This is a genomic window from Arthrobacter sp. N199823 (assembly GCF_002929705.1).
Taxonomy (GTDB): Bacteria; Actinomycetota; Actinomycetes; order Actinomycetales; family Micrococcaceae; genus Specibacter.
Genome location: NZ_PJIN01000014.1, coordinates 1 through 53,053 on the forward strand (window position 1 = coordinate 1; position 53,053 = coordinate 53,053).

Annotated in this window: 55 protein-coding genes, 4 pseudogenes and 2 riboswitches; of the genes and pseudogenes, 20 read left to right on the forward strand and 39 right to left on the reverse strand. The window is 60.6% G+C overall.

The genetic code is table 11. The annotated features are described in order from the left end of the window. Nucleotides 1-302 precede the first annotated feature (302 nt). The 3 genes from CXQ93_RS18565 to CXQ93_RS20905 all read right to left on the reverse strand — a co-directional run bounded on the left by CXQ93_RS18565 (nt 303) and on the right by CXQ93_RS20905 (nt 2,284). Nucleotides 303-1,124 carry a M23 family metallopeptidase gene (locus CXQ93_RS18565; RefSeq protein ID WP_104111908.1) on the reverse strand — a complete coding sequence of 274 codons (822 nt, stop codon included), beginning with the start codon at nt 1,122-1,124 and terminating at the stop codon, nt 303-305. A gap of 5 nt (nt 1,125-1,129) precedes the next feature. Continuing rightward, a riboswitch (cyclic di-AMP (ydaO/yuaA leader) is annotated at nt 1,130-1,329 on the reverse strand. Nucleotides 1,330-1,476: 147 nt separating this feature from the next. Beyond that, nucleotides 1,477-1,752: a hypothetical protein gene (locus tag CXQ93_RS18570; RefSeq protein WP_146073267.1), complete on the reverse strand. Its 276-nt coding sequence runs from the start codon at nt 1,750-1,752 to the stop codon at nt 1,477-1,479. Nucleotides 1,753-1,990: 238 nt separating this feature from the next. Then, nucleotides 1,991-2,284, reverse strand: coding sequence for a hypothetical protein (locus tag CXQ93_RS20905; RefSeq protein ID WP_219817390.1), 294 nt, complete (start codon nt 2,282-2,284; stop codon nt 1,991-1,993). A gap of 20 nt (nt 2,285-2,304) precedes the next feature. On the opposite strand from CXQ93_RS20905, the gene CXQ93_RS20910 reads away from it, so the two are divergent. Both CXQ93_RS20910 and CXQ93_RS20915 read left to right on the forward strand, forming a co-directional pair. Continuing rightward, a complete protein-coding gene (locus CXQ93_RS20910; protein WP_219817391.1) occupies nt 2,305-2,466 on the forward strand; it encodes a hypothetical protein in 162 nt (53 codons plus the stop codon). Then, the gene (locus CXQ93_RS20915) at nt 2,457-2,750 is read left to right on the forward strand and encodes a hypothetical protein (protein WP_219817392.1); all 294 of its coding nucleotides are present in this window, start codon (nt 2,457-2,459) and stop codon (nt 2,748-2,750) included. The genes CXQ93_RS20910 and CXQ93_RS20915 overlap by 10 nt, the downstream gene beginning before the upstream one ends. On the opposite strand, the gene CXQ93_RS18580 is transcribed toward CXQ93_RS20915, so the two are convergent. Further along, nucleotides 2,747-3,370, reverse strand: a complete 624-nt coding sequence (locus tag CXQ93_RS18580) for a helix-turn-helix domain-containing protein (RefSeq protein ID WP_104111910.1) — start codon at nt 3,368-3,370, stop codon at nt 2,747-2,749. The two genes, CXQ93_RS20915 and CXQ93_RS18580, sit on opposite strands and share 4 nt — an antisense overlap. A 155-nt stretch (nt 3,371-3,525) precedes the next feature. Here CXQ93_RS18580 and CXQ93_RS18585 point away from each other — a divergent pair, with 155 nt between their 5' ends. The 4 genes from CXQ93_RS18585 (at nt 3,526) to CXQ93_RS18600 (ending at nt 6,838) form a co-directional block, all read left to right on the forward strand. Beyond that, the gene (locus tag CXQ93_RS18585; RefSeq protein WP_104111911.1) at nt 3,526-4,149 is read left to right on the forward strand and encodes a hypothetical protein; all 624 of its coding nucleotides are present in this window, start codon (nt 3,526-3,528) and stop codon (nt 4,147-4,149) included. Between the two features lie 76 nt (nt 4,150-4,225). Further along, nucleotides 4,226-4,906: a copper resistance CopC family protein gene (locus tag CXQ93_RS18590; RefSeq protein WP_104111912.1), complete on the forward strand. Its 681-nt coding sequence runs from the start codon at nt 4,226-4,228 to the stop codon at nt 4,904-4,906. 79 nt (nt 4,907-4,985) lie between these two features. Beyond that, nucleotides 4,986-5,582, forward strand: a complete 597-nt coding sequence (locus tag CXQ93_RS18595; protein ID WP_258069108.1) for a copper chaperone PCu(A)C — start codon at nt 4,986-4,988, stop codon at nt 5,580-5,582. Further along, nucleotides 5,579-6,838, forward strand: coding sequence for a Dyp-type peroxidase (locus tag CXQ93_RS18600; protein WP_104111913.1), 1,260 nt, complete (start codon nt 5,579-5,581; stop codon nt 6,836-6,838). The genes CXQ93_RS18595 and CXQ93_RS18600 overlap by 4 nt, the downstream gene beginning before the upstream one ends. Nucleotides 6,839-6,910: 72 nt before the next feature. On the opposite strand, the gene CXQ93_RS21305 is transcribed toward CXQ93_RS18600, so the two are convergent. Beyond that, complete coding sequence (locus CXQ93_RS21305) at nt 6,911-7,399, reverse strand: zinc-binding dehydrogenase (RefSeq protein ID WP_308470641.1); 489 nt, start codon at nt 7,397-7,399, stop codon at nt 6,911-6,913. On the opposite strand from CXQ93_RS21305, the gene CXQ93_RS21310 reads away from it, so the two are divergent. Further along, nucleotides 7,398-7,700, forward strand: coding sequence for a hypothetical protein (locus CXQ93_RS21310; protein ID WP_308470643.1), 303 nt, complete (start codon nt 7,398-7,400; stop codon nt 7,698-7,700). The genes CXQ93_RS21305 and CXQ93_RS21310 overlap by 2 nt on opposite strands. On the opposite strand, the pseudogene CXQ93_RS21315 reads toward CXQ93_RS21310, so the two are convergent. From CXQ93_RS21315 to CXQ93_RS18615, 3 genes and pseudogenes are all read right to left on the reverse strand, one after another. Then, nucleotides 7,602-7,814, reverse strand: a pseudogene (locus CXQ93_RS21315) (alcohol dehydrogenase catalytic domain-containing protein); the annotation flags it as partial. The gene CXQ93_RS21310 and the pseudogene CXQ93_RS21315 overlap by 99 nt on opposite strands. Before the next feature lie 164 nt (nt 7,815-7,978). Continuing rightward, nucleotides 7,979-8,959, reverse strand: a complete 981-nt coding sequence (locus tag CXQ93_RS18610) for a cytochrome c oxidase assembly protein (protein WP_104111914.1) — start codon at nt 8,957-8,959, stop codon at nt 7,979-7,981. Nucleotides 8,960-9,010: 51 nt separating this feature from the next. Continuing rightward, nucleotides 9,011-9,436: a helix-turn-helix transcriptional regulator gene (locus CXQ93_RS18615; RefSeq protein ID WP_104111915.1), complete on the reverse strand. Its 426-nt coding sequence runs from the start codon at nt 9,434-9,436 to the stop codon at nt 9,011-9,013. A 224-nt stretch (nt 9,437-9,660) separates the two neighbouring features. Here CXQ93_RS18615 and CXQ93_RS18620 point away from each other — a divergent pair, with 224 nt between their 5' ends. The 4 genes from CXQ93_RS18620 to CXQ93_RS18640 all read left to right on the forward strand — a co-directional run bounded on the left by CXQ93_RS18620 (nt 9,661) and on the right by CXQ93_RS18640 (nt 14,543). Then, entirely contained in the window at nt 9,661-11,733 is a 2,073-nt protein-coding gene (locus CXQ93_RS18620) for a cytochrome c oxidase assembly protein (protein WP_104111916.1), read from the forward strand. Between the two features lie 59 nt (nt 11,734-11,792). Continuing rightward, the gene (locus CXQ93_RS18625) at nt 11,793-12,704 is read left to right on the forward strand and encodes a cation diffusion facilitator family transporter (protein WP_104111917.1); all 912 of its coding nucleotides are present in this window, start codon (nt 11,793-11,795) and stop codon (nt 12,702-12,704) included. 464 nt (nt 12,705-13,168) lie between these two features. After that, complete coding sequence (locus CXQ93_RS18635) at nt 13,169-13,783, forward strand: hypothetical protein (RefSeq protein ID WP_104111919.1); 615 nt, start codon at nt 13,169-13,171, stop codon at nt 13,781-13,783. A 151-nt stretch (nt 13,784-13,934) separates the two neighbouring features. Further along, complete coding sequence (locus CXQ93_RS18640; RefSeq protein ID WP_104111920.1) at nt 13,935-14,543, forward strand: copper resistance CopC family protein; 609 nt, start codon at nt 13,935-13,937, stop codon at nt 14,541-14,543. A 94-nt stretch (nt 14,544-14,637) separates the two neighbouring features. Here CXQ93_RS18640 and CXQ93_RS18645 read toward each other — a convergent pair whose 3' ends face one another. After that, entirely contained in the window at nt 14,638-15,099 is a 462-nt protein-coding gene (locus tag CXQ93_RS18645) for a hypothetical protein (RefSeq protein ID WP_253598164.1), read from the reverse strand. 422 nt (nt 15,100-15,521) lie between these two features. Continuing rightward, nucleotides 15,522-15,723, forward strand: a riboswitch (cyclic di-AMP (ydaO/yuaA leader). A gap of 5 nt (nt 15,724-15,728) precedes the next feature. On the opposite strand from CXQ93_RS18645, the gene CXQ93_RS18655 reads away from it, so the two are divergent. Both CXQ93_RS18655 and CXQ93_RS18660 read left to right on the forward strand, forming a co-directional pair. Further along, complete coding sequence (locus CXQ93_RS18655; protein WP_104111922.1) at nt 15,729-16,523, forward strand: M23 family metallopeptidase; 795 nt, start codon at nt 15,729-15,731, stop codon at nt 16,521-16,523. A gap of 408 nt (nt 16,524-16,931) precedes the next feature. Beyond that, entirely contained in the window at nt 16,932-18,770 is a 1,839-nt protein-coding gene (locus CXQ93_RS18660) for a DUF4158 domain-containing protein (protein WP_258069109.1), read from the forward strand. Here the strand turns inward: CXQ93_RS18660 and CXQ93_RS18665 are convergent. The 7 genes and pseudogenes from CXQ93_RS18665 to CXQ93_RS18695 all read right to left on the reverse strand — a co-directional run. Next, nucleotides 18,699-19,375: pseudogene (locus CXQ93_RS18665) on the reverse strand (transposase); the annotation flags it as partial. The gene CXQ93_RS18660 and the pseudogene CXQ93_RS18665 sit on opposite strands and share 72 nt — an antisense overlap. A gap of 14 nt (nt 19,376-19,389) precedes the next feature. After that, nucleotides 19,390-21,873: a heavy metal translocating P-type ATPase gene (locus CXQ93_RS18670; protein WP_104111924.1), complete on the reverse strand. Its 2,484-nt coding sequence runs from the start codon at nt 21,871-21,873 to the stop codon at nt 19,390-19,392. A 63-nt stretch (nt 21,874-21,936) separates the two neighbouring features. Continuing rightward, nucleotides 21,937-22,242, reverse strand: a complete 306-nt coding sequence (locus CXQ93_RS18675) for a zf-TFIIB domain-containing protein (protein WP_104111925.1) — start codon at nt 22,240-22,242, stop codon at nt 21,937-21,939. Further along, entirely contained in the window at nt 22,239-22,703 is a 465-nt protein-coding gene (locus tag CXQ93_RS18680) for a helix-turn-helix transcriptional regulator (RefSeq protein WP_104111926.1), read from the reverse strand. Before CXQ93_RS18680 ends, CXQ93_RS18675 begins: the two co-directional genes overlap by 4 nt. Further along, complete coding sequence (locus CXQ93_RS18685; RefSeq protein ID WP_104111927.1) at nt 22,700-22,903, reverse strand: hypothetical protein; 204 nt, start codon at nt 22,901-22,903, stop codon at nt 22,700-22,702. The genes CXQ93_RS18680 and CXQ93_RS18685 overlap by 4 nt, the downstream gene beginning before the upstream one ends. A 15-nt stretch (nt 22,904-22,918) precedes the next feature. After that, entirely contained in the window at nt 22,919-23,071 is a 153-nt protein-coding gene (locus CXQ93_RS18690) for a hypothetical protein (RefSeq protein ID WP_104111928.1), read from the reverse strand. A gap of 480 nt (nt 23,072-23,551) precedes the next feature. After that, entirely contained in the window at nt 23,552-23,770 is a 219-nt protein-coding gene (locus CXQ93_RS18695) for a hypothetical protein (RefSeq protein WP_253598159.1), read from the reverse strand. 292 nt (nt 23,771-24,062) lie between these two features. Here CXQ93_RS18695 and CXQ93_RS18700 point away from each other — a divergent pair, with 292 nt between their 5' ends. The 3 genes and pseudogenes from CXQ93_RS18700 to CXQ93_RS18705 all read left to right on the forward strand — a co-directional run bounded on the left by CXQ93_RS18700 (nt 24,063) and on the right by CXQ93_RS18705 (nt 25,152). Next, nucleotides 24,063-24,542, forward strand: coding sequence for a GNAT family N-acetyltransferase (locus tag CXQ93_RS18700; protein WP_253598158.1), 480 nt, complete (start codon nt 24,063-24,065; stop codon nt 24,540-24,542). A 307-nt stretch (nt 24,543-24,849) separates the two neighbouring features. Next, a pseudogene (locus CXQ93_RS21380) lies at nt 24,850-24,957 on the forward strand (recombinase family protein); the annotation flags it as partial. After that, nucleotides 24,931-25,152 carry a transposase gene (locus tag CXQ93_RS18705; protein ID WP_374953427.1) on the forward strand — a complete coding sequence of 74 codons (222 nt, stop codon included), beginning with the start codon at nt 24,931-24,933 and terminating at the stop codon, nt 25,150-25,152. The pseudogene CXQ93_RS21380 and the gene CXQ93_RS18705, both read left to right, overlap by 27 nt. Before the next feature lie 513 nt (nt 25,153-25,665). Here the strand turns inward: CXQ93_RS18705 and CXQ93_RS18710 are convergent. The 11 genes from CXQ93_RS18710 to CXQ93_RS20465 form a co-directional block, all read right to left on the reverse strand. After that, a complete protein-coding gene (locus tag CXQ93_RS18710) occupies nt 25,666-26,364 on the reverse strand; it encodes a thioredoxin domain-containing protein (RefSeq protein ID WP_104111930.1) in 699 nt (232 codons plus the stop codon). Between the two features lie 102 nt (nt 26,365-26,466). After that, nucleotides 26,467-27,108: a vitamin K epoxide reductase family protein gene (locus tag CXQ93_RS18715; RefSeq protein WP_253599502.1), complete on the reverse strand. Its 642-nt coding sequence runs from the start codon at nt 27,106-27,108 to the stop codon at nt 26,467-26,469. A gap of 73 nt (nt 27,109-27,181) precedes the next feature. After that, on the reverse strand, nt 27,182-27,931 hold the full coding sequence (locus CXQ93_RS18720; protein ID WP_104111932.1) for a cytochrome c biogenesis CcdA family protein: 750 nt from the start codon (nt 27,929-27,931) through the stop codon (nt 27,182-27,184). A 4-nt stretch (nt 27,932-27,935) separates the two neighbouring features. Continuing rightward, on the reverse strand, nt 27,936-28,817 hold the full coding sequence (locus CXQ93_RS18725) for a F510_1955 family glycosylhydrolase (RefSeq protein ID WP_253598157.1): 882 nt from the start codon (nt 28,815-28,817) through the stop codon (nt 27,936-27,938). A gap of 148 nt (nt 28,818-28,965) precedes the next feature. Next, a complete protein-coding gene (locus tag CXQ93_RS18730; protein WP_104111933.1) occupies nt 28,966-29,529 on the reverse strand; it encodes a DUF305 domain-containing protein in 564 nt (187 codons plus the stop codon). A gap of 104 nt (nt 29,530-29,633) precedes the next feature. Beyond that, the gene (locus CXQ93_RS20745; protein WP_104111934.1) at nt 29,634-30,116 is read right to left on the reverse strand and encodes a DUF6153 family protein; all 483 of its coding nucleotides are present in this window, start codon (nt 30,114-30,116) and stop codon (nt 29,634-29,636) included. Nucleotides 30,117-30,469: 353 nt separating this feature from the next. Then, entirely contained in the window at nt 30,470-30,616 is a 147-nt protein-coding gene (locus CXQ93_RS20750; RefSeq protein WP_181036217.1) for a hypothetical protein, read from the reverse strand. 78 nt (nt 30,617-30,694) lie between these two features. After that, a complete protein-coding gene (gene lspA, locus CXQ93_RS18745) occupies nt 30,695-31,204 on the reverse strand; it encodes a signal peptidase II (RefSeq protein ID WP_104111936.1) in 510 nt (169 codons plus the stop codon). Beyond that, nucleotides 31,201-33,156: a cation-translocating P-type ATPase gene (locus tag CXQ93_RS18750; protein WP_104111937.1), complete on the reverse strand. Its 1,956-nt coding sequence runs from the start codon at nt 33,154-33,156 to the stop codon at nt 31,201-31,203. The genes lspA and CXQ93_RS18750 overlap by 4 nt, the downstream gene beginning before the upstream one ends. Further along, complete coding sequence (locus tag CXQ93_RS18755) at nt 33,153-33,539, reverse strand: helix-turn-helix transcriptional regulator (protein WP_104111938.1); 387 nt, start codon at nt 33,537-33,539, stop codon at nt 33,153-33,155. Before CXQ93_RS18755 ends, CXQ93_RS18750 begins: the two co-directional genes overlap by 4 nt. A gap of 630 nt (nt 33,540-34,169) precedes the next feature. Then, nucleotides 34,170-34,574, reverse strand: coding sequence for a hypothetical protein (locus CXQ93_RS20465; RefSeq protein WP_146073268.1), 405 nt, complete (start codon nt 34,572-34,574; stop codon nt 34,170-34,172). Nucleotides 34,575-34,624: 50 nt separating this feature from the next. Here CXQ93_RS20465 and mobF point away from each other — a divergent pair, with 50 nt between their 5' ends. The 3 genes from mobF to CXQ93_RS20470 all read left to right on the forward strand — a co-directional run bounded on the left by mobF (nt 34,625) and on the right by CXQ93_RS20470 (nt 39,549). Beyond that, nucleotides 34,625-38,206, forward strand: a complete 3,582-nt coding sequence (gene mobF / locus CXQ93_RS18765) for a MobF family relaxase (RefSeq protein ID WP_146073269.1) — start codon at nt 34,625-34,627, stop codon at nt 38,204-38,206. Nucleotides 38,207-38,228: 22 nt separating this feature from the next. Then, complete coding sequence (locus CXQ93_RS18770; RefSeq protein ID WP_146073270.1) at nt 38,229-38,756, forward strand: hypothetical protein; 528 nt, start codon at nt 38,229-38,231, stop codon at nt 38,754-38,756. A gap of 76 nt (nt 38,757-38,832) precedes the next feature. After that, complete coding sequence (locus CXQ93_RS20470; protein WP_146073271.1) at nt 38,833-39,549, forward strand: GIY-YIG nuclease family protein; 717 nt, start codon at nt 38,833-38,835, stop codon at nt 39,547-39,549. A gap of 99 nt (nt 39,550-39,648) precedes the next feature. Here CXQ93_RS20470 and CXQ93_RS18780 read toward each other — a convergent pair whose 3' ends face one another. The 3 genes and pseudogenes from CXQ93_RS18780 to CXQ93_RS20755 form a co-directional block, all read right to left on the reverse strand. Further along, on the reverse strand, nt 39,649-40,551 hold the full coding sequence (locus CXQ93_RS18780; RefSeq protein ID WP_104111943.1) for a cytochrome c oxidase assembly protein: 903 nt from the start codon (nt 40,549-40,551) through the stop codon (nt 39,649-39,651). A gap of 65 nt (nt 40,552-40,616) precedes the next feature. Next, nucleotides 40,617-40,760, reverse strand: a pseudogene (locus tag CXQ93_RS18785) (c-type cytochrome biogenesis protein CcsB); the annotation flags it as partial. Between the two features lie 89 nt (nt 40,761-40,849). Beyond that, a complete protein-coding gene (locus tag CXQ93_RS20755; protein WP_181036218.1) occupies nt 40,850-41,143 on the reverse strand; it encodes a hypothetical protein in 294 nt (97 codons plus the stop codon). Between the two features lie 123 nt (nt 41,144-41,266). Here CXQ93_RS20755 and CXQ93_RS20760 point away from each other — a divergent pair, with 123 nt between their 5' ends. Beyond that, complete coding sequence (locus CXQ93_RS20760) at nt 41,267-42,256, forward strand: hypothetical protein (RefSeq protein ID WP_181036219.1); 990 nt, start codon at nt 41,267-41,269, stop codon at nt 42,254-42,256. A gap of 51 nt (nt 42,257-42,307) precedes the next feature. Here CXQ93_RS20760 and CXQ93_RS18800 read toward each other — a convergent pair whose 3' ends face one another. From CXQ93_RS18800 to CXQ93_RS18840, 9 genes are all read right to left on the reverse strand, one after another. After that, entirely contained in the window at nt 42,308-43,486 is a 1,179-nt protein-coding gene (locus tag CXQ93_RS18800; RefSeq protein WP_104111946.1) for an ArdC-like ssDNA-binding domain-containing protein, read from the reverse strand. A 21-nt stretch (nt 43,487-43,507) separates the two neighbouring features. Then, nucleotides 43,508-44,071, reverse strand: coding sequence for a hypothetical protein (locus tag CXQ93_RS18805; protein WP_104111947.1), 564 nt, complete (start codon nt 44,069-44,071; stop codon nt 43,508-43,510). Next, nucleotides 44,068-45,888 carry a type IV secretory system conjugative DNA transfer family protein gene (locus CXQ93_RS18810; protein ID WP_104111948.1) on the reverse strand — a complete coding sequence of 607 codons (1,821 nt, stop codon included), beginning with the start codon at nt 45,886-45,888 and terminating at the stop codon, nt 44,068-44,070. Before CXQ93_RS18810 ends, CXQ93_RS18805 begins: the two co-directional genes overlap by 4 nt. After that, nucleotides 45,888-47,348: an ATP-binding protein gene (locus CXQ93_RS18815; RefSeq protein WP_146073273.1), complete on the reverse strand. Its 1,461-nt coding sequence runs from the start codon at nt 47,346-47,348 to the stop codon at nt 45,888-45,890. The genes CXQ93_RS18810 and CXQ93_RS18815 overlap by 1 nt, the downstream gene beginning before the upstream one ends. Next, a complete protein-coding gene (locus CXQ93_RS18820) occupies nt 47,345-48,811 on the reverse strand; it encodes an SCO6880 family protein (protein WP_146073274.1) in 1,467 nt (488 codons plus the stop codon). Before CXQ93_RS18820 ends, CXQ93_RS18815 begins: the two co-directional genes overlap by 4 nt. Continuing rightward, nucleotides 48,804-50,336, reverse strand: coding sequence for a type IV secretion system protein (locus CXQ93_RS18825; protein ID WP_104111951.1), 1,533 nt, complete (start codon nt 50,334-50,336; stop codon nt 48,804-48,806). Before CXQ93_RS18825 ends, CXQ93_RS18820 begins: the two co-directional genes overlap by 8 nt. A 9-nt stretch (nt 50,337-50,345) precedes the next feature. Continuing rightward, the gene (locus CXQ93_RS18830; RefSeq protein ID WP_104111952.1) at nt 50,346-50,636 is read right to left on the reverse strand and encodes a hypothetical protein; all 291 of its coding nucleotides are present in this window, start codon (nt 50,634-50,636) and stop codon (nt 50,346-50,348) included. Nucleotides 50,637-51,896: 1,260 nt separating this feature from the next. Beyond that, complete coding sequence (locus CXQ93_RS18835) at nt 51,897-52,646, reverse strand: SDR family NAD(P)-dependent oxidoreductase (protein WP_104111953.1); 750 nt, start codon at nt 52,644-52,646, stop codon at nt 51,897-51,899. Continuing rightward, the coding region (locus tag CXQ93_RS18840; protein WP_308470642.1) for a D-arabinono-1,4-lactone oxidase at nt 52,643-53,053 on the reverse strand (411 nt) is incomplete at its 5' end. The genes CXQ93_RS18840 and CXQ93_RS18835, both read right to left, overlap by 4 nt.

Sequence of the window (53,053 nt, forward strand, 5' to 3'; positions counted from 1 at the left end):
ACAGCCTCACACCGGCCTAAAAAAGCCCCTGTTCAGCAACGGCACCGCCAGACAACCCGTTCGACACCAACCACCCTGGAGAGCTTCGGCAGCTATCCGCGGGCGGCTTTGTCCAGCCGCCCGCTCCTGTGCCAGGCGTAGTCGACGGGCGCCGATTTCGCAGCGCCTGAACTTCCATGCCTCGAAGTTCCATCACCGGGCAATTGGGCGCCGCGACACCTGAGGAGAACCCCGAACCCATAATGGCCGCCGGGCAGCGTACGCTCAAAGCCACGCGCCCGGCCGCAATCCATGATGAAGTCCTAGATGAACGGTGTAGGGTCCACCGTCTGTCCATCAACTACGACCTCAAAGTGCAGGTGGCATCCCGTGGAATTGCCCGTCGTGCCGACTCCAGCTATCGGGGCGCCGCCATTGACCTCCTGCCCAACACTGACCCCAATGGAGTCCAAATGGTTGTAGGTGGTCTTGATCCCACCACCGTGGTCGATAACGATTCGATTTCCGCCACCATACGGGCTCCACCCAGCTTCCGTCACGGTACCTGAGCCTGACGCAAATACTGAGGTGCCGCACGCGCCAGCAAAGTCGATCCCTGTGTGCAGTTCCCCTCCCGCCCCAGTCAGCGGATTGACCCGATACCCAAATGGTGAGGTGACCGTCAGCTCAGCCAACGGAGGGCGAAGCCCTGAGGACGGCTGCGCGGGCGTTGGCACAGCTGCTGGCGCCTCTTCTGGCGCCAGTGTGGGAATTGGCGCCTCTTGGGCAGCCGCCGGGTGCAGGGCGCTCGGCGGCGTTGCTGCCTGGGCTGGCTTGCTGGACACCAGCGGCTTAGCGAAGGACACCACGACATCCTGATCCGCCGTTATTGTCGGTTGGCCCGAGGAGATAGACACGTTGGCGGTCACGGCAGGCGAAAGATGATTAGTCTCAGCGTGCGCGGCCGGAAGGGCAGTCAATGCAATGAAACCTGCTGCGGCCACAGCCATCGTCAATGATTTCTTGCCTGTGAAGGGCTCGATAGCCACGTCAGGGGCCGACGCCCAGTGACGCCCTTTGTTCGACGTGTTGATGAGTTTTGATTTGGTCGCGCGACGGCGGCCATGCTGGCGGTGGGCAGGCATAAGTGAGGTCCTCTCAACGCCTACGAAGTTAGCTGTCGGATTCGGGCGAGGTAGGCCCGGCCAGTCCAACGCCCCGCCATATAGGCAGTGGTTTGTTGAGCAGGCTTCACCCCAAGGTGCAACAAGGCACCGGTAGTGGTTCCTCCGTCCCCGTCGCAAAAATGAACGATCGCGGACCGCCGACGGGGTTTGGCGAAGCGGCCCACGAAATACCCGTTAGGGGTATATATTTTTTCAATCCTAACGGACAAGAACCAAAAGTTATAATTTCGTTACACATGAAGTTCGGTGCCCAGGCCACGTCACCTTTCACCACTGGCTGACCGCCGGTCCGACCTCCACATACCCGGGATCAATTCACTTGGACCAGCCAGCAGGAACGGCAGCATGCCAACGGTGGTTGTGGTGAGCGCGATCCGGCTGACAATGGGTGCCGCGGGCTGGCCAGCTGCAGCAATCCCACGATGCCGGCCAGCATGAGCGGGATGCCCAGCAGGTTCAGCATGAGGCCCAGAATTCCGAGGGTTCCCCGCTCCATCAGAGCGCTGAGGTAGCCTTCCGTGCTGGGACGCCCTGCAGGAATGCCGTGTTGATGAACGACGCCGAGGCGTTCAGTGCCGCTCCCCACCACCAGTGCCGCTGCGGTGCTTCAGCGGCTCATGAAGCGGATGGGCGCCCGGGCAGGGGTGGGTACGACGTTCCTTTCGACGGCCGGCCTGGCACCGGGTTCCATGATATTTTCGGTGCGGCTGTGTGCGTCCATGGCTGATCTCCCGGTGCTGGCTGGTGGAATGGCTTGTTCCACCAGCTTTGCTGCACAACCGTCTCGGGTGGCAGTGCCCAGCGTCCCGGATCATCCGGGATTCTCAGGCCGAGTTCCGCGAGGTCCGGATCGGCTGCGCGTACAACCCGTTAAGCCACGCGCCCCACGCATCGCCGGCGGTGTCAGCGTCAGCACCGTCAGCAAACAGGTGGATGGTCATTCCCATCACGGCGCCGAAGGCATTGCGGTCAAAGAAGCGGTACATCGCGTCTTCTGTGCGCAGTCCCACGAAGTTCGGATCAAGGTAGTCCACCACGGCGTCCACCATCCCGACCCCCGCAATGGTGATGCTGAGGTGTCCCCCGGCTCCGGCGACGGCAATCCCCAATGCGGCCATGACCACCTCACAGGCGTCGGGTGCGGAGGACGCTGCGGGCCCTGTACATGGGCGAATGCGGCCTGTTTGCCCGCGAAGTACTTCACGTACTGGCCCAGCGTGTGCTGGTAGAAGGCGGTGTGCTTGGCGGCGCCGTCGTATTGGTTGTCCCAGTCCTCGAAGATCAACCGCTGTGGACGTAGCGCAGCCAGGAGTTGCCATCCGGGAGCTCGGAAATGTCGTAGTCGAGCTGGTTGAAGAAGTCGCCTTCGCCCGCCATCTGGTTGGAAAATCGGTGCGGCGGCTCCCACAAAGTGACGGTGCTGCCCATGGGGCCGGCCCCACCCGTTCGCGGCTCAAATTCGCCGCCCAGGGCCACAGCCAGCCGGAATTGCCCACTGTGGCGGCGTCGAACACCTGTTGGGGCGTGCCCTCGATCTCGGATTCGTGCACGATCTTGAATTCCTTGGCCATCATGACTCCCTAGTTGTGGCCGGTTGTTCCGGCAGGGTGTGTAATTTGCTGCGCGCCCGGCTTGATGCTGGGGTGAAGTGCGACGACGATCCTGTGCTTGCGTCCGCCGCTTGCGTTTGCGCTGTGGTACTTTTCGACGAGCTTCGCTGTCCCTGTCTCGAGTTCCGCTGTGAAGGCGGCCCGGTCGGCTGCGCTGGCGAAGATTACCTCGCCGTCCATGGCGAAGGTGGCCAGTCGCTGCTTGGCGTTGTCGGCCCCGGTGATGAGCGCCTCCACGTCGTGAACCAGCCGTGCTGCGAGGGCCAGCATCCAACGTGCCGTGAGCCGGTTGGGCTCGAGCGAAGGATCAGGGGCCACGCCCGGAAGTGCCGCGGGGGGCATGACGTATTCCCGGGCCGTTGCGCCCATGACCCGTTCTGTGACGTTGCCGCGGCGCCGCTCCTCCACCAATTCCAGCAACCCAAAGCCTTCCAACATGTGCAGGTGGTAGTTCACTTTTTGCCGGGGCAGCCCCAGTCGCCCGGCAACGTTCGCCGCAGAGGCGGGCTCGCGCAGTTCCGCCAGCAATCGGGCACGAATGGGATCCAACGTCGCCTCCGCGGCGGCTTCCTCAATGACGGCAACGTCTAACATTTCTTCAGTTTCTCACCGACAATTTTATATTTTAAGCAGAAATCTGGTCACTGAGCCACCGGGCCTCAGTAAATTTTCGACACCTTGTAGAAATATGGGATAATTGCGGGTAGCCGAACAAAATCGGCACACCAGATTCTTCAGGGGAGGCGGGAATGGCGTCAGGCGGCGTTCGCGTTGTCCGAGGCTGGGCCGGTGCGTGTGTTGCAACCTTCGTCTCCGTGATCTCCCACGTGTTGGCCGGCGGCGGACCTCCCGAACTCTCCATCCTATTCCTGGCTCTTGCACTGTCAGGGCTAGTCTGCACCTTGCTAGCTGGCCGGGTGCTCTCGTGGTGGCGGATGGCTGTAGCGGTTGTCCTGAGCCAGAGTGGTTTCCACTGGCTCTTCAGTGCCAACGCCGCCATGGCCGACACCTCCGCGGTGCTGCCGAAAGGCGTCCATGCCGGCCATGACATGTCCAACATGACGTTCATGACCGTCCCCGGCTCGGCACCCATGGCCATGACGCACGATGGTCCCATGATGTGGCTCAGCCACGTCCTAGCAGCCGCGGTCACCGTTGCTGTACTGCGCCATGGCGAGGTCAGCACTGTCCGACTCATCCGAGCTTTGCGGTTCCGGCTGATCCGGCTGCTGCCAGCCGTCCACCTTGTGTCCATCTTCTCCGGCACCCGGATCCTGCCCACCACCTGGCCGGTTCTGGCCCTGCCGAATTTGGGCGTGCCGCTGCTAGCCATGCGCCACCGCGGCCCCCCGGTACTTTCCCTCGTGTCCTAAAACGCCTCCACGTTTTTCAATCCGAAAGCCCTGCCGGCGCACATTGCTGCGTTCCTTGGCGGGGCGGGAAGCAACCATGCCTACAAACTTTTTGTCCACTGCCACCTGGCAAACCAACGGTTCAAGGGCCGCCGCAGCAATTGCCGCCGTACTTTTGTGCCTGGGGTTGGCTCTGGCCACGGCACCCCAAGCTGCCGCGCATGACCGCATCATCTCGTCCAACCCGTCACCCGATGCGCAGCTAGACGCCGCACCAGCCGGTGTGGAACTTTCCTTCAGCGGTTCATTGCTGATTCTTGGCAACGAGGTTCGCGTCATGGACGCAGCAGACAAGGATTGGGCGCAGGGCGAGCCGGCTCTGAGCGGCACCAAGCTGGCCCAGCCGGTGCAGGCCAACATGCCCGACGGCGAATACCTGGTCCGTTGGCGGGTGGTCTCCAGCGACGGACACCCCATCAACGGCACTCAGACGTTCGTGGTGGGTGATGCCGCGGCGGCACTAAAGTCCCCGGCAGCCGCGCCCACGCTAAAATCGACGCCCAGCAAGAGTGCAGTGGCGCCGTCGGCGACCAGTGCCCCGTCAGCCCAAAACGAGAGCCCCCCGGCTGCCGCGACTCAAAACAGTGACGGTGCTGCCGGAGGCTCGGCCTTGGGCAAGGTGCTGGTCATAGGGCTGGGCGCGCTTGTTGGGCTGGGCGCCTACTTGGGATTCGTCTTCATTGCGCGGGCACGGGAAAACTCCAAACAAGCATCCTGACTCCACACAACAAAAATTCTTCCCGGCCACCCACGGCAGGACGCCGCATGGCCGGCAATACCTTTAACGGAGCTTCATCATGAACAAAATGACTTTCAAGTCCTTCCGCTACACAGCCCTGGCCGTCGCAGCAGCCGCTTCACTGGCGCTGACATCCTGCGGCGCCTACGACGAGAGCCGCAACGCGGCCGCCCCCACCCCCGCCTACGCCGCCCCGGCCTCTGCCCTGACCATCGACGAGACCTGGGCAAAGGCCATCGACGGTGGCATGACCTCCGCGTTTGGAACCGTCAGAAACAGCACCGGCGAGGACATCACCATTGTTGGTGCCAGTACTCCGGCCGCAAAAACGGCTGAGCTGCATGAGGTCATTGCAGGTGCCGACGGCGGCATGAAGATGCAGCCCAAGGAGGGCGGCTTTGTGGTTCCCGCCAACGGTGAAATCGTGCTGGAGCCCGGCAACGACCACATCATGATGATGGGACTGGTCAAGCCGGTCCAGGCAGGGGACGAGATCTCCCTGACCTTGGAGCTCTCCACAGGCGACACCCTGGATTTCACCGCCGTGGTCAAGGACTTCTCCGGCGCCAATGAGGACTACGGCGACCTTGCAGACGATGAGGGCATGGACCACGGCACCGACACCCCCGCCGGCTCGCCCACGCATACCAAATGACCCAACAACCGAAGACATCTACAGCCCCCGCCTCTGAGCCACCCAAGAAACGTGGTGTGCCACGCCGGAACCTGCTCTTTGGTGGTGCCGCGGCAAGCCTAGGCGCCTTGGCAGGTGCGGCAACGCTGTTGCCGGGCGGCAAGGATCAAGGTGAGCTCCCGCCGTCGTCCATGGCAATCCATGGCAGCCAAACGGTGCCGTTTTACGGCGCCCGACAGGCCGGAATCAGCACGGATGCGCAGTCGCACGCAAACTTTGTGGCGCTGGAACTGAATCCGGACCTGCCCGCTGACCGGATCAAGGCACTGCTGAAACTGCTGACCGACGACGCCGCCAGGCTCACCCAGGGCCGGGGCGCTTTGGCGGACACCGAGGTTGAACTGGCGGCCAGTCCCGCCCGTCTGACCGTGACCTTTGGCTTTGGACCTCGGCTGGTGGAGCTGGTCAATCCGGCGCAGAAACCCGCCTGGCTCAAGCCGCTGCCGGCGTTCTCCGTTGACAAGCTGCGCCCAGAATTCAACGACGGCGACCTGCTATTGCAGATCTGCTCCGATGATCCGGTGTCCGTAGCGCATGCCCAGCGTATGTTGCTGAAGGATGCACGCAGCTTTGCCTCCGTGAAATGGGTGCAGCAGGGATTCCGGCGCGCCCATGGCACGGAAAACCCCGGCACCACCATGCGGAATTTGTTTGGCCAGGTGGACGGTACGGCGAACCCGCAGCCGGACACCGGATGGCATGAGGATGTGGTGTGGGGCCGGGAGGAAATCGCTCCATGGCTTGAGAACGGCACGTCTCTGGTGATTCGGCGCATTGAAATGAATCTGGACACCTGGGATGAACTCGATCGCCCCGGCAGGGACGCCTCAGTGGGGCGCCGCATGGACAACGGGGCGCCGCTGACCGGCACAAATGAGCACGATGAGCCGGACTTCGAGGCCTTGAACTCCTCTGGTTTCCCCGTGATTGAGGACTTCGCCCATATGCGCCGGGCCCGCCCAGAGAACCCTGTGGAGCGAATTTTCCGTCGTGGCTACAACTACGATGGGCAGCCGGCGGCGGGGGACATTTCCGGGTCGGGGCTGATTTTTGCCTCGTACCAGGCCGATGTGCAGAAGCAGTTCACGCCTATCCAGAAGCGTTTGGATGAGCTGGACATGCTGAATATGTGGACCGTTCCGACCGGTTCAGCCGTTTTCGCCGTCCCGCCGGGCTGTGCGGAGGGCGGGTTCATCGGCGAGCAGTTGTTCACCTAAGTTGCCGGTTGGGCTGATTCCCTGCTCGCTGGAGGTGCCGAAATCGGGTTTCGACACCGCCAGCCAGCAGGGTTAAAAGGTAAACAGCCGCCGCACCACCAGACCTTCGGCAAGGTCATCGAGCCCCTGGTTGATTTCAGCTAGGGGCTTGGTGTCCGTGTGCAGCAATTCAACCGGCAGCCGGCCGTCGCGCCAGAGTTGGATGTAGGCGGGGATGTCGCGGGCGGGGTCGGCATCTCCCCTGTAGGAGCCGATCAGCCGCTTGCCCGTGCCCGCGAACGGCAGGGCCTGAACATTGAGCATCTGGTCTGGATGAGGCAACCCCACGGATACCAGTGCCCCGCCCCGGGTGAGCAGGTCAAGGCACGCCTCCATGACCTTGGCACTGCCCACAGCTTCAATGGCAACATCCACACCATCGCCGGCATGCGCCGCAACGAGCTCTCCTGCCTGCCCCGGCGAGCCCGCAAAGTGGGCACCACATTTGCGCGCAAGAGCTTGCTTCTCCGGAAGCGGATCGATCGCGATGACCGTAGTCCCAGGAATCTGGGGCGCACCCATGACCGCGACGAGGCCCCACAGCTCCCAGGCCGAATACAATCACAGACTGGCCCTCGGTGACGTTGGCGGAGTGGATGACGGCGCCAATTCCGGTGAGGGCGGCGCAACCGAACATGGCAGCGACATCCAGCGGGACGTCGTCATCAATCACCACCACGGATTCCCGCGCCACCACGGCGTACTCAGAAAACGCGGAAACCCCCAGGTGGTGGTTCACCCGCTCCCCCGACGTTGTGCGCAGAATGGCGTCGCCGTGCAGGAGGTCCCCGCTGCCATTGGACTCGGCACCGCGGTGACATAGGGCGGGGCGGCCGTTGGTGCAGGCGCGGCAGTTCCCGCACATCGGGACGAAGACCAGGACCACCCGGTCCCCTGTCTTCACACCCTGGACATGAAGCCCGATGGCGGCCACCATCCTGCTGCCTTCTCACCCGGGTCACCGCGGCCCAGCTATTCATCGCCACAAAGCGGTTCGTCACCCGAAAGCCCCAGCGGTGGACACAGTCTTTATAGCGGCCTAAAGGCACTGCAATAATTCATCTTCGGCTGCTTGAACGCTGCCCCCAACCTGGCAAAGTACTAGGAACGCGTGGACCGCTTGGGTTCGGGCTGGCTTGCTAGTTGGATGAGATAGTCGTTGTATGCATCCAATTCCGGCGTCCCTTCCGTTGCGATCTTCCTTTCGGCCTTGACCCAGCTGCGGGCTTCGTCGCGATGCCATCGAACGAGGATATACAAGAGCATCAACACTGAGGGCAATTCCCCGTAGGCCCATGCCAGGCCGCCGGCCACGGCCTGGTCGGCCATGGGGTCGACGTTCCACGAAGCTGGTGCAGTCGAGAAGAACGTGACCATGGGTTTGGTGGACATCATGATGACCACGCCAAAAAAGGCATGCAGTGGCATTTCAGCGAAGACATCGATCATCCGGCCCAAATGGCTCTGTCGCCTGGGGAGGGGGTCGGCCGAAAGTAGTGGGATGGTGAACAGGACTCCAGCGAACAGAAACACTAGTTCCAGGCCAACGTGCCCGTACCAATTTGTCAGAAGCCGGTCAGCCATTCCGGAGAAGTAGACGCCGTAGAAGCTAAGGAGAAAAAGGGGAACCATGAACGCTGGGTGGATAGCCAGGCGCCCCCACCTGGATCGCAAGCCCCAGATCGCAAGGCGTAGTGCTGGTAGTCCCAGGCCGTTCCGCGGCGTCGCCCGCAGCAGCAGTGTTCCTGGTGAGCCGAGTACCAATAGTGGCGGAACAGCCATCATGAGCGTGAGCTGTTGGAACATGAAAATTGAAAACATGCCCAATCCGTAACCTTCGATGCCGGCACCCATGACAACCATTACGGCCAAGCAACCGATCAAGAATGAGGCGGTGCGAATCGGCGACCATGACCGCCCTTGCCTCCAAAGTCGAATTGCCCCGGAAAGGTAGAAGATTGCCGCCAGTAGTGCCAGTACCGGGATGAGAGGCATGGGTTGGAAGTTTGGGGCAAGATATTGAGCCATCGATGGCGCCAAGGTGGGCAGCCAAACAGGGCCATCTATGTCAAAGTCAGACATCCCGGAGGCGCTCTTCGGGAGCTAGGGGCGTACGGACAGGTGGTTGAGGGGTTAGTCGAAGTCTGCCATGGCCAACCGTTGTTGACCGGTATGTCCAACATGTTTCAGGCCGAGTTCCAGCAGAATGCTGACGTGGGAATCGGCCAGTGAATAGTACGCCATTCGTCCTGATCGACGGACCTCTACCACTCGGGAAGCCCTTAGAAGGCGGAGGGCATGGGAGACGCCTGATTCGCTGAGTCCGGTTGTTGCGGCTACATCGCAAACGCACATCTCCCCTGACAGAAGGGCGGTGAGTATCCGAACCCGCCCTGGATCGGAGAGGAGTCCAAAGATGGCCGCAAGTTCCACTACGTCGATGTCGCGGGGCATTTGGGATTTGACCAGTGCGACCTTGCCAGCATCTACCAGTCTGGCTGAACACTCGCTGTCTGTGCCCGCCGTCAATTCTGCTGCCTCGTGTGTTGTTCCTGTCATTCACCAAGAGTACCCTTTCCTGCTAATGGTTCGCATTTGCTTTAGGCGATGTCACTGAAATTGCTGCACCGGCCTCTCGACGAATGAAAGTCGCGACCGTTCCGCTCCCCAGAATTAACGTATGAACAACTCTACATATATTCTTATGGAATGCTGGCGATTATTGGTGCTGCCTGCCAAGAACCCTTTTCACGCCAGCGTAGGTCTAGGTTTGAGGAACATACATGGCGATGAAAGTGCCGGCAACGATCAATACCCGTGGCACTGCGCCTAGACTCTGGTGGCTCGGTGGTGCTGTCATCCTTGCTGTGTGCACGGTCTTAGTCGCGAGTGCTTTCGGCCGGGCGGGGCTTCCAACACTGGTTCGTGACCCCGGAGCCTTCGTTCGATGGGGGTATGGTGTTGCAAAAACGGTGCAAAATATTGCTGTCGCCTCGACCATTGGCGCCCTAATATTCGCCGCCTTCATTGTTCCCCGCACTAAGCAACGACCAGCGAGAAAGAGTCAAGTTGGAGCAGCTGTGGCGAACCACGGAGGAGAGCATCCGGCATTCACTCGGGTCATGGTCCTTGCCATGACCTCCAGCCTGTTGTGGACGTTGGCCGCCCTGGCTGTTCTGATCTTCAGTTTCGCCGACATTGCAGGGATACCGATCTCCGGCAGCAGCGATTTTGCCGCCAAGCTCGCATCCTACGTCACAGAAATCCCCACTGGAACCGCCTGGTTGGTGGTGGTGACCATTGCAGCGCTAGTGGCGACAATGACATATGGCGTCCGCTCGGCAACAGCTCTTGCAGTTACGGCCGGTCTTGCCTTGGCGGGCTTGCTGCCAGTAGTCCTAATAGGTCATGCTGCCGGCGGCAGCGATCATGAACAAGCGGTCAATTCCCTTGGATTGCACCTAGTTGGCGTGTGTTTGTGGTTTGGTGGGTTGATTGCCTTATGCGTCGCCGGACCTGCCCTGGGAAACGAAAAACCCTGGGTAGTGAAGCGATACTCAAACATGGCGGGCTTCGCCTTCGTGCTAGTCGTCGCCTCCGGCATTATCAATGCCCTCATCCGGATCGATGTCCCTGCCGGGATGGCTTCCGCCTATGGGTACATCTTGCTGCTCAAAACCGCGGCCACCATCTTCTTGGGGGTTGTTGGACTCATGCATCGAAAGTGGATTATTCCTGCTCTAACAACAACGAAGCACCCTGGGAAGGCACAGCGTCTGTTCTGGCGCCTTGTGGTTGTGGAATTATTGATCATGGGAGCCGTCAGCGGCCTCGCTGCCGGGCTGAGCCGGACACCAACTGGTACGGAGGCTATTGGCCCATCGCTGAGTCCGGCCGAAGTTCTTACCGGCTATCGACTGCCGCCGGAACTGACCATCGAGACATGGTTCTCGGTATGGAGACCGGATTGGCTGTGGATTGCCCTGGCAATCGTCTCGGCCTACCTATATCTCCGAGCCATCCGCCATCTTCAACTACGCGGCGACAGCTGGCCAGCGGCTCGAAGCGTGTCATGGCTGATAGGCCTGGGCCTGCTGGTGTTCTTCACCTCCGGTGGACCCGCTGTCTATGGGCGTGTCTTATTCAGTGCTCACGTGTTCGACCACCTTGCGCTGACGATGATTGTTCCGGTTCTCCTCGCGCTCAGTTTCCCCCTCGTGCTGGCTCTTAGGGTTTTTGAACCTCGCACTGACGGATCGATGGGCCCCCGAGAGTGGGTCGCTGCAGCCACCAAATCACGATTATGGACAGTGGCCACGCATCCAGGGCTTACTTCCGCGACCTTAATCGGGTCAATGGCTCTCTTTTACTACTCGGATGCATTCGGATTTGCACTCCGGCAACACGCGGGCCATGAGCTTATGAACGTCTATTTCGTGGTAATCGGGTGCCTCTTCGCCCAGTCAATGATCGGGAAGCGCGCTAGCACGCAATCAATGACTTCGTATCGGGCTCGCATCGTTTTGCTCCTGGTAGTGACAGTGGCTCAAGTGGCTATGGGAGCTGCCTTGAGGTTCTCAACAACTGTGATTGAGCCTGAATGGTTCCTCGGCATGGGAAGAGAATGGGGCTTGGCCCCTCTGGTAGATCAACGCTCAGCCGGCGCCATCCAGGGGGTAGTCGGCCTAGCGGTGGGCCTTATGATCATTCTCGTCATGTCCATTCAACGGCGAATTTCCGGCCTCGGAGTGGTTCGGAGCCGGATCACATACGGTGAGCTCGGGCGGAAAAATGCCGAGTGTATGCATATGGGCAAACCGCATGTTCCCTGTGAACGAGTCGAGAAGCATCAGTAACTTATCCAATACGACTGTCAAAATTCAGCGACTTCCCCTAGCGACTTGGAGATGACCTCATGAGCGACCACGATCACGCAGCAGCAGGTACCAGCCAGCGAGGCAAGCTTCTACTTGTTTTTGTCATAACTTTCACAGTCATGATTGCCGAAATAATCGGGGCTATTTTGACCGGGAGCCTCGCACTCTTGGCCGATGCAGGGCACATGTTCACCGACTCAGCAGGACTATTGATTGCGCTGCTTGCGGCGTCTCTGGCCCTGAAACCAGCATCGATAAGCCGTACTTGGGGCTACAAGCGCGCCGAGATCATTGCTGCGGCCGGACAGGCATCGCTGCTTTTGGCTGTAGGTGGATTCGTCATCATCGAAGGCATCCGCAGACTCTTCGATCCACCAGAGGTCGGAGAGTCCATGATGCTCTGGTTCGGCGTCATAGGCCTCGTTGGTAATGCTGTTAGCCTCGTCATCCTTTCAGCAGGACGCAACCACAACTTCAACATGAAGGCAGCCTTCCTGGAGGTGCTCAACGATGCGTTGGGCTCGATCGCCGTCATCGTCGCCGCCATCGTCATAGCAACTACCGGTTGGCTCCAGGCCGATGCTGTTGTGTCGTTGTTAATCGGGACGCTGATCATTCCCCGAACAGTGAAATTACTCCGTGACACCATCAATGTTCTGATGGAAAGTGTTCCCAAGGGCCTTGACCTTTCGAAAGTGCGTGAGCACATCCTCGCATTACCTAATGTCCTTGATGTCCATGACCTGCATGCATCATTGGTGGCGTCCGGTACACCAGTGCTTTCTGCACACATCACTGTTGAGGACTCCTGCATGACTGACGGCCAGGCAGGAGTCCTCCTGACGAACCTGCAGGATTGTGTCGCCCACCACTTTGATATCGGCATCGAACACTCAACGTTTCAGATAGAAACCTCAACCCACCGTGACCAAGAGAATATCCATCATTGATGACGACGCATCCACCAACATCGACCACTCGGGAAGTCCCATCCAATAGTTGTCTAGGATCGTATGGCTATTGATGTCCGTAATTGTGATGGCAGGACTGATCTGGTCCACCAGTTGAATGCCTTGGTGTCAGATGCAAGACATTCAAAGAAATCCGCGCATTTTTGGTAAGCCTAAAGATGAATTCGTAAACAAAATCGCATTTATCACTGGCTGTGACCCGCTCCCCATCCACCGCCAATCGAAAATGCTAACCCTCGCCGCCGCGACTGCTAGCCAACAAGGCAAGTATGCGCAAAGGATGCCGGGCTCTTTGAATCTTTGCGGAAGAAATGGACTCGAAATGACCGCCAATGACACTGCCAAGTAGCCACCTACGTCAGCTCCCCCGATAACCCACATGATCACCCCACCGCCGTTTTCTCGTATCTAGCAACCACCTCGTCAAGAAAGGAATGGTGCCCATGGCTGCTGTTTGTGCACCATTTCGCTTCCCGCGGGCAGCGGTGATAGCTGTCGCCGTCCTGGGATTGCCTGCCGCAGCCCACCTGATGGCAGGGGGCCACCTGCCGCCACCGACAATTGTGGCTGCCCTCTCGAGTGTTGTCTTGCTCTCCGCAGTCTTGCTCGCAGGCATAAGAATGACGGGCCCGGTGCTCGTGGCGTACCTGGCTGCAGGCCAAACTACTCTGCACCATGCCTTCTCCGTATTTTCTGGTGACAGCACTCTCTTGTTCGAAAATGGGACACATCACGGAGTGGTGCTGGGCCCCGTGGCGAGGCCCGCAGTCGAGACGATCCCCACTGAGCACCTGGCTGCCGCTGATTCGCCACTTATGCTGGTCCTGCACGCCGCAGCAACAGTACTGGCTGCAATAGTTCTGGCGTGGGGAGAAGCCGCACTTTGGGCTCTTGCGCGCTGGCTTCGTCCCCTTGCTGTGGTACCAGAAGCTTTTGGGGTTGCTCCAACATCGAGCACCCTGACTGCAAAATACGGTACGCTCGCACGGCGATGGAGGTACCTTGGAAAACCGTCAACACGGGGGCCTCCGCGAACGGAAGCGCATCTGCCCGCATAGCCCCACCTACACGCCCGCAGTTGATGCGACCTAGTTTCCCGAACGGTCTATTGCCCTTCGGAGTGTACTTCGACGCACCTAGCGCACCAACGACTTAGAAGCACTGAAGAATAATCCAGTGGAACACAGAACAGAATTGCAGAGATACACCATGAAAAAATTTCAAATTCGACGCTACCGACTCCGCATGGCCTTGGCAGCGGCGGCACTTATTCCGGCATTCGCAGCCGCACCAGCACTAGCCCATGACGCGCTCGAATCCACCGTTCCGGGCGTTGATGCCACAGTTGCCGTAGCGCCCAGCTCAGTCTCGTTGACACTGTCCAATCCTCCGGCAGATTCCGAAAGCCTGAAACTCAGTCTCATCACCGTCACCGATGGGGAGGGGAAAACTGTCAGCGACGGCCAGGTCACCATCCAAGGTCCAACACTCTCCACTAAGATCACCAACGGCAGCTCCGGGCAATACAAGGTGTTGTGGCGTGCAGTCTCCTCAGACGGCCACCCCATTGAGGGGAACTACGCTTTCACTGTTCAGGACCTTAGCCAGGGCGCGACGGTCACTGCAGCGCCAACAACAGTGGTGCCCGAAGCCAGCCCAGCGGTGAACGCTGCCTCTGACGTGACCTCCGATCAACCTGAATCATCAAACGCAGGAGGCTTGGTTTTGGCAATCGGAATACCGGCAGCTATTTTGGCTGCCATTGTTGGAACCATGATCATCGTCCGTCGAAGCTTGCGCAAAAGCGAAGCTCCCTAGGCCAAACCCGTTGGCGCTTGGGAGCAAGTCCTTCAGTTGCCAACGGTGGATGGTCGATCCTCGATCAAAGCCTCAGGGATCGACCATCAATGCATCACGCGGCCATTGTCCGCCGGTTTCTGAGATAACGAGAAATACAGCCGCAAAGGGTTCCAAGGGCCATTACAACGAATGCACCCACTCCGACGGCGAAAAGAATGGTCGGTAACAACGTGGGCGGGCCCGACGCTTCGACGGCGGATATGATGGCCAGCCAGTAGGCCCCAGTTGCTACCAACCACGCTGCTCCAGCGAGAGCTACTAGCCACGACCACCCGGCGAACCAGCGTTGTCCGTCCTGGTATGACAGTGCCACCGCCACCGCAACAATGCCAGCCACAAGTAGCAGCTGCGCGCCGAATTTGTATGCAGTGGCTATTAGGCCTACAGGAATGCAGAATCCACCGATGAACATGAGCCGTCGGGCACCCAGAGGCATCTTGGTGCCCGCGGCGACTTCCTCACGATGCATGGACGGGGCTGGCATCATGTTCGGGTCTGGGTCTGAAATTTTCATAAATCCTTACGAGTGGGTGGTGCCGCTGGCGAGTGCCCTATGAGGTCTGGTGGGGAAGTGGAGGGGCGGAGCGTCCGCAGACCGAGGATGTGTTCAGATCCGAGTAGACGAGCGTCTGTGCCGGAGCGAAGGAATTGGCCAGCTAAGTCCTGCGATCTACGCTGGCGTCAGTACATCAGTCCATGCTCACCCAACCCTCACAGGATCCGCCCAGCTTACTAGGCGAAAATAAAAGACATATGAACATACGTTCATACTACCGCCGTCTGATCTCTTGATCCGTTGCTTTCAGCCATGATGCGGAAGTGATTGTGCAGCGCCCGAGCGTCAGGGGCAAGCTGACTGTCATTCACACCGTGGTTCTGTAGCTCCCGTGACGGCTGTGGCTCACTAGCTATGGCATATCTGCATAGGTATGCTCGTGTACCGTTTCGCCAAACCCCGCCGGCGGCCCACGTCCAATCAACTCCTAGGCGGGGGTGGAGGACCCATCAGTGGTGCGCTAGCGCACCTTGGGGTGAAGCACATTGAACTGGCCATCGCAATTGCGACCAGTTATCAGATGTGCCGGGCAGAACTCTCGCCCGAATCCGACAGCTAACTTCGCCGGCGCCGAGAGGATTACCACCATGCCTTCCCACCGCCAGCACGGCCGTCGCCGTGCTCAAATGTCCGTGCCAGCTCCCCGCCATACCGGGCGCCATTGGTCCCTACCTCCAGCTACCGTTCCGAAGCGAGGCCGTCTCGGGCGAAAGATGGGCGCCATCGCCGCTTCCGGATTCATCATGGTCGCCACCTTAACGGCCGCTCACGCTGGCGTCGCCTACAACCCTGACACCTTGGATTCAACCGCGCCTTTAGCGATCGAAAAGAGCCAGCCACAGGTGACTGCCAATAAAGACGTGGCACTCAGCTTCGCCGCGCCGGCCATCAGCAGCAAGCCGGCACCTTCGAAGGCTCCCGCCCAAGCCCAGTCGAGCGAGGTGCAACCTGCATCGCCGGCCCCAGCAACAACGGCGCCGGAAACTCCTTCAACCACTTTGCGCCCGCCACTAGCAAGCATGACCGTCAACTCTCCCTTCGGGTTCCGGTCTAACCCACTCTCGGGCGCCAGTGGAGAACTGCATACAGGCTTGGACCTAGCAGCGACCTGCAATACCGAAGTGTTCGCGGCTGGCACCGGAACAGTTACAGAAGCTGGATGGAGCCCGTATGGCGGAGGAAACCGCATTGTCATTGACCACGGCAATGGCATCCAAACCACATACAACCACCTGGCCAACATCGGACTCAGCGTCGGGCAGCAAGTCACCCAGGGAGCCCTAGTGGCGGGAGCAGGCACAACTGGTAACTCCACCGGCTGCCACCTCCACTTTGAAGTCATGGTCAACGGCCAGACTGTCGACCCTGACCCCTTCGTCTAGACCTCCCTCGCCAGCATTCCCACACTCCGAGCTGTCGTCCCAGTCCGGAGTGGGGCAAAAAAGGTTGCCCAGGTGCAAATTACTTGCTGTGTATAGGACCTACTTTCGATTTGGTGGTGCAGGACTCATCTCTGTGATCCCGACCAGCTTGCGGTGAGGGGGTATCCACTTGCAGGCATTTATTTGCCGCTAAGTGGGTACCCCCTTGGCGTGCGCCCAGTCAAGAGTGGCAAAGGCATCCCTCCGATTGCCTAGCCCATGGGCCGATCTCGCTCAGAACCAGTCTCAAAAGAGCTGCCTATCGGAACGAAAGCATGATGAACCGTCCCGGAAATTATGCCGCCAGAAAACTGGCGGCATAATTTCCGAGACGGTTCAATTGCTGGTGGGGCGGCTATTGTCAGTCTTATGCCCGTGGAATTTTTGACTGATGAACAGGCGCAGGCCTATGGAAGGTTCGCCGAGGAACCGACGCGGCCTGAGCTGGAGCGCTTCTTCTTCCTCGACGACGAGGACCGGAACCTGATCGCGAAACGAAGAGGCGACCACAACCGCCTAGGCTTCGCCCTGCAGATGTGCACGGTCCGGTACATCGGGCTGTTCCTGGATAACCCCTCGGCCGTGCCGTGGCCGGTCGTTGAGCATCTGGCGGCACAGCTGGAGATTGAGGATCCTTCCTGCCTCAAGGAGTACACCGAGCGGCCCAAGACAGCGTATGAGTACGCGTGGGTGATCCGCGATACGTACGGCTACCACCAGTACGAGGACCCCGCCCACGGGCGGATGTTCAGGGCGTTCCTGCACGGGCGGGCGTGGACGCACGCCGAGGGACCTGTCGCGTTGTTCAACCACGCGGCGGGTTGGCTGCGTCGGCACTGGGTGCTGCTACCCGGGGTGAACGTGCTGGCCCGGCAGGTTTCCGAGGTCCGTGCCATCGCCGAGAAGCGGCTGCACGCCACGGTTGCCAAGGCCGCCCTGCGGGCGGATCCGGCGCTGCCCGGGAACTTGGTTGCCACGCTGAAAACACCGGAGGACACCCGGTACTCGGAACTGGAGCGTATGCGTCGACCGCCAACGCGGAGCACCGGCACCGCGATGAAGGGTGCGTTGCAGCGGGTTGAGGACATCGCCGCCTTCGGGCTGAGACGGCTGAAGCTGAAACAGATACCGCCGAACCGGCTCTCGGTGCTGGCTCGGTACGGGCTGGGCACCAAGGCCCCGAAGTTGGAGCGGACCGCGGAACCCAAGCGCACGGCGATACTCACCGCCGTGATGCGCCATCTGGAGGCCAAGGCGATCGATGATGCCCTGGATCTGTTCGAGATCCTCATGGCGACCAGGCTGATCAGCACCGCGAGGCGCGCCACTGACAAGCAGCGCCTGTCCACCCTGCCGCAGCTGGAGAATGCGGCACGGATCGTGGCAAGGGCAGCGAAGGTGTTCCTCGAGAAGCTGGAGTCCATCGAGGAAGCCGGGGGTGAGGTGGATGTGACCGCGCTATGGCGGGCCTTGGAGGAGATCGCGCCCCGGTCGGTGATGTCGGGCGCGGCCGCCACGGTAGTGACCTTGGTGCTCCAAGACGGAGACTCGGCACAAACCGCACTGCGCGGGGCGCCGGCACTGCGCTACAACACCGTCAAGTCGTTCTTGTCTCTTTTGGGTGAGACCTCGGCGCTGGAAGCCGCAACCGGCGGGGTAAGCATCTTGGCAGGGGTGAAGAAGCTGCCAGCACTCTCGCGCAGGAAGGTCGGCGAGAAGCCGCTGCTGCCCCGGGAGATCGACGACACGCTCGTGCCGCCGCACTGGCACAAGGCGGTGTATGCGAACGCCGAGCAACCGGAGGGGACGGTGGACCGCGACGCGTACGTAGTGTGTGTCCTGGAACAGCTCTTCCGCGCCCTGAAGCGTCGGGACATCTTCGCCTCGCCCTCGCACCGCTGGTCGGACCCACGCGCCCGCCTGCTGATGGGAACGGAGTGGGAGGCGGTGCGCGAGGACATCCTGGCCGGACTGAGCCTGGAGGAGGATGCCGAGGCGCACCTGCGGGAGTTAGTCGAGGTGCTGGATGCCACCTGGCGGCAGACGGCCGAGCGGCTCGAGGAAGCCGGTGATGACGCGAAGATCAGCATCGAGGTGCAGCCAAGCGGACGGGCGAAACTGAATGTGGAGAAGCTTCACGCGCTCGGGGGGCACGGGTTTGGGACCGCCGAGGCTGAGCATGGCCAGCGAGATCGGGGCCTCGGGTGATTTGAAGCCGAACGCGATCCGGGTGAGGAGGCGTAATTTCGTAGTCAACGATTCGATCCGCCCATTCGAAAGTCCAGGGCCTCGGCCGCCTCCTCGTACGGCAGTTTGACGACCAGCCGCTGTCCTTCCTTGAGGTAGTAGGCCCGGCCGAGCCCGGGGTCGATCTGCACGATCCAGGCGAGCTTGGTCTGCTGCTTTTCGGTCAGGTTCTCCGGGTTCTTCCACAGCGCGTAGCGGGAGTTCTTCACTCCGGCCGAGAGGGCGCTGGCCGCCCCGTGCGGTTTCGTTGGCGTCGATCCAAGCGCCCCGGCGGACCTCGTCGAGTGCTTCGGTGGCCCATTGGACAATTTGGAAGGAATCAGCGCAGAGGATGGCATCGGGGCAGCGCTCGGCAATAACGGCGGTGATCCAGGGGCCGCGTCCGCGTTGACATGGGTGATCCTGGCCGAACGCTCGTCGCCGAGGCCGTCGAAGAAAGTGCGCAGGGTGGCCTTGTCGCGGCCCGGTGCCGCCCAGAGCAGCCGCCGGGAATTGTGGTCGACGACCACGGTAAGAACTCCGGTTCCCGTCAGATTTGAGACACAAACGTCACCGCCGATTTTCCGCCGCTGAAGGAGCGCTAGCTGGTTTTGGGTTCGCGGTAGGCCAGGAGGCGGAGGGCGTTGGCGACGACGAGCAGGGTTGATCCTTCGTGGACCAGGACGGCCAGGCCGATGCCGATGGTCCCGGTGATGGTGGCCGGGATGAGGATCGCAACAACGCCGAGGCTGGCCCAGAGGTTCTGGCGGATGATCCGGCTGGACTGGCGGCTGAGGTTCACGGCGAAGGGGAGCCGTTGCAGGTCATCTCCCATGAGCGCGACGTCGGCGGTTTCCATGGCGACGTCGGAGCCGGCGGCGCCCATGGCGATCCCGACGGTGGCGTTGGCCATGGCGGGTGCGTCGTTGACGCCGTCGCCGACCATGGCGACCTTGTGTTCCCTGGCGCGCAGGTCGATGACGGCCGTGACTTTGTCTTCGGGCAGCAGATCGCCGCGGGCCTCGTCGAGTCCGAGCTTGCCGGCGACTGCGTCGGCGACGGTCTGGTTGTCGCCGGAGAGCATGATCATGTGGCGGATGCCGGCCTGGCGCAGTTGCGTGACGACCGTCGCCGCGGAGTCCCGGGGCGTGTCCATCAGGCCGAGGACGCCCAGGTACCGGGATCCCCGTCGTACGACCATGGTGGTCCGGCCTGCTGCCTCCAACCGGGCGGTGGAGTCGGCGATGTCTTTGGTCAGCGGCGAGCCGTCGATTTCCGTGAACAGCCGTTGTTTGCCGATGTGGATCTCTTCGCCGTCGATCACGGCGCTGACGCCGCGACCGGTGATGCTGGTGACTGCCCCGGCGGTGAGCAGGGGTGTTCCGTCCAGCCGGGCGCGGGCCGCCCTCACGATGGCGGAGGCGAGCGGGTGGTCGCTTTGCGACTCGACGGCGAGGGCGACGTTGAGCAGTTCGGATTCCTTGACGCCGTCAGCCGGTTCGACGTCGGTCATTTCCGGTTTGCCCTCCGTGAGGGTGCCGGTTTTATCGAAGGCGATCGCGCGCAGGGTGCCGAGGTTTTCCAGCGGGCCGCCGCCTTTGATGAGCAGGCCGCCGCGGGCGGCGCGGGCCAGTCCGGACAGGACCGCGCTCGGGGTGGAGATTGCCAGGGCGCACGGGCTGGCGGCGACCAGGACGGCCAGGGCCCGGTAGAGCGTGGCGGAGAAGGGTTCGTCGATGACGAGGCCGGCGAAGAGCAGTACGACGACGAGGATCAGCACGGCGGGGACGAACACGCGCTGGAACCGGTCGGTGAATCGTTGGGTGGGGGAGGTCTGGGCCTGGGCTTCGCTGACCATCCGCACGACGCGCGCGAGCGTGGAATCCTTGGACAGCCGGGTCACTGCGATCTCCAGTACGCCGGGCCCGTTGACGGTGCCGGCGTAGATGCGGCTCTCCGCGGGGATGTCCACCTCGTTGCGGGAGGCCTGCGGCCCGATCGGGGCCTTGTCCACGGGGATGCTCTCCCCGGTTACGGCTGACTGGTCCACGCTGCTCTCGCCAACTGTGACGTAACCGTCGGAGGGGATGCGGGTGTTGGGCTTGATGATGACGGTGTCGCCGATCCGTAGCTCCCCGACCGGGATCTCCTGCTCTGTGCCGTCGCGTTTGACGATCGCACTTTCCGGGGCGAGTTCGGCCAGCGCCTGGATGGCGCGCCGGGCCCGTCCCATGGCGTAGCCTTCCAGGGCGTGGCCGATGCTGAACAGTGCCAGCAGCAGGGCGCCCTCTGCGAGCTCCCCGAGCACCGCGGCGCCGGCGGCCGCGACCAGCATGAGGAAGTCGATTTCGAACCGTTTGGCCATCACGGTCTGGATGGCTTCCTTGAGGGTGTAGTAGCCGCCGAAGAAATACGCGGCGATGTACAGTGCCGTCGAGACCGCGTCCGGCACCGTAGGGCTCAGCCCGAGCAGGAAACCCGTGGCGAGGGTCAGGGCACACAGGATCGCGAAGATCAGCTCGCTGCGCTCACCGAAGATCCCGCCGTGCTTGTGATCATGGTCTTCGTGCGCTTCGGCCTTGGGTGCGGCGGCTTCGCCGGCACCTGCCGCGGGTGCTTTGGCGGGACCGGGCCGGCCTGCGCGCGGTGGTGTCCCGAAGCGCGTGAGAAGGTCCGTAATCGCCTTCTCCGAGGTCCGGTCCGCGAGGTATTCGACCGCGACGGACCCGGTGGCGGAGACGTGGGCCTCCGCCACACCGTCCAGGCTGCGCAGCCGCTGTTCGAGCAGCTGCGCCCGGGCGGGCCTGGAAATGCCGTCCACGTCGATGCTGAGGTGGCCGAAGTCGCTGTCCACCCGTACGCCCAGGGACACGGCCAGTTCACGGATGCGCTGCAGGCTGATGACGTCCGGTTCGAAATGTACGCACAGCTGGGCCGCTTCGGTGCCGTCCGCGCGTTTGACGTGCGCGCTCATGATGCCCTCCCGGGCCTGAAGGCCGTCGGTCAGCGTCTGGACGCAGGCGTCCTGTTCATCCAGTGCCTCCGGCAGCACGGTCTTCAGGTCAAGTTGGGTGTCGGTTGCCATACGTGGTCATTCCTAGTGTCAGGGCCGGTCTGGGTAAGGGGTGCGGGTATAAGGCGTCGGGGGTTACCCGAACAGGTCGCCGAGGAATCCGCCGCGCTTGCGGCGGTCGTGCCGGTCCCCGTGCCCGGAGTCGCGGCCGTCGTGGTGGCTGTCCCTCTGGTCCGGGTACTGGGGTCGGGGGTATCCGGGCGCGGGATTCCGGGCGGCGTTGAAGGAGCTTTCGGCGTCCATCAAAGACTCGAGCTCGCCCCGGTCCAGGAAGATTCCGCGGCAGCCGGTGCACTGGTCGATGACGACGCCGTTGCGTTCGTAGGGACGCATCTCCGCTCCGCATTTGGGGCAGGTGAGTGCGGTGGGTGAAGGGTTCATGATGGCTCCTGATGGGTGGGGTCGGTGGGGGGGTCAGTGGTGGCAGGGGTTGCCGTGATGGCCGGGGAGTGGCTGGCGTGGGTGATCGCCATGTCCAGCAGCATCCGGACGTGGCTGTCGCCGAGCCGGTAGAAAACGACGCGGCCCGCGCGGCGGGTTTCCACGACGCGGTGCGCGCGCATGAGCCGAAGGGCCTGGCTCACCGAGGATTCACTCTGGCCGCTCACCGAGGCAAGGTCGTGCACGCAGACCTCACCGGCTTCGAGCAGGGTGGCGAGGATCCGGACCCGGCCGGGGTCGCCCATCAGCCGGAACACAGCGGCGACCCGTTCGACATCCTCCACCGAGGGCAGCGCCCCCTGGAGGATGTCAACCCGTGCCCGGTCGCCGCCGTTGTCCCGGGACCCGGAAGGGCCGTCAGGGTCGGGGATGGACTGAAGTCGTCGGCTTTGTTGACTCATATGAACATCTTATCATTTGAGCAGATGTAAGCAATGGGCGGTTCGTCGTCGGGTTTTTCGGGGGCGCGGATGTGTCCTCCGGGCACGCCGGCGGTGGAACTGCATGGTTTGGGCTGGTGTCGCAACTTCTTTTTCGCATCCACACTGATCACGGTGTCCCCGGTGGCCATGTGCTGGCGGGCCTGATCGTTGAGATACACGAACTGTCCCTCGGCTTAATCCGGAGGCTGGCCGCCCTCGGCGGTCTTGACGTTGGCCCGCAGACTGTAACCCTGCTCGCGCAACAGCCTTCGGACCACGAAATCACTGACCAGATGGCCTTCCCCGCGGAGCTCAGCGGTCAGCTTCCGGATCAATTTGGAGTCCATCGCAGGGGCGACATCGGATCCCCGCGGGTAGCCGGATCGATCAGCGATTCAAACGCCGCGGTCAGAGCTCATCATGCGTTTCGGCCCGTTTACGGCCGCCGCCGGGCTTACGTGAACGCCCCGACGAGAGCTCCACTCCGCTCGCGGCTTCCGTGCGTCCGCACCGCACCGTATCCGCGGCAACGCCCGTGGCACGAGCAACTACACCCACTCCGCCCGAGCCCAACTCCGCCGCTTCCGCACCCAACCACATCCTCCGCTGGAACTCCGACAGATGAGGCCGCAGAACCTCAAACCACCGTGCCACCGACTCCGCCAAACCCGCCTTACCACAACAGTAATGGCGCAACCACCAAAACGAGGTTAATTACTCACAAGCACTACGTACAACTGGTCTGGGCGGAACCCCCGCAGAGGAGGCGGGCACCGCGGACCTGGCGCTCGACGCCCAACCAACCCAAGGATCACGCGGCAACCGGGTTACACCACACCAATGGGCTTGACCGGCTGGAATCGATGCCTTGGCAGGTGGCTACTTCCGGAGGCTTTTCTGGACTTTGTGACGGCGGATGACAACACCTGCGCTGTGAAGCACCAGCCCCACACCGCGATGACGGCCAGCGATGCGAATGTCAGGGTCTCGTCCTTGGAAATTTGCCCAAGAATATTGAGGACGATGCCGACGGCGACCGCTCCCATGGCGCCAAAAGACCCACGGATGCGTCAGGAGAGCCCCAGATACAGGGCATATACCCAGAGACTAACATGGGACGACGCAGTTGATTCCCTGCCGACGATTCTTGCAAATAGTTCTCGAATCGGCGATCGGAACCGCCATTCCCGACTGTGAATTATCCGCCAGTCTGAACTAACAGTCACAGCAGCAGGTCAGCGGCTGGTGTGTCCGGTGGAGGACCGGCATACGGGACAGTTCGCGTACGTCGTAGATTTCTCAGAGTTAGCCGTCGATCCGAACCGTTAGGCTTTCTGGATGGACCCTTTGAATCAGCCCGTCTTGGATGCCTTGGAATTTCGTCTACGCCCATTCGAGGCCAAGGATGCTGAGCTGGTTCGAGAAGTATCGGTCGATCTGTTGATTCCTTTGATTACGACTGTTCCAAGAAACGGCACGGACAAGGAAATACTCGATTTCATCGACCGGCAGCACCATCGGCTTGTGGATCGATCCGGATATTCATACGCCATCGCGGATGCAAGCTCTGATCAAGCACTGGGCCAAATCGGACTGTGGCTGAAAAATTCCGGTCAAGGCCGCGCCAGCATTGGATACTGGGTTGCCCCTCGTCATCGAAACCAAGGAATAGTCTCTACCGCCCTGGATGCCTTGTCAGGGTGGGGGCTAAGCCTGCCAGAGATACACCGGTTGGAGCTTTACGTCGAGCCTTGGAATCAAGGTTCTTGGCGAGCTGCGGAGCGCTGCGGCTATGCGCCAGGAGGGGTTGCTGCATAGTTGGCAGGAAGTCGGCGGGCAGCGTAAAGACATGTACATGTACTCCCGCCTCAAATGAGGTGAATGCGAACTGAGACATTCCGAATGTTACTGAACTCGGGTGGCGTTCCCGGTGCCCGCTCAGCGTTCCCGCTACGGGCACAAGACGGCTGTGCAGGCAAGTGCTGAAATTTGTGCAGACGGGTACTGAAAATGACATCAGCTGACCCGGGGTGACGGGGCGCCGAACGTCTCAAAAAGTCGCCCCACCGTAAAACGTCTTACCTGCCGCGGTGCCTTTTAGGAGTTTCTGAGCCAAAATGAAGGCGTGAGACATTTGGGATACACGCGGGTGAGCACCTCAAGCCAAGATGCGCAGCTGCAGCTCGACGCGCTGGTCAAAGACGGGGTGCAGAAACGGGACGTCTTCGCGGACCCAGCCACCAGGATCCGTGCACTGGAAGGCAACCACCGACTCCACCACAAATGGGAAGTCTTCGATGCCCGCAAAAAACGTTCCGTTATCGCCAATACAGCGGTCGCCCGGGAACTCGCCAGCTGGTGCTGGTCCCTGGCCGCACCCCTCCAACAGGGCGAGCAAGCACCAGGAGGCCGCATGAACGCGGCCTAACAAACGTGCCTTCCGGGCTGTAGCGGACGTGACGTGGCAGCACCTTGGGGCTAACTCGAGACACGACTATGGGCAAACGGCCTATACCGTTGACGCCCGACTTTAGACATCGATACGCCCCAGCCGAACAATTGTCCTGCGGTAACCAACCCGCGTATATCAGTCTGACACTGCAGTCGAATACAAGACTCGCCAGCACGACCACCACGCCCGGACGGCACCCCACCAGCGGCCCCCACCAAAGAAGTAGGGAGCCGCTCACCACTGCCCCTTGACAAACGTTTCTACATATCAGCCGTCACCTCATCATCGTTCACGCTTGAAAAGGTTCCATAGCCTTCTTGCATCAAGCGCGCCGTTGAGTCCCTGACTTGCCACGACCGCCACCTTGATTGCATCGGCGGAGGCAATGACTCAACGAGAGCGCCTCCGACTGCTTCGGAGAATAGGGCTGCCGCTACGACCAGGAGGGCCATCGCGCCCACTGTCTAGGTTGGTGAGGACGGATAGTGACTATTTTGTCGCGGCGGCAAGTTTTTGGCGGAAATCTGCTTCGCTGGTGATTTCGAGTTTTTCTCCATCCAAGAAGAAAGTCGGGGTTCCTGTCACGCCGAGGGCCTTACCGTCAGCGATGTCCTGACGGATCCTGTCTTTTGTCTTCTCATCCGCAACGGCCGCATCGTAAGCCGCCATGTCCAACTTGAGCTCCTCTGCGAACGTCCTGAACAGGGGGGCCCTGGTTTCCTGTTGTTCGCCCCACTGCGCCTGCGTCTGGAACATCTTCGAGTACATCTGTTCATATTTGCCTTGTTGTGCAGCGGCCTCAACCGCCAAAGCGGCAGTGGCAGAATTCGTGTGACCGGGTAGTGGGAAGTAGCGGTTGACGAAGGTGATCTGGTCTCCGAATTCTTTCTTCAGGTCTTCAACAATCGGATACATCGCTCCACAGGCTTCGCATTCGAAATCGAGGAATTCCACGAGTTGGGCTTTCTCTGTGGTAGGTGTGGTGAGTCGGTGGCTGTCCTCTCGCACAAGTTGAACGTCAACTGTCGGTTGCGTGGTTGCCTCCAGAGCGGGCCGGTTTGCGGTAAAGACGGCGTACCAGATGATGCCAGCGGCGACAATGGCGCCTAGGAGTATCCAGACGACCAGTCTGGCTTTCTTCGCCACGGCATTCTCCGGATTGGGTGTACTAGTTGGTTTCTGTGTCATCGTGTTGGCTACTTTCTTGGTTTTTGTGTTCTAGGGATTCAATGTGGAACGTGGAGTGTTCGACCTTCACGGGGACGGAATATGTACTATTTGGCTAGATCTTCACAGTGCTGATGTGCCGAGGAATGCGTCAATGAAAGCAAAGAAGATACTCGCGGCTGCGGCCACATAGATCACTGCGACGATGAGCCAACCAGAGTCACCCAAGAATCGCGCCACCGGGATGGGGACCTTGATGGCTTCATGCTCGATGTTTCGGATCGTGACCCAGACGAACAAGGGAATCATGACTGCCCAGACGACCATGCATAAAGGGCAAAGAACATGGATCGAATACAAGGCTTGAGACCATAGCCATACAACAAAGGCAAAGCCGAGAGTGATGCCGATCTGCATTCCTATCCAGTACCACCGTGCAAATGCTGCACCGGAAATCAGCGCCAATCCGATGGCGATGATGATGGCGAATGCAACGATTCCGATGAACATGTTGGGGAAGCCAAATATGGAGCTCTGCCACGTCTGCATGACTTTCCCGCAGGACACCCACGGGTTGATATCGCACACTGTTTCATAGCCGGGGTCCTTGAGTACCTCGAGTTTCTCCAGAGCCAACGCTCCGGAAGCCAGCCAGCCAACGGCCCCCGTGGTGACGAGGAGCCAGCCAAACGGTTGGGTGCGGACCTGTCGTGGAATTTCGGGTCGCCCGGGAGGATACCCACCGGCGCCGTCGCCGAAGTTCATTTTCCCAGTGGAGGCGGAGTTGGTAGTCATAGGATCAGGAGTCCTTCAGGTTGATTCATCTGATTTGGGGTCTTCAGACCGGCGTCAAATACGTGCCGGAGAGGTTCTGTAACTGGTAGATCCATTTCATCCAGAGTCCGCTGACCATCATGAGGCCCAGGAGAATCAGCATGGATGCTCCTGCGATGTTGACGATGCGAATGTGCCGGCGGACCAGGCCCATGACCTTGGTTACCCAGCCCAATCCGAGGGCGACGAGCAGGAAGGGGATGCCGAGGCCCAGACAATAGACGAACGCCAGGAGCGCACCTCGCCAGGTGCTGCCGGAGGTGACGCTGAGGGCCAGCACGGCGCTGAGCGTGGGACCCATACAGGGTGTCCAGCCAAGGCCAAAAACGATGCCCAGCAGCGGCGCCCCGCCGAGCCCGGTCCTGCGTGTCAATGACAGCTTGCGGCTTTGTTGCAGCCAGGAAAATTTCCCCAATAACACTAGGCCCATGACAATGACGACGACGCCCATGATGCGCATGAGCGGGTCCTGCCAGCGGACGAGCCAGGACCCGATCATCCCGAAGGCAGCGCCATACAGGGTGAACACGGCACCAAAGCCGAGCACGAACAATCCGACCCCGGCAAGTACACGACGCCGGTTCTTGGGTTGGTTGGGGTCAGTTAGGCCCGAGACATAGCCGAGATAGCCGGGTACGAGCGGCAAAATGCATGGAGACATGAACGAGACGATCCCGGCAATGAGTGCCAGGGGCATCGCTACGAGCAAAGCCCCTGAGGTTACCGTGGTGGCGAAGAACTCTCCGATACTCATGACGTTATGAGCTGGCCGGGCGAAAGGTTGCGCCGCCGTCGGTGGAGATTTGAACGCCGGTGGTGGTTGACACCCAAATCGAAGGTTTACCGGAACTGTTCTCCACTGCGGTTACGGCCTCCACCTGGCCAGAAATGTTCCCTGTTGCAGCCCAAGTTAGCCCCGTGTCGGTGGAGAGGAAGACGTTGCCGTCCGTTGTGATACCCACTGCTTCCGTGGGTGCCTTTTCAGTTGGTGTGGCGATTGCCACAAACTGGATGGTCGGCCCTTTCGGAACAAGTTGCCAGGTCCTTCCGCTGTCGGTGGAGCGCTGGAGGCCGTCTTGGGTCGTGGCCAGTACTACTGTGGAGGCGGGGCTGCCAGCCAACACAGTAGGAGTGAAAGAAGTTGCCGATGTGGTCCAAGACTTTCCGTCGGAGCTGGTGCGCAGCTGACCGTCGAAGGCAACCAGGGAATTGCCGCTGACGGTGAGCGCATGGAAGTCGGACTCACCACCTCGGGAGATTTCTTGCCAAGTCTTCCCTGCGTCCGTCGACTGTATGAGCCCAACAGGATTCGGCAGCGAGGATCCGGGTCCGGGGTGACCGGAGGCGAAGAGAACATCAGGTTCGGCGGTGGCCGTAAACCCCATCAGGTCGATGGTGGTGTCACTGATCTTTGCGGCGGTTTTCGTCGTGGCGTCATACAAACCATCGTGGGTGGCCAGCAGGATCCTAGACGATGCTGGGTCAACACTGATGCCATGCACATGATCCGACTCAACGGCTGCCGAGGGTGTGGGGCTGACTTGAGTGGTCGATGTTGTGCATCCGGCCAGGACCAGCGGCAACGCCAGAACCAGGGCTGCAATTGGGTTGCTGACACGGGCAGTAGTGCGGGGTTTCACGGGGTACTCCAAAAGACGAGGGAAGAGAGTGGGAACAATTCGAAGGACGTGGGTTCCAGTGGTGATTCCAGCGCGCTGCGGACCGCCTCCGGCATTTTGCCCTTACCCTGGGTCACAGGGAGGCGAGCAAGTCCTTCATGGCCTTGATTTATTTTTCTTGCGCGGCAACAATGCTCTTGGCCAAAACGACAGCATCAACGTTCTCGCCGCTGGCGAGCTCCTTGTAGACCATTTCATTGACGCCTTCGTGATGGGCGCTCATCTGGGTGAGGAACAGCTTGCTCACCTCGGTGCCCTCGGCGGCAGGGAGCTTGTCAAGGTCCTCCGAGGTCCTCATGCCGTTCATGGAATTGTGGTCCACTACGGCTGTCGGCTCGGACCACCCGGTCAGCCAAGCATTCATCATCACAATTTCCGGGTTTTGGGCTGCCGTGGTATTTGCGGCCAGTGCGGTGATCTTGGCGTCAAGGCCGGTCTTGCCGAGCATGATGTCGCCCATTTCCACGGCCTGGACGTGGTGCGGGATCATCATTCGAGTGAACGTTGTGTCGGCAGAATTGTGATCCGCCTCCGTGCCCGATGATTGTGAGGCCAGGGGTGAGCTGCCGCGCTTCAAGTCGGACTTGGCTCCGCCATCGTTCTCTGTGGAACATTCGGCTACTGCCATCATGGCGGCAACAACCGTGGAAGTAGCGACTAGCGGTTTTTTCATGATACAACGTCCTTCATTCCAGCTTCTGGATATGCAGCGAGCGGCCTCAGTTTGAGGGCGCGTCAACGAGGACCCGTGAATAGTCCACGGGTCGATTCGTTGGTTTACGTTCTGCTGATCGAGAGTTGCTTTAATGATGGCGGGTCAAGGGGACGGTCCGCAGCCTCGTGTATTGGCGCGTGCAGGAACGCCGCACCCGGGCCAAGATGAGTGAGCGTTCCTGGTAGCGGAACGCTCACAGATGCGGAACCTATAGCTGGCGTGCAGTCGCTGTGAATGGACATGTTAGCCGTATGCTCAGTGGCCGGACAATTGAGGGCGGCCCTGACAGCCGTTGGACTGTGCAGGGCGCTGTGGGCGACCGCAGTGTCTGCGAAGTTGTCGCCGTCAAGATTTACATGACTGGAAGCCGCGGCAGATTCCGTGCTCATTTGGGTTGCTGTCATCGATCCGCTAGCTACAATATGAATGCTCAGAATACCGCCGATTATGGCAATCACTACGGCGAGGAATCCGCCCCAGCGCAGGAGGACCCCTGCCGCGGGTAGGTCATGGATCATGCGCACGGTGAAGTCCCTTCTGTTCATAGCTTCTGCTGTTTCATTTGTTGTGTATTGTATGGGCGGAATCTGGGTGAAAGCTGCGAAACGGCTTGGGACGCGTCAGAAGCGATGAGCTTGCGCCTGTGGCTTGGGTATCGGTTGAGAGCCAACAAGATCGTGGTGAGCATCTTGAGCGCGTCGCGGGCCACTGGGAGAAGGGGAGTCCACCGATGGATGGTGCTCCTTCGGCGGCTTGGCAGTTGGGGGCTTGGAAGTTGTCATCTTGGTCCTTGTTACCGACTGTAACCGAGACATCAATGGGTGGCTCGTGAAGAAGCGAACTATCTAGGGCTAAGGACTAGCGGAGCTGCGGGGTTAGGTGAAGTGGGCTGCGAGTGTCAAGAATCCGGTGAAGGCTCTGCTGTTGATGTGTCGTGCGCGGGAGGCCCCTTGTCTGGGTGCACGGAAAGCGTGCGGAGAAATGCTTCAACGTCGTCAAAGTTGATAGCTGCGAACATGCCTACTGCGGCCAAATCTAGTGTCATATCGGCGAGATCTTCTACGGGTGAAAGCGTTGACCGCCGGCGTTTTGCGCGGCGCCCAACGCCCGTCAAGCGGGTCATCTAGGGTTGCGGAGGTGGCCGGGTGGTTATCAATGTACCCAGAATGTAGAGCCCTACCCCAACGGTGACAAAGGCGTCGGCGAGGTTGAAGGTGGCAAACCAGCCGGTGTGAAGGTAGTCCACGACGCCGCGTCCGTCGAGCCGGTCGATGAAATTCCCTATGGCGCCACCTATCAGCAGTGCCGCGCCAGTCAGGGAGAGGCCAGTCATGGCGGGTGCGGTTTTGAGGGCATGCCAGACTAGGGCGGTGATGATCAAGCCCGTGGCTGTGATGACGACCCAGACTGGAAGGCCCGATCCGAGGCTGAAGGCGACACCCGTGTTGTGGAGCAGGCGGATGTTCATCACCCCCAGCTCGACCGTCGCTCCGGTCGCGAGCAGGGTTTCGGCCAGTGCCTTGATGGCCAGGTCGACACCGGCCAGTACGGCCACCCAGACGAGCAGCCCGGTCCGAGTCCTGCGGGCGGCTCGGGCGGGTGCCGCTGGCTGCGCCGTGGTTTCGGCGCTCATGCTGCCGGTTCCAAAGCGGCGTCGGACTTGGCTGGCTCGAGCACAGTGGTACGACTCAGTCGCCCCGCCCGGACGCCGTTGGCGATCACGACGATTTCGGCCAACTCGTGAATAAGGACCACGGCGGCCAAGCCGAATATCCCGAACAGTGCCAGGGGGATTAACACGGCGATCAGCACCAGGGACATGCCCACGTTCTGGAGCATGATGGTCCGGGTCCTGCGCGCGTGGTCCAGGATCCTGGGCAGGTGGTTCAGGTCCTCGCCCATCAGCGCTATGTCAGCAGTTTCGATCGCGACGTCGGTACCCATCGCTCCCATTGCGATGCCGGTGTCGGCGGTCGCCAAGGCGGGAGCGTCATTGACACCGTCACCGACCATGGCTGTGGGCTGGCGGACCTGGAGCCTGCGAATGATTTCCGCCTTTTCCTCGGGGCGCAGATCCGCGTGGACTTCGCTGATACCCGCTTCCTTACCCAGTGCGGTCGCGGTGATGACATTGTCACCGGTGAGCATGACCGTGGTGTACCCGGAGGCTTTCAGCCGAGCGATAACCTGCCCGGCTTCGGGGCGCAACTCGTCCCGGACCGCGATGGCACCAATGACTTTTCCTGCTGATTCGATAAGGACGGCGGTGGCACCGGCGTGCTGCATCCGCTCGATCTCCGGGGCCAGGGGGCCGGCATCGATCCAGCCGGGACGGCCGAGCCTGACAGGTTCACCCTCAAACAGACCCGCTAGGCCAGCACCGGGTACCGTGTCTACATCGGTCACGACGACTCGATCCGGAGTGGCGGCAAGGATGGCGCGGGCGAGCGGGTGTTCGCTGCGCGATTCCAGCCCGGCGGCAAGGGCTAGCACCTGCTCCCGTGTGGCGGACCCGGTAGCCAGGACGTCGATCACGGCAGGTTTGTTCCGGGTCAGAGTGCCCGTCTTGTCTAAAGCTACGGTGCGAATCCTGCCGAGCATTTCGAGGGCTCCACCACCCTTGATGAGCACCCCGATACGGCTGGCCGCACCAACCGAGGCAATAACCGTGACAGGAACGGAGATCGCCAGTGCACACGGCGAGGCTGCCACCAGGACAACCAGGGCGCGTTCGAACCACAGCAGCGGCTCGCCAACGATGAAACCGAAGACGATGATCAAGGCTGCGGCGATTAGGATGCCCGGAACGAGCCTTTTGGCAATATTGTCAGCCAGACGCTGCCCAGGACCCCTGCGTGACTGCTCGGCCTCGACGATGTGCACGATCCTGGACAAGGAGTTGTCCTCAGCGGTGCTGGTTACTTGGACCTCCAGTGGCCCGGTGCCGTTAATGGATCCGGCATAGACCTCGGATCCCGGTCCGACCTCAACGGGCACAGATTCACCGGTGAGTGCCGAAGTGTCCAAAGAAGTCCGCCCGGAGATGATCCGGCCATCGGTGGCGAGCCGTTCCCCGGGTCGAACGACCATGACATCTCCGAGGGTGAGGTGCTCCGGTGACACCACAATTTCGGCACCGTTACGCAGGATGGTCGCCTCAGCCGGGACCAGGTCCAGCAGAGCCCGCAGACCCCGCCGTGTTTTCGCCAGCGAGTACTCCTCCAACCCCTCAGATATGGCATACAGGAAGGCCAGCATGGCAGCTTCCTCAAACTGGCCAAGGGCCACAGCGCCTGCCGCGGCGATCGTCATCAGCGTACCGACCCCAATCCTGCCCTTGGCCAGGCGTCGAAGCGTCGAGGGGACGAACGTCCACGCAGCCACCAGCAGCGCCCCGATTTCCAACGGAAGCATCAACCATTGAGGTCCGTCGGCTAGTCCTGTGATCCACGCTGCCAATAGGAGCACGCAGGACACCGCCGCTGCGCGAACTTCAGTTACCTGCCAGAATCCGAGGATGTCATCCGACTCTTCGGAAGTGCCGGTTTCTGGTTTGTCATCGCTGCAGCCGCAGGCATCACTCATCGTGCGCTTTCCTTTGTCAGATCGGCATTAGTGCTACCAGTGCCGTAGTTCGGGCACAGGCTGACGGCGTTTCCGGTGGCGGCAAGCAGAACCTCAGCCTGGGCGAGCATGTCCATCAACTCCGGACGGGACAGAGAGTAATGGACACTGCGGCCCTGCACCCGTCCCTCGACCAAGCCGCAGTCCCGCAGACAGGCCATATGCGCCGAGACCGTAGACTGTGCCAGGCCCAGCTCCCTGGTCAGGTCACTCACCCGCACCTCCCCCCCGGCCATCCGCTTCACAATATTCAGCCGGGTAGGGTCGCTGAGGGAATGGAACAACGCCGTCGCGGGATCGAGCTTGGCACAGGAATCCGGAGAGATCTCCGATTGAATCGTCATGAGACGATTATAGCGCTGTTAAATGCTATTATCGGCCGCGTGCTGCAAATTCGTGATGGTGGACTCGCTATGAGAAGTAAACGGTCACCGCGTCCCCACTAGTTTCCAGAACCGGCCAAAAGACGGCAAGTCTTTTCCTCAGGCCAGTCGTTCTTGACATCCAAGCAATGCCGCCGCTCTCGGATACGACCGGTACCCTGGTTACTCCCAAGCCCCGTCGTCAAAGACCACCGCTGGTCAGGAAACAACCCCACCGAAATCGAAAGACTCCGCCACGCCATCCAGTAATCATCCCAAACAGGGATTCCAGTGCCGCATGAGAACCTCAAGCGGCACTCCCCTGCGTCACCGCAATCCCAACGAAAATTTCCCCGCCCACCACTGCGGCCAGCACTCATCGCCAAGCCAGTTCCCTCAGCAAATCCACCCCACCCCACCATGTTGCTACCGCAACCCAAAATCATTCAAATCCTTTACACGTCTGGCATCCAAGGTCTTACCCGAGGCGGGAAGTCCCACGGGCAGTCATGGGGGAAGACGCCACCATGACCATGAGTCTGTATGTCTACGCAAAAGTGCCCCCAATGTCATGCCCCTTTTGACCCTCGTCGGTCCACTCAGTTGTACTGTTCAGCCGAGTGCTCTGGGCGATACCGCGAGCACCGTCGTCGAGATAAGCGACGGACCACCGCGCGAGTAACGTCTCAAACGCTTGTCGCCGTGGAGCGTGCCGATGGGAATGCTCGCCTGCTCCTTGCTGAAAAGCAGCATCAGCGCAGCCTGCACTCCGAAACATCTCTGGTTGCGTCGAAGTCTCAGGAAACGGTCCTGGCCCGAGACAGAGTGATTGATGAGCAGCGAACTCGGCTCCAACTGTTGGGTGCCAAGTATTTTGATCAGTCTGGACAGCTTGCAGAGGCCAAAGCTGAATGTGTCGAGTTGACGTTGGAAGTCTCGCGAATCTTGAAGGACCGGCATGCTGATGTGCAGGATTTGATGCAGATCGCGGTTCGGATGCTCCAGCTCACCGACCATCTCGGTATCCCCCTCGACCGTCCCACCGCGGATATCTTTCGCCGCCGTGGGTGGAACACGAAAATTCCGGCAGGCTCACGGTGACTGTCTCCATCGCCCGCCTCACCGCTCACAGCGGGGTCAAGTACCTACTGAAGACCACCATGTCCGACGACTTCCCCCTCGCCTCGGGTGATGCCACCAGTTACTACATGAAAGCTGGCACCCCTCCTGGCAGGTGGCTCGGCCAAGGACTCACCGGCATCAGTCGCAAGTCGCTGGATCCAGTGACCTCAAGTGATGCCAACGTGGTCTTCACACATGCCGAACATCCCGACACCCACGAGCCGTTGGGGCACCATCATGGCCAAACGACGGTGGCCCATCGCAATGGCGAGGAGGTTCAGCGCTATGCCGTTGCTGGCTTCGACCTAACCTTCAGCGTTCCTAAGTCCGTCTCGACGCTGTGGGCGCTGGCCCCGCAAGAGATCCAACGGCAGATCCTCGCAGCGCACCACGAAGCCGTCAACGAAGTCCTGGCATGGTTGGAAGAATCTGCCATTCATACTCGCACTGGACGAGGCGGCGTCGCCCACGTCGGAACCGTCGGCGCCATGGCTGCCGCCTTTGACCATTGGGAATCTCGCGCCCGCGATCCCCAGCTCCACACGCACGTCGTCATCGCCAACAGGGCACAAAGAATCACCGACCAAGCGTGGGCCACTCTAGATTCACGAACCCTCTATAAAGCCACGGTGGCCGCCAGCGTGCACTACAACGGGCTCCTCTTTGACCGGCTGCAATGCAGGCTGGGTGCAGTGTCTGGTTTTCGACCGCCGGCTGGTCATGACCGGAATCCGCGCCATGAGTTGGTCGGTGTGGATGATGCCTTGATACAGGAGTTTTCCAGCCGTTCTCACGGCATCAATACGGAGACTGATCGCTTGATTGCCGAGTGGGAGGAAACCCACGGGTATGCCCCGTCAGCCACCACCATCATTAAATTCCGTCAACAGGCAACTCTCTCCACCCGGCAAGCCAAAGAGACGAACCCTCAACCGCTGGACAGTCTTTCTGCAGGGTGGCGCGATCGTGCCGAAAAGTTGGGGTTCGATCCGATACAAGTCCTGCGACACACCATCGATCGGTCCCATGAGCGACCCGTCACCGTCGCCGACCTGACGGTGCCTTGGGTGACCGCTGCTGCGGCCGCTTCACGGGAAGCGGTGGCCAGGCGGAGGGCCACGTGGAGCCGCTGGAACCTGCTGGCCGAGGCAGAACGCATCTGTGCCGAAATCCGCTGCGCCACCGGCGTCGACCGCCGCCACTTGATCGACGCTGTGACCACCGAGGCGGAATCACAGTGCGTCGCCCTGAACGCTTACCGCTACAAAATCCCGCTCAACACTGGGAATGACGTCGCCTTCGCCGGCCACAGCGTGTTCGAATTCCCCGGGGCCCGCCTCTACACAGACGCGAGCATTCTCGCCAACGAACAACTCATCATGAACACGAGCAAGAACGACGCCGGACCCTCCATCGCGCCCGGCCTTGCCGACACCGTCCTCATCAAAAACAGCGCTCACCCCGGCAGCCCGGTGCTAGCTGAGGACCAAGCCGCAGCGGCGCATGAGGTTCTTTGCAGCGGGAGATTCATGGACGCCGTCGTTGGTCCGGCAGGGTCAGGGAAAACCACCACCATGGCTGCGATCTGCCAGAGCTGGGAAAAGGTTTACGGGGCGGGCAGTGTGATTGGACTTGCCCCGGCGGCTGCGAGCGCCGAGGTCCTTGGGCGCAAGCTGGGGCTAGCAGCGGAGAATGTCGCCAAGTGGCTGTATGAGTCCGTTGGTCAAGGTGCGGCCATACGGGCTGAACAGTTCCGTGATCTCGAAGGCACTGCTGCACAGCAGTCCTGGCAACAGACCAGGAGTGCCCAACGCATGGCTGGCCTGGCTATGCGTCAGCAACAGTGGTGTTTCCAACCAAACCAGTTGGTCATCATTGATGAGGCATCGATGGTTTCCACGGTGCAGTTGGCTGCGCTGGTGCATCAGGCCCAGGATGCCGGTGCCAAGATTGTGTTGGTTGGAGATCCCGCCCAACTGGACTCGATCGACGCCGGCGGGATCCTGGGTTGGCTGGACAGGAAGGGCCGGGCAGTTCAGCTGACCAGTATTCGGCGCTTCAACCACCAGTGGGAAGGACCTGCATCGCTGCTGCTAAGGGAAGGGGATATTGAGTCGATCCAGAGCTACGCTGCCCATGGGCGGTTGCGTCATGGCGACCACGCGGACATGATCGATCAGGCCTACCAGAGCTGGGTGGCAGACACCAGCAACGGCTTGGAGTCGATCCTGATCGCTCCGGACAATGACGCCGTGACGGCCCTGAATGAACGTGCCCATGCCGAACTCGTAGACCGGAAGGTGGTTGATGCCACGCATGTGGTCCTCCTCAGCGACGGGCTCAGCGCAGGCCGTGGCGACACCGTCATTGCGCGCAAGAACGATCGCCGCATCAAGGACAACGCTGGCGATTTCATCCGCAACGGCACCCTCATCAAAATCACCTCCAATCCAAGTCGCGACGGCTCCATCCATGGTCGCCGTCTGGACACGGGCCAAAGCATTCGTTTGAGCTGTGAGTACCTGGCGGAGTCAGCGGAGCTGGGCTATGCGACCACGGCACACCGTTCCCAAGGCATCACCGTCGATACCAGCCACACCGTCCTCACGCAGGGCTGCCTGACACGCGAGCTCTTCTACGTAGGTATGACACGAGGGCGGGATTGCAACACCGCGTACGTCTGCGATTCCGACGCCGCCCAGGACCATGTTGCCCTCGACGCCGCCGATCCCACATGGCAAGAGATCATCGCCGAAGTACTAGCCGCACAAGGTGCTGAACGAACGGCCCATGAAGTAGGAGAAGAAGAACGGGAAAGTAGCAACTCCCTGCACCAGCTCGCCGCGGAATACGACTACCTCGCGCAAATCGTTGCAACCGAACAACTACGCGCCGCCGTCGAACGCACCCAACCAGGGCTCGCGGCCAGCCTCGAAGCATCCCCGTCGTGGGGCGCAGGAGTGGCTGCCTGGCGGCGCGCCGTGGCTGCTGAGCCACTTGCCGCGGGAGCAACGCTGGACCATGCCATACGGCGCCCTGGCGACGCCAAGGACCTGATGGCAGTCATCCACGCTCGACTCCGCCCGATCGGGAATGCCAAGACTACCGATGGCGACGAATGGCTAACTGAAGACCTCCAAACCAACCGTGCTGACGTGGCGGAGATGGTCAGGCAAGTGCGCGAACTCGGAAAACGTAGGGTTCAGGCGTTGAAAGCCAAGGCAGTTGCCGGGATGGAACTGTGGACCCGGAAGCTGGCAGATACCATCCCCAGCATCATCTCAGTAGCCGACCGCAATAACTTGATGGAATGCATTGCCATCTATAGGGACCGCTGGCTCATCGGCACCGATCCCGATCCATTGGGTCCTCCCCCGGCCGACTACGAATGGGAACGTGCCCGGGACCGGGAGCGCCTCACAGCCGAGCTGACGCGTCTACAAAGCGTGCCTGTGGACACCGACGCAACAACGGCTACCCAAGTTCCGGTCCACGCCACTCTTACCAATGTCGGATGGGAAATTTAGAATGAAAGCGGAGGTGGTTCCGATGGAGGACAATCCGATGGTTAAGCCGACGCTCAACAGCGCACCGCTCGTGGTCATGACTACATTGACTGGCGCGGCTCTGCTGTATGTCGTCGCCATCATCGCTCTCGCATGGCCACCGGCCTTGAGTGTTTGGATCGCGTTTGCCGTAGTAGCCGTCGCTGCTGGACTGGTCACTTGGCGTTGGTCCCTGCGGATTCAGAAAAGGAAGCTGTGGCAGCTATTCGCCAATAGGCAATGGGAGTACTTGACTCGCCTCAAGGGAGAGCACGAAACCACCACTGAAGTCACGGTTCTCGACTTCCAGGAGCTTCAGCCGACCGGAGTCTGGGCCACAATCAGGTGGGAGAAGTTCGGCTACATCCAGCCAGCTTGGATAGAGCCATGCAGTTTCTCAATCTGGCCGCAGACTGTGCTGCTCATCCGCCCTGACCCGACGCAGATTCAGGTTGGGGCTCCATGGCCACAAACCTACTATGTCCGTTCACATGCCTGTCTGGCTACGGCCCCCGCTCACACCAGGATGTGATCATGCAGGAGTCCGAGTTTGCCTGCAGCTATAGCATGGTGGGACATCGCACCGACCAGCTTAGTTGGGGTTCAACATGGACAGCACGACGGATGTGGGAGCACTACGATTCCAGAATTGGCCGGTCTCAGGTGTGCATTCCCTGGCATTTCGATTTGAGCCAGAGAACAGCCGCACCGGCATCTATATCTTGTCTTTCGCCAATGGGGAGCGATACGTCGGCCAAAGCTTCGATGTGGTCAACCGATTCAGCGCCCATCGACGCCGCTGGGACGACATCACTCACATAGCCTTTCGCGCCTTCGTGGCAGAAGACCTCAACTTTCGAGAGCGGGAAATTCTCGCCGCCATCGAAGTGCGCGGCCATCGAGTTCGCAATCTCGATCTCGCAGGCCGCCCCGGCGGGGACAGCCTGCTGGACGTCGTCATGGAAGAGCAAGCCCAAGCAGAATGGCTCGTATCCGACGGCGCCGAACCAACCGACGCACCCCGATATGTGGAAGGCGCACGCCGCGCGGGCGCTCTTCTGGTTTTGCCGGGTTGTACATGGCGCATTGAGGAAGCCATATATAGGAGTGCCGTGGAGAGCACTGAAACCCGGTCGGCTGCCGTTACGGCCGCCCCCGAGACGGAGGCGGAGGCGGCGGCTGGAGCTCCGCCAGACGGTCGGCGAGGAAATCCCAAAGGGCGGCATCGTCGTCGTCGTACATTTTCCGCGCAGCGGGCGTTGGCTGCAGGACCCTTCAGCGCTTGTCGCGGCAACGGTTGTTGCACCCTCATTCGATGTGGCTGATGACTTTCATCGGTTCACGCTAACGTCGGGAGCGCCGGGTCCTCCGAGTAGAAGGGCAAGCGGGGACTGATGCGCTGGCCGCGACACACGAGGATCCCACTACCTCTCAAGGCGCCCCTGGGCCATACTTGCGAGGTATTCGTTGTATGTGTCGAGCTCTGCATCCTCGACGCGTTGTCGTTGCTTCGAGGTGCGCATCTCCCGGGTGCTCCAGCGGGAAAGGCAGACGATGAGTACCACGAATAGCGGCAGTTCTGCGTAGGTCCATACTAGGGTCCCGGCGATCGCCTGATCGAGGATCGGATCATGGTCGCCGGTGGGGTTGGCATATGCGCTGAAAAGCGGTGTCCCGATTCGGAGCAGGATCAGGCCGAAGACGGCATGGATTTGGAGCTCGACGACGATGTCGACGAACCGCACAGCGAAGGATGTGACACGTGGCAAGGGGTCGGACGACCATAGCGGTATCGCCGAGATGACGCCAAGGACGAGGAAGATGAACAACAGGGCGTCGTGGCCGAAGGGGATGCGCATGACGATGCTGATGACGTCTGTGAGATAGAGAGCCGGGTACAGCAGGATCGCGACGACGATGGCGACCCCGGGGTGTAGTGCGGCGCGCCAGAATCGTGATCGGAGTCCCGCGTGCGCGGCGCGGAGCACGATTCGTCCGAGGCCGGTGTGCGGTGTACTGCGCAGGAGAAGACGCCCCGGCGAGCCGGCGATGAGAAGCGGCGGGACGACGGTCAACAGGGTGATCTGTTGGAACGCCAGGCCCGAGACGAACTCCTCGGCCAGGCGGTTCACGCCGAACGTCGTGACGGCAAAGATCAGGACGCATCCGGTCAAGAACGATGCCGTGCGGGCGATTGCCCAGCGACGGCGATGCCGCCACATCCAGATCGCCCCCCTCAGGTATAGCGCCGCGAGCAGCAGGGCGGCGACGGCGATTGGCGATCCCGCGAGGGGTTCGAACGCGACCCACTGGTCAATCGGTGGCATGGCAGGTTCCCTTCATCGAATCGATGATACATCGTTATTCGGCCGCCCCGGTGCCGGGGACGGGGTCAGGTGCGTCTGGAGTAGGAGTGCAGGCCGGGGAAGTACACGTTGACGACGGTGAAGTTGAACACTACGGCGGCGAATCCGATGATGCACAGCCAGGCCGAGCGGTTGCCGCGCCCGCCCCGTGCGGCCCGGGCGAGGATATAAGGCGGCCTAGGGCTCACGTAGAAATTAGTTCGCGTTTTTCGGGCGTGCCGTTTTCTCTTCGGGGGTGGCGGAGGCCGATAGGAACGAGTCAATGTCGTGCTTCTGAATCTTGTAACCTGGAGCGTAAAAACTTCATCTGAATGGCCCTCAGACCACCGTCGGTACGCGCCGCAACCAGGTCTATTCCATTGTCCTTGTTGGTGAAATTCTCCGGCCGGTTCGGCCAGTCCTTCCACAGCCACACATCCGTGTACTGGGGTGCGTAAACGCCGTCGTTCTCCAGGTACTGCTCAACGAGCTGCTCAAGATAGCTGCCCTTCATTCGTTCGAAATCCGAAAGATCGCGATAGGAGTCGAGTAGCTGATCAAACGTAGTGGTCACAATTTCCCCAGGGTGGTGCGGACACGAAGGAGGAAGCCCCGCTGGGCTTCCTCCGATTGTATGTGGCCAGGTCATGAAATCCGTGAGCACCACCTGACTAGCACCAATCTGTAGTCTTGCCTGATGCAACCAACACGCGGATATGTCGCCGAATCCCCTTTTGCTGATTGGCCATTCGGTGAGTACCACAGGACTCATAAGGACCTAGCTGCCCATCTCCATCAGGTGGGCCGGCATCATGCCAAGAAGGCGCTGCTTCTTTACACATCGCAGGATGAGTTCGACCAACTCGATGCCGCGTATAGCCTCGGATCGGCTGTTGAACTGTTGGCCAAATCCTTGCTCGCATCCGTAGATACAGCCCTGCTTATGCCTCGAGATCCCGACGCACTAACGATCCTAAAATACTCCGGGACCAAAATTAGTGGCGTCGCCCCTCCTGACGCGTTGTCAGTGCGATCGCTCGAAGCAGGAAGAGCTATTGATTTACTCCGGGAAATAAAACTGTTTCCCCCTCTATGGGCCAAAACTGACCGCTCCCTGTTTAATGTTCGCAACGCGGCTGCGCACATGGGTATCGTCCATCAGGAAGCCCTCCGGTCAGCGATTCGTCCAATGGTCCGTTTTGCGGAGCACACCCGGACGCACTATAACGAGACCCCCGAGAACTGGTGGGGCAAGGAGCTGGCGTGCGTAGCTTCGACAATCGCTGAGTCGGAAGTCAACTCCTGGATTCAGGTTGTGCAAGCAAAAATTGCTGCGTCGCATGTTCGCCTCAGCAAACTCCGAGCTGGCCTGCCAGCATCATCCGCCGACGCCATTCTCACCTCGATGGAGGGATATTGGCGAAGTTCTATAGCCCACAATGAACGCGTCAAATGCCCAGCCTGCGGCTTTCGGGGGTGGGCAACGGGAGATGTCGACAGGGCCGTCGACATTGAGTATGAACTTGACGGTCCACCCACAGTCTGGAGCGTTCTGCTTGTACTTATTTTTGAGTGCAATGTGTGCGGCCTCGAGCTATCCGACGAGACTGAGGTCAGCATTGCCGGACTCGATTCGGAGGTTACATTCCTTGACGAGGATTACGTTCCCGAACCTGACGACCTATGATCGACACCTGAGGCAGGACTACCTGCCCAAAAAATCGAACTACCTTCGAAGCTACAGAGTAGGCGAAGCTCCTTTAGCGGCGGAACTCGCCTGTTGTAGTTTCCAATGGCTCTGCACATCGGGTGTAATCGCCACAGAATCTCTACTTGGCGATGGGCCTACGATTGCCAGCCTCCCGCCAAACCCCGGCGGGTTGGTCGTCTCCAATACGGTTTTGACCACCGACGTCACCCTGCCGAGCACGGACTTGGCGATGTCGACCCTAGACATGGGCTTCCGATCACGAGTGCAGCGCACGATTGAATCAGCTTCGGTTTCCAGCACTGCATCGGCCCAACCTGCCAAGTAGGCAGCGGATTGGGGTCCACGATCGATGCCATGGGCACGTAGAACAACATAAGCGACGGACTCCGCCTCGATCTCAGCCAGACCACGGTGTTCGGCGCTGCTGCCATAGAGCGCGCCGATGGCGTCTCCGGGGACGTGAAGTGAGGCGTGGGCGAGTTCGTGGGCCAGCGTTGCGATGCGGTCATCGGCTTCCAGCCAAGACCCAACGCTGATCAGTCGACGAGCGTGGTCGGTATAGCCATCGGCTAGTCCGGCCTGCGCCTCCGAAACAACAATGTTGTAGCGGGCTTTTCTGGCTACTGCTGTGAGAGATTCCCATAGCAGGGTGTAGGCATCAACATCGAGTGTCGTTTCCTGCTGGCTCGGGGTTGGGACGAGCAGCGGTTGCCCTTCAGTTTGCGAGACGTCAAAGACTGCTTGCCCACGCCATCCAACAATGCGGGACCGATTCATCCCGTCGCCTGGCTCGGTCAGTGCTCGCTTGACAGTTTCAGGGCCGTGCACGGTTTCTTCTGCGTCGGTGATTCGTGCTGTTCTCGGCGCGATGACGTACAGTGCGCGTTCGCCTTTGAGGACGTAGCGGCCGTGACGCTCCCACTCCTTGTATCCGGCAACGAGAGCCGGCTGTACGGGTCCACGTTGAGCCATTTGCATCATGAGCAGGGCGACGTTGCCGCCGGAGTACCGCCACATGGTCGCAGAAGCGTCGAGGAGTCGGTGCCACTGATTCGGGTGGTCAACGGCGTCCGCGAGCAGCGCGTAGAGCCCCTCAGTAAGCCCTTCAACGCGTTGCTCGGGGCCAGGATGAGATGCTGGCGGTGCCATTCCATTTCCAGTTGTGGTGACCAGATGCGGTTTTACTGGTTCGGTTGATGATTTCATGATGGCGCTCCTTGCGCTGGGTCAGGAGTCCGAGGTGCCTGGTTCCGGGTCTCGTTTTGCGGCGGGGTCTCCCGTCGATGCTGTAGCCGGTCCCGTGTTTGGCTGGCCCAGCTTGCTTGCCTGCATGCCCGGTCCATCGTTGGGCAGTTGGCGGACCGGAGGTTCCCTGTGATGTTGCAGGCTCACGCACCCTGCGGTGCGGGTTTGCTCCCGCAGCCGGCTGATACTGTGCTCGAGGCGTTCGTGGAATCCCAAGGGGCCAAATCCGCCGTCGTCCTCGGTGTAGGAAGCCTGCTCTGCTCGCTGAAGCGCATACAACTCGGCGACGATGTCTGAATGTCGCCACCAGCAGTCGGGAATCACGGAGGTGGTCAGGTGGTAGCTTTCCACGAGCCAGCGCACCCACCGCCCAAGGTGTTCCCAAACGGCATCGGCTGTGCGGGGGTCCATGTCCCGCCACCGGTAGGTGATGGGAACTCTTTCGGAGCGCAGTCCGCGCGTTGAGCCGAAAAGCAGCGCGGCGAAGTTATCTTCCGCACCGTTTTCAACGTCGTATTCGAAGGATTCGTCCTCGTCCATGGTCATGCCTCCTGTTGTTCTGCGGCCGTGACCGCTTGCTGGTCGCTTTGTCGTTTGAGGTGCCCGGTCAGCAATTCGAGTTCGGTTTGTTCCTTGGAGCGACCGAGTTCTGCCGCGTCCTTGCGTTTGTGCCATTCGCGCAAGTCCAGCAGTATGGGCCTGCTTCGGCGGCCCAGCATGATGGCCGTCCCTGCTGGCAGCCTCCGGATCTCGTGCAGCGGGATAACGGGCGACTCTCGGATTTGCTCGCCGTCTTGACGCCCCTGCGACGACCAGGAACGGGTGTTGAACGTCAGCGTCCGTTCCCCGATCAGTCCGGCTAGCGCGCGGAGGTCGCGTTCGTCGGACCCACCACCAAAGATGACCTTGATGATCGCCGCATCCCAAATGGTCGCTGCTTCATCCATCGACCAACCGGACCGAGCTTGAGACAAGGACTGCAGAACCACAAGTGTGGAGATGCCGATGCCGCCTCCATCAGAGAGCGCCACCGGCAGGCCTGGCCAGGGCGAGAGATTGGCGATCTCATCCAGGATCAGTGACAGCGGTGGGTCCAGCCGACCACCGGCCACCACGAAGGCCATTTCCCGGGCGGCATAGTCAATGTCGTCAATCAGCGCCGACAGGTAGGGCCCTGCTGCGGCCGCTCCACTCTTGGTTCCTATCAAGTACAGGGTGCCCCGTTGTTCAATGAAGGCCTTCGGGTCGAATTGTTCGCTGCTCCCTTTCGGGTCCAGAGCCGCGAGTACTTTCGGCGAGGACAACGGGGCGGCTGCGGCCGTCACACCGATCCATGAGTTGGAGGTGTTGCGTGGGTCATCGTCGATGATGCCCATTAGATCTGCCTGCCAACCGAGCGCAGCCTCCGGCCTGTCAAGTACTGCCAGCGCCTCCCTCGCAAGGACTGGGTTTGAGGCCCAGCGGCGAAAAGCCGACACACCGTCCCCGGACAGCGCCGCTGCGTGCAGCAAACATTGCAGCACTATCTGCGAGCGCTTTTGCCAGGCGACGTTCTCACCTTTGAGTGCACTGTCTGCTGAGATGACAAGTGCTCGTCGGCTGGCGACGTCGGGGTCTTGACAGCCACGGACCGGCGACCAGCGCAGTGTTGAGGGCAGCCCGGACATCCCCTGCGGGTCGAAGACTGTGACGGGGCGTCCGTTGGTGGCGCGGGCTCTCATGGTGACAACGAGGTTGTCGGCCCGGGTCGAGGTGGTGACGACGGCGCCGGGGGCGTCGAGGATGGCGTTGATGACGATGTAAAGGCCTTTGCCGGAACGCGGGGCACCTTGAATGACGAGGGATTCTTCGGTGGATACGTGAACGGTGACGCCGCGGGATTTGCCGATGGTCCAGGAGACTTCCTCCACTTTGGGGTCTTTCACTCCGGGATGCGTGTACCGCCCACGCTTCAAGGCTGCCTTGGCACCAAACTCACGGGCGATCTCCGCCCGCCGTGCGACGCCGTCGCGGCTAAGAATGTCTTGACGGAGCCATGCACCTGATTGGCGCCAGGTGCGCAGTCCCAGAACACCCGCCAGCGTAGCCAACACGACGACTACAATGACGGGGGCAATGAGCAGCCACAGCTGTCCGGCGCCGATGCTGCAAGACCCCGTAGCCGGCAGTATCCAACCCATGTGTCCGGTCAGGAGTCCGGGAAGCGCTGCCGGGCTAAAATCCCAAGGTGCCGAGGTGCCGCAGCTCGCGGAATACGCCAGATGCGCGGCTACTTGGATCAACAGACCAAGGACCACGTATATGGAGGTCGCGATCAACCCAATGGAAACCAACGGATTACCGTCATCCAATCGCCGCGGCATCAGAGCATCCTCTCATCGGTGCCAAACACGGCCAGCTCGTCCGTGGTGACTTCGTTGGCGACAATGAACGACCGATTCCCGACCTTCCACAGCCCCACACCCTTAGGCAGGTTCTCCACGTGCTCGCACTCGGCTTCGGTCAGCCCCAATGCTTCTTTGGTCAGCCGCATGGCGTCGTGCTTTTGCCGATATATGACCCTGGTGTCGGCCTCGGTGAGCAGGCCAAGTGCTTTTTGCCGCAGGCCGCTGGTGCTGTCGCCAATCTCGTTCAGATCGGCCACTTTGTGCATGATGAGCAGGTTCGAGATCCCGTAGCCGCGGGCCAGGCGCCATTGTTCGCTCATCTTGGCGAGCATGTAGGGGTCCGCGAGCATCCGCCAACCCTCGTCATAGACCACGATCCGTTTGGCTCCGTCAGGATTCGTCACGGCGGCCTCCAACCACGTCGCACCGCACGCAGCCGCCAAGGACAGCGCCTGTTCAGAGGCCCCAATCAAGGCGGAAGTGTCCATGACCATAATTGGGGCATCGGCGTCGAAGGCTACGGTTGAAGGTGCATCAAACATGCCTTCTAGGTCCCCTGACACTGTTCTCCGCAGCGAATGTCCGACGCCGGTCCCACCGTTGGGTCCGACCAGTGCGGCTGTCGCTGGGGTTGGGTTGAGCAGGTATTCCAGCACCATGGGTAGTGTCGGGGTGCTGTTGGCTGCAACGGCATCCGTCAACGCCATATCCAGGGCCGTATGTTCCACCGGACTCAACGGGATACCTGGTCGCATGAGTGAAACCAGAGCCACGAGCAGATGGCGACGGCGTTGCCGTACCACTGCCAGCCACTGCGAATCAGTCAATGCAGAGGATCGCGGCCCCGCGTCGAGAGGATTGACTCTCGTGGGCCGGCCGGGCCCTACAGAAATGACTTTGCCACCCGGGATGGCATTGGCAACCGGCACCCACTCACCCTTGGGATCAGATGCCACCGCAGCTTTCCGGCCCAGGGTGATGGAACGCGTCACCAGGGACTTGCCACACATGGACTTCCCCGTGCCGACGGTGCCAATAACGACAATGGAGGGACCACTGATGAAGCCCTTGTCGTACATGACCCACGGGTCATAGCAAAACGCTCCCGAACCAAACAGGTCCGTCCCGATGTACGTCCCTTCAGAGCCGAGACCGGATTCCGTCAGGAACGGATAGGCCGCTGCCATGGTCATCGTCGAAGCCCGATGCGGGGCGGGATGCACGCGGTGCGGCCCCCACAGGGAAACCCCGCCCCGCTTTCCCCAATCCGGCATAACACCGCGGCCAGCATTCTCGGCTGCTCGCTGTTCCCGTAGCTCACGCAAGGACAGCTTTGGTTCCATTGTCACGGAACGCTCGTTCCGACGTCGTACTTGCCGAGCTGCACGGTTCTCACCTGCAGGAGCAATACTGACCGCTGCCACATGCTTACTCATTTCAATCCCCTTCCCAAGGGCAACGCCCCCGCAATAAACGCCGCCCACTGCTGCCCAGCCATCAACCTCAACTCCACAAAGGAACCAGCGGCGGCAGATTCAAGTTCCTGCCGGCAGCGCGACAGCGCATCCAGCGTGTCCGCTGTGACAGTTACATAGGCGGCCGGGCGAACATCCCCATGACCAGCCACGATTTCATCCTCGCGTTGGGCCACTTCCTCCTCCTCAGCCCGCTGTTCCCGGGTCAACGGACGATCCAGACGAGCGTTGATGCGACGGCGAGTGTCATGGGCCTCCTGAGCCGAACGGATATCCCGCAGTGCCTGATCCGTGGGAACCGCCCGGATGACTTGTGTGATGGCGTGCCGGAACTCACCAACGTAGATCAGCGGCTGCAGGAACCCTGGATAGACCTGCTGCCGGGGCCATTCCGCGACCCAAAACGTTTGATGGAAGCCGGAATCAGTGCGCAGATAGGTCCAATGCTCCTCAGCGGCCATGGGCCCCGGCGACACACGCTCGATTCCCTTCCCAGTACCTGTCGCAGCAGCCCACCTCGCCACGGCAGCAGGGTCGAAGGAACCACGGACAACTGCTGTCACGGCCGCATCCGAGAGCCACTCCGTCACAATCACACCGTGGGTCTTCAGCCCAGTGGTGAAGGCCTCGACCTCCGAACGCAGCACGTGTTCCAGACCGCCCAGCGCTCCCCCGGCATCCTTGATCCGCCGTCTGGCCCTGGCCGTGTCCAGCACAATGGTCAAGATGATCTCATGACTCATGGAAGCGCCCGCTGCATCAATCAAATCCAGATACGATCTGTCGCCCCACTGCGCATCGGCAATGCGTTCAGGCGGAACCGCACGCTGATAGTAGGCCCGCAAAGCACTCGAGGGGTAAGGGACCGTGTAGTCCTGAATCGCGATCCGGGCCACGGCTGGTCTACTGGCCATGGCGGCCTGCACCCGTGACCAGGATTGAACAGCATAGGCCTTGTCGTCGCTGTCCATCAGCGCAAACGATGTGGTGGTGCACCGCAGAGACACGATCGCTTCATGCCCCTGCCTGTCAACGATGAATCCTTCGCCTGCCGCTGTGGCACAGAGTTCCAGACTGCCCAAGCCGCCGGGCAATGCCATGGTTCCCACGCGACTTGGCTGCTCAGTACTGGCCAGGAATCGGGTCTCCTTGATGACCGCACGCAGGAAGAAAACCGACGCGGTGTAGGCCCACACCGGATACGGAATGCGCCCATAGTGCAGCACACCAAACAACATCATTCCCAGCCAGATCGGAGCTGTGAGAATGAGGACGAGCGGTCCTCCCAGGGCCGATTCAATCGCCGCTATCAACATTCCTGCCGCGAGCAGCGACAGCTGATACCACTGCAAACCCATAAACAAACCATGCCGTTCATGCCGAGGGAAGCGGACGGGTTGCAATACCCGTGTTTCTTCAGTCATGGCCTTCATCTCCATTTCGATACGTGCTGCTTGGTGGCCGCTTGCTTTGATCGACCGGTCGAGGACTGCTTACCGGCGTCGAACTTGGTGGTTGTGGCTTCGGGCCGGCGGTGGGAGCTGGGCGTTTCACCGGCGCCGCAGCCGGTGACACGGCCGCGTTTGACGTTGGGTTTCGCGGAGGCTTAACTCCCGCGTTCCCGGTGTCACTCTGGCTTTTCCCTTGGTAGCGGGAAGTCGTTGGCGCTCTGCCCGTGCCTGTGGGCGTAGGGTGCGAGTGGCCTGTATCCCCTGGCGTCTCGGGCCCCTTGCCCGGGTCTTCACCTCCACCTTTTGCAGCCGGACCAGGCGGCATGGGCCACGCCTTGGATGACGGCCGATGCTGACTGGGGGTGGCTCCGGGCGATGTCGGCGCAGGCTTCGGGCTCGCCGTCCACGGTTGGCCTCCAAGTGTCGCAGCTTGTTGATGCAGTGGAATCGAGGGGGTGCGGGACGCAACGGGGGTTGGCCCTTTGCTCCCTACGCCGGGTAAATGCATTTTGCCGCCAAATTGCCGGCCCAATTGACGTCCGGTGAAATTGCCTGCTCGGCTGAAGACGTGGCCACCACCAGCCATTTGGGCGGCACCCGCAATTTCACCGCCAGCAAAACTGACCAACTTCAAGGCCATCAAGGGTGCGCCACAGGCCAGAACCATGCCAACAGCACCAGAAGCCAGACCGCTAAACGAGGTCGAGTTGGCGAACAGCTTGACCGCCACTGCCAGCACAGTGGCCGCGAGTGGTTTGGCAATCAACAGTGCCACCACGGTTTCGCACCAAATCCTGGTCCAGGATTTTGTCCGCTCCCAGGGCAGAAGCATGATAGCCACCGGCGCGACCGCCGCCAAGACTATCAACGCAAACGACCGGAAGATCATTGAGCACATGAGGATAAACGCCAGGATCCAGACGACAAGTACAGCGATAGCAGTGACAACCACGGCCCCGCCAAGCCCACCTGCGGTTCCAGAGCTGAGCGACACTACGTCCCATTCACGCCCCGAACCTGCCGATGCCCGCTGGAACCCAAACAATCGCATAAATACGAGGTACGGGTCTTTACCGAGAGTTTCCAATAGGGCGGTTGACGCCGAGTCAGTGAAACTGGAAAGCTTGCTCATCAGGCTCGTCGCGAGGAAAACCAACGGGACTGCCAGCGCTCCACCAAGCAGTGCCCGGCCGATGCGACGTGGTTGTTGGCTCACTAAGCCGCCAATCAACTGCACGATCATGACCACAACCAACGGCGTCATCATGACGACGACCCACCAGTTGGTTAGCCCGCTGACAATGCCCCATTCCGATGTATCTATGTCTGAGACACCGAATGCTCCGGAGATGAATGACCACATCCATGAGGCCATGCTTTCCAAAATTCCGGCAACATAGGACGTGACGGACGCAGCGAAATCATCGTTGGCTTGGGAAACGATGCCACAGCCGGGCGGCCACCAGCCACCAGCACTGCACTCAACCATGGGCAACATGGCAAGGTCCTAGAACCCTAGGTTGAAGGCGTTCTGCGACCACAGAATGTAGCCGTTAATACCGCCCAGAATGGCTGCGACGGGACCTGTCCAGAGCAAAATCATGCCGCCGCCGGAGGCCAAGCGCGACGACTGGCTGAGCTTTCCAGCCAGCAACATGGCAGCACCGATGATAGCCACAATGGCGATCACGATGAATGCGCCGACGAGGATTCCGCCGCCGATTTCTTTGAGAGATTCGAGGAATGGGAAGTTGGTGTTCGGGGTAATCCCGGGATCCACCGCTGCCAGATACAACATTGTGAACTCCATTCAATGGTTGTCCACGGGTGTGGACGCTATGTTCACTTGCATCATGGTTACAAGGAGGCAAATCCCCATGACCGCGATTCCTATTTGCATATATCGGCAGTGACGTTGGCTTCGCTTACCACGGATTATCAGAGCCAAGGCGGGCCGAACACGCCAACTAGCTTTCAACTTGGATCCCTGAGGACATTCAAAACTCAACGCCAGTTGGCATCAGCCAGTGTTCTTGTTCGACCTCATTCCTTCGGCTAGGGCATCGCCTGCCGCGTAGCGAACCGCAAACCGCGGGTTGCTCTCCGAGTAAGGAAGCTCCGCTGCACCCTCAGCAGCCAGAAGGGCGCTCCAATCCCTTGGATCTGCAGAGGGCACATTAGAAGAAGAATCTTGCGTCCTCGGCATCGATACAGTGTGCCGTTTCACGCCCCGTCCCCGGTCAAGCCTCCGTACGGGTGTTACGAGACGGTCGACTTCCCAGTGAATGTCGAAATCTCCTAACCAGCAGATCAAGGCAGGGTACGCCCCCCGTATGCCGACCGGCTTACTGTGATGATAATAAGTCATCAGCCCGGCGTGACTCACCGGCTTACTGACGCCCCGGAGGGTCTGTCCTCGTCCCGGTTCGTCCGGCGGCTGGTGGCCCGCACCAAACGTGCTGCCCAGCCGAGCATGACTTCATAGGAGCATGTTCCAAGAGTCCCATCACAGTACTGTCTGCCCGACTGGCCAACACGAGCCCAGCCAACCACAACCCGTCCAAAGGTTGGTGACATGAAATCCGGAATGGTGACACGAAACCCGGATTAGTGACAGTCAGCTCCGGATCCTACAAAAATGTAGGATCCTGAGCTGGCTGTCACCGGTGAGTCGCTCTGACCTGCGACGATGTCCAGGCAAAGATCAATGAGTTTCTCAATTTCGGTGACCCTTTTCTACGGAAAGTTTGTTTTGGCTAAAGATGACAGCGCTCCGTTCCAGGTTCGGCGACCAAACTATCTGGGTCCGTCAGGTATTGACGAACATCGGCTGCTACTCACATCACACCCAGGCAAAAAGCGCCGGTTGTGCCATTATCGTCAAGAGGTTTTTGGCGCCGGTCTTCTTCTGGTCGGCGGAACGTTTTGTGCGGCGTGTCAGTCCGGTTCCAGACTGGACCAGGGAAACTCCCAGCGCAGCGCCCCTTTCCCTCCGTCACGGGTGACGATTTCAGGAGGCAGTCCTTTCTGTCGGGAGGCCTCGGGTGTCGGTTTGGCGTCATCTGAGTGCGGGTGGTGTGAGGGACCGGGGCAGAATGTTGAGTGTTAGCACCGCCCAGCGCATGGTTTTGGGCACCCAGACGACGCTTTTTTGACTCTTCAGAGCCTTGGCTACCTGATGGCCGGTTGCCGAGGGTGTTGATGCCAGGAGAGGGGGAGGCAGGTGCGAGGTCATAGATGTGGAGACGAATCCGGGCCTGACCAGCAGAGTCCTGACTCCTTGGGATTTCAGCGTTGCGGTGGTGGTTCGGACCAGGGTGTCGATTCCTTGTTTTGCTATGGCATAGTTCAGGATCTCCTCGCGGGGGCGGACTGCAGCAGCTGAGGAGAGCACAATGAGGGTCCCGGAGCCTTGGGTGGTCAATATTTGCTGGCTGCCAAGGATGAGCAGTGTGGGTCCGACAAGATTAGTGGTCAGTGTTGCTTGTGGGGTGTCTGGTTCACCCATGGTTCCGATGGCCATGATGATTGCATCGACAGGGGCTGCGGGGCTTCCGAGGGCGTTTTTGGCTTCGAGGAGAACATCGTGTGTTTCGGAGAGTGTCATGGTGGTGTTGTAACTGATTTCCGCGACGGTATGGCCCTTGTTGCGCAGTTGTTGCGCTGCTTGTGTTTGTCTGGCACTGGAGCGTCCTACGAGAGCGATGGTTGCGTGTGGTGCGCTGGTGTGTTCAATGATGGCGAGTCCTATTTCTGAGCTGCCGCCGAGCAAAATGATGCGTTCGAATGGTTGGTTGTGGCCGCTCATGATGATTCTCCGAGAAGGTTGAGTCGTTGGGCGAGCAAGGAGACCATTTTTTGGGTGGGGTCCAGGTGGTTCCGGATCTGTTGCCAGCGCAACAGTTCCGGATACATTCGGGGAAGCATGCTGGCAGAGAGCCGGCTGTCCTTGGTGAGGTAGACGCGTCCTCCTGCGGTTGCGATGACTTCATCTAGGTGTGACAGCACTGTGGTGAGGCCCGGGGCTCGGGCAGGAAAGTCCAGGGCCAGTGTCCATCCTGGTTGCGGGAAGGACAGCAGGCCTTTCCCGGCTGCCCCGAAGGACTTTAAAACGGCAAGTGCCGGGGCATGACCGGCGCTCTGGAGATCTTCCAAAACTCGCTGGAGAACATGCCGGCCGTTGGCTGGTACTGAGAATTGGTATTGGATTAGGCC

Coding starts and splice junctions, on each gene's coding strand:
- CXQ93_RS18565 (WP_104111908.1), bottom strand. CDS start 1,124: ATGCCTGCCCACCGCCAGCATGGCCGCCGTCGCGCGACCAAATCAAAA.
- CXQ93_RS20905 (WP_219817390.1), bottom strand. CDS start 2,284: ATGGCCGCATTGGGGATTGCCGTCGCCGGAGCCGGGGGACACCTCAGC.
- CXQ93_RS18580 (WP_104111910.1), bottom strand. CDS start 3,370: ATGTTAGACGTTGCCGTCATTGAGGAAGCCGCCGCGGAGGCGACGTTG.
- CXQ93_RS18585 (WP_104111911.1), top strand. CDS start 3,526: ATGGCGTCAGGCGGCGTTCGCGTTGTCCGAGGCTGGGCCGGTGCGTGT.
- CXQ93_RS18590 (WP_104111912.1), top strand. CDS start 4,226: ATGCCTACAAACTTTTTGTCCACTGCCACCTGGCAAACCAACGGTTCA.
- CXQ93_RS18595 (WP_258069108.1), top strand. CDS start 4,986: ATGAACAAAATGACTTTCAAGTCCTTCCGCTACACAGCCCTGGCCGTC.
- CXQ93_RS18600 (WP_104111913.1), top strand. CDS start 5,579: ATGACCCAACAACCGAAGACATCTACAGCCCCCGCCTCTGAGCCACCC.
- CXQ93_RS21310 (WP_308470643.1), top strand. CDS start 7,398: ATGACCGCGACGAGGCCCCACAGCTCCCAGGCCGAATACAATCACAGA.
- CXQ93_RS21305 (WP_308470641.1), bottom strand. CDS start 7,399: ATGGGTGCGCCCCAGATTCCTGGGACTACGGTCATCGCGATCGATCCG.
- CXQ93_RS18610 (WP_104111914.1), bottom strand. CDS start 8,959: ATGTCTGACTTTGACATAGATGGCCCTGTTTGGCTGCCCACCTTGGCG.
- CXQ93_RS18615 (WP_104111915.1), bottom strand. CDS start 9,436: ATGACAGGAACAACACACGAGGCAGCAGAATTGACGGCGGGCACAGAC.
- CXQ93_RS18620 (WP_104111916.1), top strand. CDS start 9,661: ATGGCGATGAAAGTGCCGGCAACGATCAATACCCGTGGCACTGCGCCT.
- CXQ93_RS18625 (WP_104111917.1), top strand. CDS start 11,793: ATGAGCGACCACGATCACGCAGCAGCAGGTACCAGCCAGCGAGGCAAG.
- CXQ93_RS18635 (WP_104111919.1), top strand. CDS start 13,169: ATGGCTGCTGTTTGTGCACCATTTCGCTTCCCGCGGGCAGCGGTGATA.
- CXQ93_RS18640 (WP_104111920.1), top strand. CDS start 13,935: ATGAAAAAATTTCAAATTCGACGCTACCGACTCCGCATGGCCTTGGCA.
- CXQ93_RS18645 (WP_253598164.1), bottom strand. CDS start 15,099: ATGAAAATTTCAGACCCAGACCCGAACATGATGCCAGCCCCGTCCATG.
- CXQ93_RS18655 (WP_104111922.1), top strand. CDS start 15,729: ATGCCTTCCCACCGCCAGCACGGCCGTCGCCGTGCTCAAATGTCCGTG.
- CXQ93_RS18660 (WP_258069109.1), top strand. CDS start 16,932: ATGCCCGTGGAATTTTTGACTGATGAACAGGCGCAGGCCTATGGAAGG.
- CXQ93_RS18670 (WP_104111924.1), bottom strand. CDS start 21,873: ATGGCAACCGACACCCAACTTGACCTGAAGACCGTGCTGCCGGAGGCA.
- CXQ93_RS18675 (WP_104111925.1), bottom strand. CDS start 22,242: ATGAACCCTTCACCCACCGCACTCACCTGCCCCAAATGCGGAGCGGAG.
- CXQ93_RS18680 (WP_104111926.1), bottom strand. CDS start 22,703: ATGAGTCAACAAAGCCGACGACTTCAGTCCATCCCCGACCCTGACGGC.
- CXQ93_RS18690 (WP_104111928.1), bottom strand. CDS start 23,071: ATGGACTCCAAATTGATCCGGAAGCTGACCGCTGAGCTCCGCGGGGAA.
- CXQ93_RS18695 (WP_253598159.1), bottom strand. CDS start 23,770: ATGGGAGCGGTCGCCGTCGGCATCGTCCTCAATATTCTTGGGCAAATT.
- CXQ93_RS18700 (WP_253598158.1), top strand. CDS start 24,063: ATGGACCCTTTGAATCAGCCCGTCTTGGATGCCTTGGAATTTCGTCTA.
- CXQ93_RS18710 (WP_104111930.1), bottom strand. CDS start 26,364: ATGACACAGAAACCAACTAGTACACCCAATCCGGAGAATGCCGTGGCG.
- CXQ93_RS18715 (WP_253599502.1), bottom strand. CDS start 27,108: ATGAACTTCGGCGACGGCGCCGGTGGGTATCCTCCCGGGCGACCCGAA.
- CXQ93_RS18720 (WP_104111932.1), bottom strand. CDS start 27,931: ATGAGTATCGGAGAGTTCTTCGCCACCACGGTAACCTCAGGGGCTTTG.
- CXQ93_RS18730 (WP_104111933.1), bottom strand. CDS start 29,529: ATGAAAAAACCGCTAGTCGCTACTTCCACGGTTGTTGCCGCCATGATG.
- CXQ93_RS20745 (WP_104111934.1), bottom strand. CDS start 30,116: ATGAACAGAAGGGACTTCACCGTGCGCATGATCCATGACCTACCCGCG.
- CXQ93_RS20750 (WP_181036217.1), bottom strand. CDS start 30,616: ATGACACTAGATTTGGCCGCAGTAGGCATGTTCGCAGCTATCAACTTT.
- lspA (WP_104111936.1), bottom strand. CDS start 31,204: ATGAGCGCCGAAACCACGGCGCAGCCAGCGGCACCCGCCCGAGCCGCC.
- CXQ93_RS18750 (WP_104111937.1), bottom strand. CDS start 33,156: ATGAGTGATGCCTGCGGCTGCAGCGATGACAAACCAGAAACCGGCACT.
- CXQ93_RS18755 (WP_104111938.1), bottom strand. CDS start 33,539: ATGACGATTCAATCGGAGATCTCTCCGGATTCCTGTGCCAAGCTCGAT.
- CXQ93_RS20465 (WP_146073268.1), bottom strand. CDS start 34,574: ATGGTCGGTGAGCTGGAGCATCCGAACCGCGATCTGCATCAAATCCTG.
- CXQ93_RS18770 (WP_146073270.1), top strand. CDS start 38,229: ATGGAGGACAATCCGATGGTTAAGCCGACGCTCAACAGCGCACCGCTC.
- CXQ93_RS20470 (WP_146073271.1), top strand. CDS start 38,833: ATGGACAGCACGACGGATGTGGGAGCACTACGATTCCAGAATTGGCCG.
- CXQ93_RS18780 (WP_104111943.1), bottom strand. CDS start 40,551: ATGCCACCGATTGACCAGTGGGTCGCGTTCGAACCCCTCGCGGGATCG.
- CXQ93_RS20760 (WP_181036219.1), top strand. CDS start 41,267: ATGCAACCAACACGCGGATATGTCGCCGAATCCCCTTTTGCTGATTGG.
- CXQ93_RS18800 (WP_104111946.1), bottom strand. CDS start 43,486: ATGAAATCATCAACCGAACCAGTAAAACCGCATCTGGTCACCACAACT.
- CXQ93_RS18805 (WP_104111947.1), bottom strand. CDS start 44,071: ATGACCATGGACGAGGACGAATCCTTCGAATACGACGTTGAAAACGGT.
- CXQ93_RS18810 (WP_104111948.1), bottom strand. CDS start 45,888: ATGCCGCGGCGATTGGATGACGGTAATCCGTTGGTTTCCATTGGGTTG.
- CXQ93_RS18815 (WP_146073273.1), bottom strand. CDS start 47,348: ATGAGTAAGCATGTGGCAGCGGTCAGTATTGCTCCTGCAGGTGAGAAC.
- CXQ93_RS18820 (WP_146073274.1), bottom strand. CDS start 48,811: ATGACTGAAGAAACACGGGTATTGCAACCCGTCCGCTTCCCTCGGCAT.
- CXQ93_RS18825 (WP_104111951.1), bottom strand. CDS start 50,336: ATGTTGCCCATGGTTGAGTGCAGTGCTGGTGGCTGGTGGCCGCCCGGC.
- CXQ93_RS18830 (WP_104111952.1), bottom strand. CDS start 50,636: ATGTTGTATCTGGCAGCGGTGGATCCCGGGATTACCCCGAACACCAAC.
- CXQ93_RS18835 (WP_104111953.1), bottom strand. CDS start 52,646: ATGAGCGGCCACAACCAACCATTCGAACGCATCATTTTGCTCGGCGGC.